Source organism: Amycolatopsis thermoflava N1165 (genome assembly GCF_000473265.1).
Taxonomy (GTDB): domain Bacteria; phylum Actinomycetota; class Actinomycetes; order Mycobacteriales; family Pseudonocardiaceae; genus Amycolatopsis_E; species Amycolatopsis_E thermoflava.
In genome coordinates this window covers 4,506,788-4,564,458 of record NZ_KI421511.1, presented here as the reverse complement: position 1 = coordinate 4,564,458, position 57,671 = coordinate 4,506,788, and the positions used below count along the sequence as shown (strand labels likewise).

The 57,671-nt window shown below is 67.8% G+C and carries 45 protein-coding genes and 2 pseudogenes (1 of these 47 cut by a window edge); 31 read left to right on the top strand and 16 right to left on the bottom strand.

Features of this window, described 5'->3' with window-relative positions:
• Positions 1 to 373 carry the final stretch of a DUF7662 domain-containing protein gene (locus AMYTH_RS47150; protein WP_051362785.1) on the top strand. It extends 410 nt beyond the left edge of the window, so the window shows 373 of its 783 coding nt (coding positions 411–783); its start codon lies off the left edge, out of view; it ends in the stop codon at positions 371 to 373.
• Positions 374 to 1,473: 1,100 nt separating this feature from the next.
• Here AMYTH_RS47150 and AMYTH_RS48045 read toward each other — a convergent pair.
• Positions 1,474 to 2,073: an NUDIX domain-containing protein gene (locus tag AMYTH_RS48045; protein WP_228684910.1), complete on the bottom strand. Its 600-nt coding sequence runs from the start codon at positions 2,071 to 2,073 to the stop codon at positions 1,474 to 1,476.
• A gap of 293 nt (positions 2,074 to 2,366) precedes the next feature.
• On the opposite strand from AMYTH_RS48045, the gene AMYTH_RS0122425 reads away from it, so the two are divergent.
• A complete protein-coding gene (locus AMYTH_RS0122425) occupies positions 2,367 to 2,642 on the top strand; it encodes a hypothetical protein (protein ID WP_027932200.1) in 276 nt (91 codons plus the stop codon).
• A 191-nt stretch (positions 2,643 to 2,833) separates the two neighbouring features.
• Here AMYTH_RS0122425 and AMYTH_RS45505 read toward each other — a convergent pair whose 3' ends face one another.
• The 10 genes from AMYTH_RS45505 to AMYTH_RS0122375 form a co-directional block, all read right to left on the bottom strand.
• The gene (locus tag AMYTH_RS45505) at positions 2,834 to 3,688 is read right to left on the bottom strand and encodes a hypothetical protein (protein ID WP_037322637.1); all 855 of its coding nucleotides are present in this window, start codon (positions 3,686 to 3,688) and stop codon (positions 2,834 to 2,836) included.
• A 171-nt stretch (positions 3,689 to 3,859) separates the two neighbouring features.
• A complete protein-coding gene (locus tag AMYTH_RS51245) occupies positions 3,860 to 4,513 on the bottom strand; it encodes a restriction endonuclease (protein WP_410468337.1) in 654 nt (217 codons plus the stop codon).
• A 348-nt stretch (positions 4,514 to 4,861) separates the two neighbouring features.
• Complete coding sequence (locus tag AMYTH_RS0122410; protein WP_027932198.1) at positions 4,862 to 5,839, bottom strand: C40 family peptidase; 978 nt, start codon at positions 5,837 to 5,839, stop codon at positions 4,862 to 4,864.
• Positions 5,840 to 5,871: 32 nt separating this feature from the next.
• Positions 5,872 to 6,924, bottom strand: coding sequence for a replication-relaxation family protein (locus tag AMYTH_RS0122405; protein WP_027932197.1), 1,053 nt, complete (start codon positions 6,922 to 6,924; stop codon positions 5,872 to 5,874).
• A 14-nt stretch (positions 6,925 to 6,938) separates the two neighbouring features.
• Complete coding sequence (locus tag AMYTH_RS45500; RefSeq protein WP_051362784.1) at positions 6,939 to 9,479, bottom strand: helicase HerA domain-containing protein; 2,541 nt, start codon at positions 9,477 to 9,479, stop codon at positions 6,939 to 6,941.
• Between the two features lie 66 nt (positions 9,480 to 9,545).
• Positions 9,546 to 11,525 carry a VirB4 family type IV secretion system protein gene (locus AMYTH_RS45495; protein WP_037322636.1) on the bottom strand — a complete coding sequence of 660 codons (1,980 nt, stop codon included), beginning with the start codon at positions 11,523 to 11,525 and terminating at the stop codon, positions 9,546 to 9,548.
• Positions 11,526 to 11,531: 6 nt separating this feature from the next.
• Positions 11,532 to 12,851, bottom strand: a complete 1,320-nt coding sequence (locus AMYTH_RS0122390; RefSeq protein WP_027932196.1) for a PrgI family protein — start codon at positions 12,849 to 12,851, stop codon at positions 11,532 to 11,534.
• A gap of 12 nt (positions 12,852 to 12,863) precedes the next feature.
• Entirely contained in the window at positions 12,864 to 14,735 is a 1,872-nt protein-coding gene (locus AMYTH_RS0122385; RefSeq protein WP_228684908.1) for a type IV secretion system protein, read from the bottom strand.
• A gap of 582 nt (positions 14,736 to 15,317) precedes the next feature.
• Positions 15,318 to 15,674 carry a pilin gene (locus AMYTH_RS0122380; RefSeq protein WP_051362783.1) on the bottom strand — a complete coding sequence of 119 codons (357 nt, stop codon included), beginning with the start codon at positions 15,672 to 15,674 and terminating at the stop codon, positions 15,318 to 15,320.
• A 185-nt stretch (positions 15,675 to 15,859) separates the two neighbouring features.
• The gene (locus tag AMYTH_RS0122375; RefSeq protein ID WP_027932193.1) at positions 15,860 to 16,930 is read right to left on the bottom strand and encodes a hypothetical protein; all 1,071 of its coding nucleotides are present in this window, start codon (positions 16,928 to 16,930) and stop codon (positions 15,860 to 15,862) included.
• Positions 16,931 to 17,776: 846 nt separating this feature from the next.
• Here AMYTH_RS0122375 and AMYTH_RS0122370 point away from each other — a divergent pair.
• From AMYTH_RS0122370 to AMYTH_RS50475, 3 genes and pseudogenes are all read left to right on the top strand, one after another.
• The gene (locus AMYTH_RS0122370; RefSeq protein ID WP_027932192.1) at positions 17,777 to 18,580 is read left to right on the top strand and encodes a hypothetical protein; all 804 of its coding nucleotides are present in this window, start codon (positions 17,777 to 17,779) and stop codon (positions 18,578 to 18,580) included.
• A gap of 68 nt (positions 18,581 to 18,648) precedes the next feature.
• A complete protein-coding gene (locus AMYTH_RS45490; RefSeq protein WP_027932191.1) occupies positions 18,649 to 19,776 on the top strand; it encodes a TRM11 family SAM-dependent methyltransferase in 1,128 nt (375 codons plus the stop codon).
• Between the two features lie 99 nt (positions 19,777 to 19,875).
• A pseudogene (locus AMYTH_RS50475) lies at positions 19,876 to 20,394 on the top strand (DNA cytosine methyltransferase); the annotation flags it as partial.
• Between the two features lie 162 nt (positions 20,395 to 20,556).
• Here AMYTH_RS50475 and AMYTH_RS50470 read toward each other — a convergent pair.
• Positions 20,557 to 20,766 carry a hypothetical protein gene (locus tag AMYTH_RS50470; RefSeq protein WP_051362781.1) on the bottom strand — a complete coding sequence of 70 codons (210 nt, stop codon included), beginning with the start codon at positions 20,764 to 20,766 and terminating at the stop codon, positions 20,557 to 20,559.
• A gap of 377 nt (positions 20,767 to 21,143) precedes the next feature.
• Between AMYTH_RS50470 and AMYTH_RS47135 the strand changes: the two genes are divergently transcribed.
• The 16 genes from AMYTH_RS47135 (at position 21,144) to AMYTH_RS0122275 (ending at position 43,873) form a co-directional block, all read left to right on the top strand.
• Positions 21,144 to 21,638, top strand: coding sequence for a hypothetical protein (locus tag AMYTH_RS47135; protein ID WP_051362780.1), 495 nt, complete (start codon positions 21,144 to 21,146; stop codon positions 21,636 to 21,638).
• Positions 21,639 to 21,868: 230 nt separating this feature from the next.
• Entirely contained in the window at positions 21,869 to 22,426 is a 558-nt protein-coding gene (locus AMYTH_RS0122350; protein ID WP_027932190.1) for a recombinase family protein, read from the top strand.
• A 158-nt stretch (positions 22,427 to 22,584) separates the two neighbouring features.
• Positions 22,585 to 23,436, top strand: a complete 852-nt coding sequence (locus AMYTH_RS45475) for an adenine nucleotide alpha hydrolase family protein (protein WP_063630498.1) — start codon at positions 22,585 to 22,587, stop codon at positions 23,434 to 23,436.
• Complete coding sequence (locus AMYTH_RS48030; RefSeq protein ID WP_157360642.1) at positions 23,433 to 23,741, top strand: helix-turn-helix domain-containing protein; 309 nt, start codon at positions 23,433 to 23,435, stop codon at positions 23,739 to 23,741. Before AMYTH_RS45475 ends, AMYTH_RS48030 begins: the two co-directional genes overlap by 4 nt.
• Positions 23,742 to 23,854: 113 nt before the next feature.
• Complete coding sequence (locus AMYTH_RS0122340; RefSeq protein ID WP_027932189.1) at positions 23,855 to 25,051, top strand: tyrosine-type recombinase/integrase; 1,197 nt, start codon at positions 23,855 to 23,857, stop codon at positions 25,049 to 25,051.
• Between the two features lie 645 nt (positions 25,052 to 25,696).
• The gene (locus AMYTH_RS0122335; protein ID WP_209440782.1) at positions 25,697 to 28,129 is read left to right on the top strand and encodes a type I restriction-modification system subunit M; all 2,433 of its coding nucleotides are present in this window, start codon (positions 25,697 to 25,699) and stop codon (positions 28,127 to 28,129) included.
• A 74-nt stretch (positions 28,130 to 28,203) separates the two neighbouring features.
• Positions 28,204 to 29,337: a restriction endonuclease subunit S gene (locus AMYTH_RS48025; protein ID WP_167344604.1), complete on the top strand. Its 1,134-nt coding sequence runs from the start codon at positions 28,204 to 28,206 to the stop codon at positions 29,335 to 29,337.
• Complete coding sequence (locus AMYTH_RS0122325) at positions 29,334 to 30,071, top strand: TIGR02391 family protein (RefSeq protein ID WP_027932187.1); 738 nt, start codon at positions 29,334 to 29,336, stop codon at positions 30,069 to 30,071. Before AMYTH_RS48025 ends, AMYTH_RS0122325 begins: the two co-directional genes overlap by 4 nt.
• A complete protein-coding gene (locus tag AMYTH_RS0122320) occupies positions 30,068 to 33,154 on the top strand; it encodes a type I restriction endonuclease subunit R (RefSeq protein ID WP_027932186.1) in 3,087 nt (1,028 codons plus the stop codon). Before AMYTH_RS0122325 ends, AMYTH_RS0122320 begins: the two co-directional genes overlap by 4 nt.
• On the top strand, positions 33,141 to 33,872 hold the full coding sequence (locus AMYTH_RS0122315) for a M48 family metallopeptidase (RefSeq protein ID WP_027932185.1): 732 nt from the start codon (positions 33,141 to 33,143) through the stop codon (positions 33,870 to 33,872). The genes AMYTH_RS0122320 and AMYTH_RS0122315 overlap by 14 nt, the downstream gene beginning before the upstream one ends.
• 360 nt (positions 33,873 to 34,232) lie before the next feature.
• Entirely contained in the window at positions 34,233 to 35,375 is a 1,143-nt protein-coding gene (locus AMYTH_RS0122310) for a restriction endonuclease-related protein (RefSeq protein ID WP_167344603.1), read from the top strand.
• Complete coding sequence (locus tag AMYTH_RS0122305; protein ID WP_209440876.1) at positions 35,372 to 38,608, top strand: hypothetical protein; 3,237 nt, start codon at positions 35,372 to 35,374, stop codon at positions 38,606 to 38,608. Before AMYTH_RS0122310 ends, AMYTH_RS0122305 begins: the two co-directional genes overlap by 4 nt.
• Positions 38,605 to 41,409, top strand: a complete 2,805-nt coding sequence (locus AMYTH_RS0122300) for an RNaseH domain-containing protein (RefSeq protein ID WP_027932182.1) — start codon at positions 38,605 to 38,607, stop codon at positions 41,407 to 41,409. The genes AMYTH_RS0122305 and AMYTH_RS0122300 overlap by 4 nt, the downstream gene beginning before the upstream one ends.
• 527 nt (positions 41,410 to 41,936) lie before the next feature.
• Positions 41,937 to 42,119 (top strand): Rossmann-fold NAD(P)-binding domain-containing protein, encoded by a 183-nt coding sequence (locus tag AMYTH_RS50465; protein WP_027932181.1) that lies wholly within the window; start codon positions 41,937 to 41,939, stop codon positions 42,117 to 42,119.
• Positions 42,120 to 42,377: 258 nt separating this feature from the next.
• Entirely contained in the window at positions 42,378 to 42,623 is a 246-nt protein-coding gene (locus AMYTH_RS50460) for a hypothetical protein (RefSeq protein WP_027932180.1), read from the top strand.
• A 962-nt stretch (positions 42,624 to 43,585) separates the two neighbouring features.
• Positions 43,586 to 43,873, top strand: coding sequence for a hypothetical protein (locus AMYTH_RS0122275; protein WP_157360641.1), 288 nt, complete (start codon positions 43,586 to 43,588; stop codon positions 43,871 to 43,873).
• Between the two features lie 831 nt (positions 43,874 to 44,704).
• Here the strand turns inward: AMYTH_RS0122275 and AMYTH_RS0122270 are convergent.
• Positions 44,705 to 45,121 carry an NUDIX hydrolase gene (locus AMYTH_RS0122270; RefSeq protein WP_027932178.1) on the bottom strand — a complete coding sequence of 139 codons (417 nt, stop codon included), beginning with the start codon at positions 45,119 to 45,121 and terminating at the stop codon, positions 44,705 to 44,707.
• Positions 45,122 to 45,759: 638 nt separating this feature from the next.
• Here AMYTH_RS0122270 and AMYTH_RS0122265 point away from each other — a divergent pair.
• The 4 genes from AMYTH_RS0122265 to AMYTH_RS0122250 all read left to right on the top strand — a co-directional run bounded on the left by AMYTH_RS0122265 (position 45,760) and on the right by AMYTH_RS0122250 (position 48,833).
• Positions 45,760 to 46,104 (top strand): hypothetical protein, encoded by a 345-nt coding sequence (locus AMYTH_RS0122265; protein ID WP_157360640.1) that lies wholly within the window; start codon positions 45,760 to 45,762, stop codon positions 46,102 to 46,104.
• 180 nt (positions 46,105 to 46,284) lie between these two features.
• Complete coding sequence (locus tag AMYTH_RS0122260; protein ID WP_027932176.1) at positions 46,285 to 47,178, top strand: hypothetical protein; 894 nt, start codon at positions 46,285 to 46,287, stop codon at positions 47,176 to 47,178.
• A gap of 51 nt (positions 47,179 to 47,229) precedes the next feature.
• Entirely contained in the window at positions 47,230 to 48,351 is a 1,122-nt protein-coding gene (locus AMYTH_RS45455) for a NucA/NucB deoxyribonuclease domain-containing protein (protein WP_084022650.1), read from the top strand.
• A gap of 50 nt (positions 48,352 to 48,401) precedes the next feature.
• Positions 48,402 to 48,833, top strand: a complete 432-nt coding sequence (locus tag AMYTH_RS0122250; RefSeq protein WP_157360639.1) for a hypothetical protein — start codon at positions 48,402 to 48,404, stop codon at positions 48,831 to 48,833.
• 257 nt (positions 48,834 to 49,090) lie between these two features.
• Here the strand turns inward: AMYTH_RS0122250 and AMYTH_RS0122245 are convergent, their stop codons facing one another.
• The gene (locus AMYTH_RS0122245) at positions 49,091 to 50,182 is read right to left on the bottom strand and encodes a hypothetical protein (RefSeq protein ID WP_027932174.1); all 1,092 of its coding nucleotides are present in this window, start codon (positions 50,180 to 50,182) and stop codon (positions 49,091 to 49,093) included.
• Positions 50,183 to 50,409: 227 nt separating this feature from the next.
• A protein-coding gene (locus tag AMYTH_RS48020) for an IS5 family transposase (RefSeq protein ID WP_157360499.1) occupies positions 50,410 to 51,218 on the bottom strand; the annotation gives its coding sequence in 2 pieces (ribosomal slippage) (positions 50,410 to 50,867 and positions 50,867 to 51,218; 810 coding nt in all).
• Between the two features lie 106 nt (positions 51,219 to 51,324).
• Between AMYTH_RS48020 and AMYTH_RS0122230 the strand changes: the two genes are divergently transcribed.
• From AMYTH_RS0122230 to AMYTH_RS51235, 6 genes and pseudogenes are all read left to right on the top strand, one after another.
• A complete protein-coding gene (locus tag AMYTH_RS0122230) occupies positions 51,325 to 51,714 on the top strand; it encodes a histone-like nucleoid-structuring protein Lsr2 (protein WP_027932173.1) in 390 nt (129 codons plus the stop codon).
• A 109-nt stretch (positions 51,715 to 51,823) separates the two neighbouring features.
• Positions 51,824 to 52,384: a hypothetical protein gene (locus tag AMYTH_RS45450; protein WP_051362777.1), complete on the top strand. Its 561-nt coding sequence runs from the start codon at positions 51,824 to 51,826 to the stop codon at positions 52,382 to 52,384.
• Between the two features lie 1,585 nt (positions 52,385 to 53,969).
• Positions 53,970 to 54,854: a hypothetical protein gene (locus tag AMYTH_RS0122215; RefSeq protein ID WP_027932172.1), complete on the top strand. Its 885-nt coding sequence runs from the start codon at positions 53,970 to 53,972 to the stop codon at positions 54,852 to 54,854.
• A gap of 48 nt (positions 54,855 to 54,902) precedes the next feature.
• Positions 54,903 to 55,844, top strand: a complete 942-nt coding sequence (locus AMYTH_RS0122210) for a hypothetical protein (RefSeq protein WP_027932171.1) — start codon at positions 54,903 to 54,905, stop codon at positions 55,842 to 55,844.
• 413 nt (positions 55,845 to 56,257) lie between these two features.
• A pseudogene (locus tag AMYTH_RS51240) lies at positions 56,258 to 56,588 on the top strand (fumarylacetoacetate hydrolase family protein); the annotation flags it as partial.
• 16 nt (positions 56,589 to 56,604) lie between these two features.
• The gene (locus AMYTH_RS51235) at positions 56,605 to 56,802 is read left to right on the top strand and encodes a fumarylacetoacetate hydrolase family protein (RefSeq protein WP_410468336.1); all 198 of its coding nucleotides are present in this window, start codon (positions 56,605 to 56,607) and stop codon (positions 56,800 to 56,802) included.
• A gap of 94 nt (positions 56,803 to 56,896) precedes the next feature.
• Here the strand turns inward: AMYTH_RS51235 and AMYTH_RS45435 are convergent, their stop codons facing one another.
• Positions 56,897 to 57,205 carry a superinfection immunity protein gene (locus AMYTH_RS45435; RefSeq protein WP_037322635.1) on the bottom strand — a complete coding sequence of 103 codons (309 nt, stop codon included), beginning with the start codon at positions 57,203 to 57,205 and terminating at the stop codon, positions 56,897 to 56,899.
• Positions 57,206 to 57,671 lie beyond the last annotated feature (466 nt).

Below are 57,671 nucleotides of genomic sequence, written 5' to 3'. Positions count from 1 at the left end.
CGAGCTTCCGCGGTTACCCGGGATCTACCGGCTCACCTTGCGCGGCCCGGCCACTGACGCACGCCCGCAGGTCTACGTCGGCGAGTCGGTCGAGCTGCGCAGACGGGCCGCTCAGTATCGGCGGCCAAGTGCGTCGCAGCAGACGAGCCAGCGGCTCAACCAGGAGCTGAAGGCACACTTCGCGGCAGGCGGGACCGCCACGATGGCGATTGCCACTTCGGCGATCATCGCTGTAGGCGACGAATCAGAGGATTTGCCCCTGGGCCGCAAGACGGCGCGGGTACTCGCGGAGCACGCGGCGCTCGCGCTGACCTACCTGGACGGCGAGGCCGTAGTGATCAACCGGGACAGCGGCCTGGACGCCTCGGAATAAAACACCGACAATCCCGGCACGATCACCCACGACGTGGACACGCGACGAGTAGACCGACCTGGCAGCGGGAACGAAGTCCCGCCAGCGGTCGGGCCGGTAACGTGACTACGGCGTTTCTGTCAGGGGCTCGGCCGCGACCACTCCGAAGTGCGCTGCGAGCCTGGCGAACTCGGGGCCGAGGCGTCGGGGCGCACGCTCCACGAGCCGCGCCATGACGGCCTCGCCGAGCGGCTGCGTCCGTACCCAGTCCGGCGCGAGGTCGCGAGCTTCGGCGAGGTAGCGCAGCGCGTGCCGGTCCTGGCGGAGCTGGAGCGAGGCGGCGGCCAGGCGCAGCCGGTGCCCGGCTTCCCAGAAGGCCGGCACTTCCCCGCGTGCCTCGGGCACCGCCTGTGCGAGCCGGAGTGCCTTCTCCGGGTCCCCGGCGCGTGCGGTGCTGTCGACGAGCTGGAGCGCGGCGACGCGGGGACCGAAGATCGCGGCCTCACTCGCGCTGTCGCTGCGGGCCCGGACTGCGGCCGCTTGCGCTTCGGCCAGCAGGTCGTCCGCGCGCTCTGCTCGTCCGGCGGTGACGGCGGCGGTGGCGGCGTTGAACAACAGGTTGCCGAAGATCCCCGCGCGCGTGACGTCCCGGTCGAGCAGGGTGGGCTGGATCTGTTCCGCGGCCTTCACCGCGACGCGCTCGGCGTCGTCGAGTCGTCCCTGGCGGACCAGGGTCCAGGCGAGGTACCGCATCGAGATCGCCGTCTCCACCTCCGGCGCGTCGGAGTGTCGGGCCGCCTCCAGGGCCCGCTCGGCCGAGGACCAGGCGAGATCGTCGAACCCCATCCGTGCGGCCATGCCGGCGCCGAGCCGGTAGGCGGTGGACAGCACGCGGTGTGCCCCGGCTTTCTCGTCGCCGTGTGCGGCGCGGGCCAGGCGGCGGGCGTCGACCAGCACCGTGGGCAGCGCGTGCAGCAGCTCGGCGTGCCTGCCGTCGACGTAGGCCTGCCAGGTGCCGTGCGCGGTCGCCGCGAGCTGGTCGAGCGGGATCACGTCCTGCGTCTCGGCGAAGTCCAGGCCGGGCAGGTCGTCAATCGCGGTGATCGCGTCCCGTAGCGGGGTCACATCGAGGTCGGCGGCCCGGCGTGCGGGTGTGGTGCCGAGGAGGTCGGCGACGGTGACGCGCAGGGCTTGCGCGAGCTTGCGCAGCGTGCCCGGGCGCGTGGTGGTGCGGGTGCCCTGTTCGATGCGGGCCACGGTGTCGGCGCGAGACCACCCGAATGGACGGCCTCCAGCGCGACGGTCAGCCGGGCCAGCAACGACGGCTTCAACATCACCGTCGCCTCATCCAGCGAGTAGAGCCCGGCGAACAGGATCTCCGGATCGGTCAGGTCGAGGTCGGCCACCTGCGGCTCGCTGATCAGCCCGCCGTCGAAGATGAACGCCAGGCCCTCGGGAAAGCGCCCGTCGTCGCGCAGGTAGTCGATGACGAGTGGTCGGCCAATCGGCCGGGTCAGGCCGATCTCCTCCCGGACCTCGCGGGCGGCCGTGGTCCAGGGAGCCTCGTCGGCGTCGACCGCGCCGCCGGGCACGTCCCAGTGTGGCTTGTACGACGGCTGCACGAGCAACACCCGGTCCTCCCGGTCGTAGAACAGAACGCCCGCCGACATGCGCTTACGGTTCAGGGAGCGTACGTACTCGTCGAAGGGCACCAGGTCCACGCGCCGAGGCTACCGGTGCCCCGTTCCCGGTGCCTGATCTAGGCGTGGGAGGCATAGGTGGGGCTGCTGACCGGCGCGAATACGGGTGTTCGTGCTGTGTTGTGCCCGGCTACGTGCGGTGATCATTCGACGCATGGCACCCGAGGTGGCCGGCCGAAGCCCGAGAACAAGCCCGCCGACGACGAGCGGCCGTTGGGGCCCCGCCGTACACCGCAGTCCAGCACGGCACTGGTGTGCTCGGTCAACGACCACATGACCCACCGCTGCGACTGCTACCGGCCGGAGCCACGCCGATGAGCGTGAACATCTCGGCCACCGGCCGCATCGACCGGCTGGACGATCAGCCGATCCCGAGCTGGATCGTGCGCCCGCCGAGCCGCCGCCGGGAGGAGGACTCGATGACCTTCGCCTACAGGGAGTTCCAGCGGGAGCCGCTGGTGAAGGACGCGAACCGGTCGCGCGAGTCCTACCACGAGGGCCACGACGGCACGATCACGATCCTGGGCAGCGGTGAGACGCTGCCACCGGAACCGGGCGACGACCCGGCCGAAGACGTGCGCCGCCCCTGACCAGGACAGACCAGGCGCACAGAGGAGTCCCGGCCCGGTGCACCTGCAAGTCCCCCGGGCCGGGGCTCTGCTTTGTCACGAAGATGTCGTTCCGGAGCACCCAGGTGTGGGTCACCTGCCCTGTCGGACGCGCGAGTGTGGTCGTCGCCCTGCAGGGGCGACGACCACATGGCGTTCGGATGGGGCTCGGTCTACGCCGTGTCCCGGGCCTCCTGTGGGACGTCGGTCTTCGCCGGATTGATTGCGAACCGCTTGGGCGCTTCGCAGGTCTTGATCGCGTACCCGTCGGCAGCGAGCTTCTCCAAGGCGTTGTTGACCGCACCGCCAGAGCGGCCGAGGTCCTTGCCGATCTTGGCGGGCCCGAAACTCTGGCCCGTGTGCGCGGTCAGGTACTCCTCGACCAGGGCACGCAGCCCGCCCTTGGGCAACCTCGTCCCGGCCGTCGGCGCGGCGGCGGTTTCCGCGTCGGCGGCCGAGACGTCCGCAGACGGCTCGGTCGGGTTCGAACTGTCCGCAGGAGGGGCCGACGGTGGTTCGGGCAACGCGGCGGGAGCACCGTCGCCGGGTGCGTTGTCCTCCGCCGCCGGAGTCGCCGCGTCGTGGGGAGCGTCGGTGGCCGCGGCCTCCGGTGCGGTGTCATGCTCGCTGGCGGCGGGGACACCGGCATCGGTGGTGCTATCGGCTCGCGGGGAGGTGCCGGGCGCCGTCTCCGGGGTGCCGGGTTGCTCGACGTCTGGCGCGACGGTGGTGGCAGACGGTGCGAGGGACCACATGTCCGGGTCGCGCGGACCGGTGCCAGCGGTGCGGATCACGACACCGTCGCGGTCCCAGCGGGCCAAGATCTTACCGGCGGTCGAACGGCCGACCCCGGCCGCGAGCGCCAGCTCGGCCGTGGTGAAACCGGGATTGTCGGCCAACGCTGCGCGAAGCTTGCCCGCTGTGGTCGTCGCGGCGGGCTGCCGCTGATTGGGGCCGTCGGCGACGGCGTGAAGGTGACGTTCCTCGGTAGCGGAGGTAGTCCGGTTCTTGCGGTTCTTACGGGACATGACGAACTCCCGGTGTGCTGGAAGGAATTAAGTGGTCATGCCCCGGCCGGGGCGGTGGCCCGCCGGTGCGCGTCCGGTGGTTCGGGCTACACGACTATGGACGCTTCATCACCGCCCCCATGTCAAGCGATCTGTCGACGTAAATCTGCGAAAGGTGGTTGCTTGCAGGACCTACGGAAACCTGTATAGCGACTCGTCGGTTCGGTATCCGAGGACGTGGTTGAATTCTGCAATCGCCTGTCGGAAGTGGTTCACTAGAGCTGCTAACAGCGGTCGGAGGGCGGGTGCGTCGAGTACGTCGTCTGGCAAGGACGGCCATCGGTGATGGCGTTCTGCCAGCAGACACCTCAATGGCAGCTGGAGCATCCGAGGTTCGTCGTTTGCGATAGCGCCCTTGAACCACAGGAGCGTCCGCGTGAAGTCGGCTAATGAATAATACTTGTCTGACAGCTCTTGTGCTTCCTCGTGCACATCCTGAGAATGCCAGAAGAGTTCCATAAAGAAAGCTCCCTGGTTCACGGTGTAGCCGAATAGGCGAAGTGATTCCCTGCGAATAACATTCAGCATATGGTTCTGATACCAGCGCTCTATAAGTATCGACTGAAACTCTTCCCAGGTGACCAAACGGACATTAGTGTGGGTGGCGGCCCTCCGGGCGCCAGCCTGAAATCCCCTGGAGGACACCACGAAACCAATGCTTGCTCCTACATCGGCCAGGGTGGTGCGGAATATATGAACCTCGCCCTGCGGGACAGCGCGCCTCCACAATTTGCACTCGACCACGATCAGTGTTGAGGGTGCAGCCGAGGCGTCTCGGGCGCACACGTCGAATTCAACCAAGCCGCGCGCAGAGTCCAACGTCGCACCGACTTAGACTTCGAAACCACATTCGCTAAGAATCCGCCCTGCGGATTTTTCCAGATCCCTCCAATGTGTAGGAATGCCGGATTCTATCAACGTTTGACGCACTGGAGCATCCCCTGAGTCACCCATGATGATCCGAAGCTTAGCCTAGCTCTTGACCACACCTTCACGCCTACGCGTGGCGCGCCACGCGCATCGCCTCGACGGTCACTCGCGGCTCGTAACCGGAGGTGCTGGGACGACACAGCTAGCCGCGCCTGCGTATACGCCCTCGAAAATTACCGCTCACAGTGAAAGTCTTAAGTGTGGTCAATCGAAGGGCCGCGTGGCGCCGACGTAGTTGTCGTTCGGGTAGCGGTAGTTGTCGATCTGGACGGGGCTGCCGAAGGTGGGTGCGTTGATCATCTTGCCGTTGCCGATGTAAAGGGCGACGTGGGTGATGCTGGCTGGGGTGCCGTAGAAGACGAGGTCGCCGGGAAGCAGGGGGGATCCTTCTGGGACGCGGGTTCCTGTGTGAAATTGGGCGTGGGCGGTGCGGGGGAGGGTGATTCCGGCGGCGTCGTAGGCGGCTTTGGTCAGCCCAGAGCAGTCGAATCCGCGATCGCCACCGCCGGGGCCGTCGCCGCCCCAGACGTAGGGCAGTCCTCGTTGGCCGCAGGCGTAGTTGATGGCGGTCAGCGCCGCTGACGTGGGTGCTTGGATGTTGTCGCAGTCTCCGGTTCCGGCGAGGGCGGGTGCTGGTTCGCAGCGGATGCCGGCGACGGCGGCGACGATGCGGCGGGCGTCGGTTTCGTGTGGTCCGTAGGCGTGCGGGAAGCCGGAGCGCTGGACGGCTTGGGCGGCGGCGTTGATGCTCATGGCTTGCCAGTTCGGGATGGTGAGCAGGTGTTGGTAGAACTGGGTCGCGGCGTAGGTGGGTGTTGTGATCTGTGCGGGGGTGCCCCAGCCCATCGAGGGGCGTTGCTGGAACAGGCCGAGGCTGTCGCGGTCGCCGTAGTCGAGGTTGCGCAGTCCGGATTCCTGGATGGCGGCGGCGATCGCGACGACCCAGCCCTGTTCGGGCACCCGCATCTGCTTGCCGACGCCCACGATGATGGCCGCGTTGCCCATCTGCTCGGCGGTGAAGCCCGGCACCGTCCCGGTGGGTGTGCCGTCCGGGGTGCAGATCAGCGAGTCCGCGGCGCTGCTGCCGGTGAGGGCGCTGACGACGCCGGCGATCCCGGCGGCGAGGAGCAGCGGGATGGCCAGGATGAGGGCGGCGATGCCGGCCACCAGTTTGCTTCCCATGGTCCGGCTCGGCTCCTTTCCGTGGCGGCCGGTTAGCGGGCGAGCCGGTTGGGCGTCGCGCGTGGCGGGAGCGGGCTGGGCGGTGGTAGCCGGTAGGGCGCGGCGGACGCGGTGTCGGTGTCCTCGTCGCGGGCGGCGGGGTCGGCTGGTGGCGGGAGGCCGGGCCAGGCGTCGGGCAGGTCGGCGAGGGGGTAGCGGGGTCCAGCGCGGTCGGCGCGTGCGGTGGTCAGTGGCAGCCACACGGCCTCGGCGGGGCTCGGGTGCGCCGTGCGCGGGTTGAGCTGGTCGGCCGCGGCGGTGGCGACCGGCACGGCGCGCCAGTTGTCGAGGTCGGCGTGGACGCGGGCCAGCGCGGTGCGGGCGCCGGCTTCGCGGCGGGTGGTGGGCAGCCAGACGAGCACGGGCGTGGCGATGCCGGTGGCCTCGGCCAGCCGGGCGTATCCGATGAGCTTGCGGCCGACCTTGGTGAGGGATTCGGTGCCGGTGTCGAACTCGAGGAACCACTCGATCTCGCGGGCGGTGGTGCGCCAGCGACCGTAGCCGTCGGGGATGACGAGGTCGCCGAAGTGGCGGGCGCAGCGTGCTTCGGACCACCACGCCACCAGCGCCTCGACCCGGGTGGCGCGGGTGTGGGTGATCAGGGCGGTGAAGAAGTCGTTGACGCCGACGGTGTGGGCGAGGCGCTGGTTGTGGGCGATGCTCATCGCGCGGTCGTGGCGGTAGCCGAGTTCCTTGACCTCCAGGCCGTACTCGGCGGCGAGGACCGCGGCGCCGGCGGGCCCGAGGACGTAGTGCATGGGCGCGGAACCGTGTTGCCGGAACGGCTGGAACCGCGACACGGCCCGCCACAGGTAGAGATCGCGCAGCCGTTGCCGGGCCGAGCGGCCGGAGGGGAACGCGGCGTCCTGGATCTGGCTGCTGGTGAGGACCCGGTGTTCGTGCAGCAGGGCCAGGATCCATCGGTCGCGGGCGGTGAGCCGGGCGGCGAGCATGGCCTGGTGCTCGACCGAGCCGGCGGCGCGGGGGCTGCGACGGCCGGGCAGGTGTCCGCGCAGCGTGTGCTGACGCGTGGTCGTCGTGATCACAGGCGGTCCTCAGGTCAGGGGCGGGCGCGGCGTGGGTCCGTCTTGCGCGGCCGGGACTCCGGAACCCGCTGTGTGGCCGGCCGGGCCCGCGTGGTGGTGGGCGTGCTCGCGCCGGTGCTGTGTGCGCGGCGCTGGGCGCGCAGTGCGGCGCGGATTTCCCGTGCCCGTCCGGGGATCGGGTCGGGCAGGGGGGTGGTGGTGAGGGTGAAGGGTTCGGTTTCCTCGCCGTGGACGACCAGGCGGGCGGCTGCGTGGTAGGCGCCGAGGTGGGACAGGTCGTGGTCGGAGAGCCGGGGTGTGGTGTGGCGGGCGAGTTCGCGGGCGTCTTCGGGGCTGGCGGAGAAGAAGATCTTCGAGCGGGCGTTGGTGGAGATGCCTTCCTTCAGCTCGCGGGGCAGCTGGCCGAGGTGCTGATGGGCCAGGGTCATCGCCACCCGGAATCCCCGTGCCTCGGCCAGCATGTCTTCCAGGGGGTAGGGCAGGTTGAGGAAGTTGTGGCATTCGTCGACCACGAGGCTGGCGTCGGGCCGCAGACGCTGCGGGACGCGGGCGCGGGCGGTGGTGGCCTGCCAGGTGCGGGCGACCACCAGTGAGCCGACCAGGCGGGTGGTTTCCTCCCCGAGCGAGCCTTTGGGGATCCGGACGAGGCAGATGCCGCCCTCATCGAGCACTTGGCCCATGTCCACGGTGGAGCGGCCGCCGGCGATGGCTTCTTTGACGAAGGGGCGCAGCAGGAACGCGCGCAGCTTGTTCATCAGCGGCGAGATCACCTGGCTGCGGGAGCTGTCGGTGAGGTCGTCGTACCATTGCCAGAACCCGGTGAGCACCGGGTCGGTCAGGCCGGCGGTGATGCGGGACCGGAACGCCTCGCTGGCCAGTAGCTTGGGCAGGTCGGCCAGGGTGGGCACGCCGTCTCGGGCCCGCAGGGTGAGGCAGGCGGCGCGCATGAGGTCGTCGGTGCGTGGTCCCCAGAACGCCGAGTACACGCGGCGGAAGACAGAGACGAGGTTGTCCACCTCCCGGTCGGTTTCCCCGCCCTCCAAGGGGTTGAGCACGGGTGGGCGGTGGCGGGAGTCGGCGTCGAAGAGCACCACCCGCTCGGCCGCGGCGCGGGGCAAGCGGTTGAGAATGTCGGTGACGAGGTCGCCCTTCGGGTCGATCACCACGACACCGCGGTGGTGGGTGGCGTCGTCGAGGACCAGGGTGCCGAGCAGGGTTGATTTGCCGGAGCCGGTGGCGCCGAGGACGTGCAGGTGATGGCGAGCGTCGGCGACTCGCAGCCCGACCGGGCGGGCGTGGCCGGTGTCGACGCGGCCGAGTGGTTTGACCTGCGGACCGGGGGTGGCGACCCCGGGTGGTGGGGCGACGGCTTTCGCGCCGGCGCGTTCCACACCGGGGATCGCGGCGTCGGTGGGCAGGTGCGCGATCGCGGCCAGCTCGGGCACCGACAGCACGTCACCGCGGTCGAGCCGCCGGGCGGCGAGCGCCTGGGCGGGGTGGCGCAGGCGAGTGCGGGTGTAGTGGTTGTGCTCGGTGTAGGCGGCGAACGCGGCGGCCAGCGCGTGGGCCCGCCCGCGGGCGGTGTCGCGAGCCTGCCGCACCAGCTCGTCAGAGGCGTCGGTGGGGAGGTCGGTGGTCACGGCGTAGCGCACGAGGGTCTCGTACTGGGAGCCGCGCTGCTTGCCCACGATGGCCTTGTTCTGGGCGGAGTACTCCAGCGATAGCTGCGGGTCCTGGCTGATCCGTCGCGCGTCCGCGGTCCGGCCGCGCCGGGTGGCGTTCGCGCCGGGGGTGAGGGCGTCGAGGATGCGGCCGCCGAGGCGGGGGGAGGAGCCGTGGTGGATCCGGCGGGCCGCGCGGCGGGCCTGGGCGGCGCGGCGGCCGGTGACGGGGCGGGCGAGGATCTGGACGCAGGCGTGCTCGTCGCGGCCGAGCCCGACCGGCGCGCCGAGCAGGCCGCGGATGGGGTCGGCGTCGAAGCTGGTGCGGATCGGCAGGGATTCGGGGCGGGCGAGGCGCAGCTGCCCGCCCACCACGATCCGCCGTTGCCCGGTTGCCGGGGTGGGGAAGGGGGAGGTGGCGGGGCTGGTGCGGGTGTGGGAGCCGGGCCAGGCGGCCTCCACCGCCCGCTCGACCAGGTTGGGCGGGATGACGCCGGGGACCCAGAACTGCACGGTGACGCCGTGCTCGCCGAACACGTACTCCAGCGCCAGGTGGGGCTGCCCGGCCCACCACCGCCGCCACGCCGGGCGCAGCAGGCCGACGAGGTTGGACCAGACCGCGGCCCCGCCGGCGGGATCCACGGTGGGCGGGGCGAGCACCGTGATCCGGCGAGCATCGACCAGCAGCGCGGCGTGCCGGCGCCGCAGCCACCACCACCGTGCCGCGACCCCACCCGCCACCGCCAGGAGCAGCGTGGGAACGATGATCGGTCCCCACATCAGCGCCCAGCCCCGAAGGACGGCGAGCAGCTCGGCGGTGGTGCCGCCGGGGTCGCGCAGGTAGTCACCTACCCAGTTCTGCAGCATCGGCGATGCCGCGGCGCGCGGAGCCATAGCGGAACTTCCTTCCGGGGAACGTCGTGCGAGGCGGGGTGGAGTCGAGAGCGACGCAGGGACCGGTCACGCGGGATCGAGGTGGACCTGCCCCGCGTCGTCGAACCCGTCACCGTCTAGGTACGCGTCGGCGTCCAGGGCGACGGCGTGGAAGGAGCCGGTGTCGGCGGGCCCGAGGTCGACGAAGGCGTCGGCGAGACCGCTGTCGGTGGCGTCCGGGTCGTCGTGGGCGAACCGCGCGAGTTCCGCCGGGTCGGTGGTGACCAGGAAGTTCTCCGTGGGCGAGGCCAGCGACTGGAACGCCACCCGCTGCGTGCCCGAGCTGAGAAGACCCTGGCCCCGGTCGGCCGACAGCAGGAACTGCCGCTCCCCGGCGGAGAGACCGAAGGTCTCGGCGATCTCGTCGATTGCCTGGGGAGCCTGACGCAACAAGACCTGCGTGGCCGCGTTGGACACGATCGCTTTGCCGAGGTCGCTGCTGAGCACGTCGGTGGTGTCCTGGGTCGCGACCGTGAGGCCGCACCAGTGTTTGCGGGCGGCTTTGGCCATCCGAAACAAGAATCGGGCGCCCTCGGGCTGGTGCATCAGCAGCCACGCTTCGTCGACCACCACCAGCCGGGGACGGCGGTAGGCGGGGTTGGAGACCCGCCGCCAGACGGCGTCGAGCACGAGCAGAGTGCCGATCGCGCGCAACTCGTCGGGCAGATCCCGCAGGGAGAACACCACGAGGTGCCCATCCGGGGTAGCGGTGGTGGGCCCGTCGAAGAGATCGGCGAACGACCCGTCGACGAACGGGTGCAATCGGGCGGCCAGATCAGCCGCTACCGCGTCACCACAGTCACCGGAAGCAGCGAGGGTGGCCCGCAGATCACGTAGCAGCGGCGCCGGGCGCGTCCAGGTCCGGGTGTCGTCGGTGATCCCGGCACGGTGGTAGGTGGTGGTGATCGCGGTGTCGAGGACAGCTCGTTCGGCGGCGGTGACCTCGGCGCCGAAGAGGACGGCGAGCACGGTGTGCAGAAACAAGCTGCGCCGCTTGAGCGCGTCCTGCGGAGCGGTGCGGCGCCCGCGGGCATCGGTGTGCACGGGCAGGTCGAACGGGTTGAGCCGTACCCCGTTCGCGCCGAGGTGCACGTAGGTGCCGCCGACCTCGGAGGCCAGCCGGGCGTATTCGTCCTCGGGGTCGACGACGAACGCCTGCACCCCGTCGCCGGCCCAGCCGCTCTCCTCGTCACCGAGGGAGCGGTAGAGGCTGCGCAGGGTCTCGAGTTTGACGTGATAGCTCTTGCCCGCTCCGGACCGGCCGAGGACGACGGAGTTGTAGTTGTCGCAGGCGAACCGGTCCCAGTGCACCAGCCCCGAGCTGCCGATGTTGTAGCCGTAGAGGACCCCGGACGGGGCCGAGGTGGTCGGGTCGGTCGGCGGGAGATCCGGCGAGGTGAACGGGTACGCCGCGCTGACCGCGGCGGTGTCGAACGTCCGCTTCAATCCCAGCGGGTCCAGCCCGAGCGGCAGGGTGGCCACCCAGCCCTGCAGGGCCCGGTAGGTCGCTGGTTTGGCATCAAGCAGCAGCGACGCGCACAGTGACCGCAGTGCCGAGACTTCTTCGGCGAGGGACTTCTCGTCCGGGGCGTGCACGGTCAGGTACAGGCCGAATTTGAAGAGTTTCCCGTCGCCGCGGGCGATGCGCCGCGAGAGGTCGGCGGCGTCCTCGGCGGCGGCGTCGAGGTCGGGGTCGTCGAGCCGGTCGTGCCGTGCGTTGTGGCGGCGCGACGATTCGAGTTTGGCGCGTTGCTTGCGCAGGCCGCTGGCGGCCGTGGCCGGGTCGACTGGCTGGACATGGACCGAGACGTCCAAGCGTGCGGGATAGGTCAGCAGAGGCGCGAGCCACCCGGGATAGACCTCCTGCGGATAGCCGGTCACCCCGAAGCTGGCGACGAACTCGTTGCCTACCTCGAGGTGCCGGGCCGACACCGATAACGCGTCCGGGGTGAACGCCCCCGCCGATCCGGACCGGGTCGCCGTGGCGCGGTTCCTGCTGCGTGCCATGGAGGTCTACCTGCTTTCGATCTCGTCGTCGTAGTCCCAGTCCTCGTCCTCGGACAGCCACGGCCCCACGGCCTGCGAGCGGACGGAGTGTGATGGCTCGGAACGTGCGGCCTCGGGTTCAGGAGCTGCCGGGCGGGAGGGGCGCACTGCCGGATTGCGGCGCGCGGATTGCGGCGCGGCGGCGGGTGCGCGCCCCGGGCGGACGGGAAGCGATGCGGTCGCGAAGTCGGGTTCGTCGGTGCCGTAGAGGTCGGTGAAGGTGGTGGTGGCGGTGACGACCTCGTCGGCTCCGGCCAGCGCCGCCGAGGGCGGCAGGAACGTGTCGGGGTTGCACGCCGCCGCCAAAACGCCGGTCGCGGCGGCGGCATCGAGCGGGGTGGCCACGATCCCGGCGGGAGTCAGCAGTTCGATGGCCTCGCCGAGGCGGCGCACCAGTCGTTGTTCGGCCGCCTGCCGCACCCGGTCGTCCACCGAATGCTCGTAGCCGCTGCGGTGGCGTCGCCACGGCATCGTGCTCGACGCGTCGGGGGCTGGGCCTGTGCGCAGGGGTTCGCGTAAGACGAGTAGTACCTGGCGGCGCAGCAGATCCGCGTGCGCGGTGAGGTCGGCGAGATAGTCCGCGTGGTCCCGTGCGGCGGCCTCCAGCGCCGGGTGGGGAAGCCCGCCGGCGCGGGATCGCAGGTCGGCGATCTGTGGTGCGAGGTCGAGTCGTTCGGCGCGCACCAGGATCTGCACTGGTGCGGTCAAGGAGTGCAGGTAGCGGGCGAAGGACGCGATGAGCGCCTCCTGCTCCGCGGGCGTGCGCAGGCTGAAGTTGATCGTCGAGCAGACGGCGATGACCGCGAGCCCGTCGGTGCCGAGGTCGACGATCCCGGCCTGCGCCCCGGAATCGGTCACGCCGCTGGCTGGGAGTTCGAGTGGTGCCGGGGACACCGGTTCGGCCCCAGCGGAGGCCGCCGGGCGCCGCCCCCGGCCTCTGGGGCGGGTTTTTGGTTGCTGGGCGGTCAGCCAGGCCGGGGCCGCGCGCACACCTTCGGGCGCGGCGACCCGGTGCCGCGGCGACAGGTGCTGGCGCACGGCAGCGAGGGCGAGCTTGTCCAAGGGCAGCCCGTCACGCTGCCCGAGGGCCAGCACGGTGACCGTGATCCCGACCGGTAGGGCGACGATGAGGAACACCGGTAGCGGCACCACGGTGCGGGTCACTGAGTAGAGACCGTAGAGCAGGAGGCCGGCGATGCCGAGTATCGCGAGTTGCCGGGCGGTCAGCGGCCCGAGTATTCGGTCCGGGCGGTCGACGTCGGCGGGTACGCGCACGGGAGAAGTCATGGTGAAGCGACCTCACTTCCTTTCCGGGCCCCGGCGACGGGGGAGGTCCAAGGGCAGGGGAAGTTGCGTTCCGGTGCGCCGCTTCGGCGGCGCCGAGGTGCTCGTGTCCTTGGCCGGTGGCGGCGGCTTGGGTTTGGGCTGGCGTCGGACCCCGAGCGGCAGCGGGTACTGGCCCGAGGCCAGCGGCCGGTTGCCGGTGTAGGCGTCCCGCGTCGGGCGCCGCGGGGGGCGGGCGCCGCGGTTGATCTGGCCGGACGGGGTGATCAGGCCAGGGCCGGTCTGCCGCGGTGGGCTGGTCGGTGTGGGGTTGGCGAAGTCGTCGGCCAGCGTCCGCCGGGGCGTGCCTGCTGCCGCGGGAAAAAGGTGAATGGGCAGCATCCCGGCGTTGGGCGCAACCAGCGCGCGGGGCAGGTGCGTCGGCGGACGGGCGTTGCGGTTGATCCGCCCATCGCAGGTGAGCAGACCGGGCTGCGACACCGACGGTGGCGTCCCGGTACGTCGCTCGGCGAGGTCGTCGGCCAGCGACCGGCGCCCGACCCGGTCCGGCTCGCGCCGCGTGGTGATCGGCAACCCGAGTTGGTCGCGAGGAAGCGCGCCGGGCAGGTCGTCCAGTGGCAGCGCTCGCGGGTTCGCCGACACCGTCTGCTCGTCCCCGGAGCCACCGGCGGTGAACAGCGACATTTGCCCGGGACCGGGCCGGCGATCGACGCTCGCTCTGGCACCCGGCAGCTCGCCGAGGCGCGGTGGCCGGCGCGGCCCGGGCCGGGTGCGGCGGAGGCGCATCGGCAGCATGAACTGGCCCGAGCGTGTGGACGGCGGGTCCCCCGGAGTGCTACCGCCACCGCGCACGCGGGGCGCGCCCCCCTTGCCTTTGCCGCTGAATGGGGCGGCGGCGCCGAGCAGGCCCATGGTCTTGTAGGCGATCGCGCCTCGCACCAGCGAGCCGAGCATGGAGCGGCGCCCGCCGCTCATCGGGCGCAGGCACCAGAACGGGATCTTGATCAGCACCCACATCAGCGCCAGGCACAGCAGCAGATTGATCAGCCCGTTGAGGTTCGCGCCGAACACGGTGAAGCCGCCGGGGGCGAAGAAGATCCGCAGTGCCGCGACCATCGCCAGCGACTGGCCGACCTGGATGGCCAGCACGCCGCCGAAGGCTTTCCACCAGGCTTGGGCGACGCCCTCGGTGTGGGGCAGGGCGTGCCACATCAGCGCGATCGGTGCGGCGGCGATCAGCAGGATCGTCACCATCACCCGCACGATGAACGTGATCAGCAGGATGATGATCATCACCGCGAGGGCGAAGCCGATGAAGATCAGCCACAGGCCGCCACCGTTGAGGGCACCCAGGACCATGTCGGTCAGCGCCTTGCCCGCGGCTTCCGGGCTGACCCCGGAGCCCATCACTGCTTGGGCGAGCGCGTTGGCGATCTGGATCGCCTTCGTCGCGAGGAACAGCGACAGCGTTCCGGCGAGAAACCCAATGACGACTCGCGGCCCGATCTCCTTGATGGTGTACCGGGTCTGCAGGGTCTCGTAGCCCATGAGGATCATCCCGGCGACCAGGACGATGGTCACGTAGACCGCGAGCAGGATGTGCCACGACTCGGTCCACAGCTGCCCGACACTCGGCAGCGCGCTTGGCTCCGGCGTGGTGAGCAACGTTTTGCCCAGCAACTCCAGCAGCGGGTTCAGCGCGTCGGTGACCACGCCGCGGAAGAAGCTGTCGATGCCTTCGGTGACGCAGGCGATCGGATCGGTGATGCCGCACTCGTCGGCCTTGTCCTCGTTCCCCGCGCCTGGCGCCGGGGCCAGGCCCGGCTTGTTCGGGTCGATCGGGGTCGGCTGCGGAATGCAGTTCGGCCCTTCACACGACGGGGGCACCAAGGTAGTCGGCGGCGGCGGGGTGCCGCCCAGCCCTCCGCACTCGGGCATCAAGGCCCCCGGAAAGCACGACACCGGCGGCTGCGACGGCGGCGGAACCAGCGGAGCGCTCGGCAGCCCCGAGGGCGTTGGCGCCTGGGTGCCGGTGGGGAACAGGCACGAGGGATCGGACGAGCCCGGACCGCAGCTCGGCTGCGGAACCGGGGGCAGCGGCAGTACCGGCGGTTGCGCGGGCTCCAGCGGTGCCACGGCTGCCACGGGCGCGGGTGCGGATCCGGTGGCAGCCGATGCGGTCATTGTGATTCCGGCGAGGGCCGCCATCAGCGGCACCAGCACCACGAGACCGCGGGCCCACCGGCGCTGGGGCAGCCATCGTGCCCAGCCAACTTGTCGAGGACGACGCTTCGCGGGGCCTGTCGGTGGACCTGTCATGAGCCGCTCGTCGCGGACCGGCCCGACGCTCGCCGCCCTGTCACGGCCCGAATCGGTGGCCCGGCCAGGACGCACGATCGGCGTCGTCGCGTGGCGCCGGGCTGGGTGGCGCGGATGGGCGGAGGGGGTGGCGCGCTGCGCGGTCATGGCTCACACCCCACCCACGATGCCCTTGAGAATTTCGACCACGAGCGGGGCGAGCGCGGCGAGACCGAAGCCGATGCATCCGGCTTTGAAGGCGCCCTTGGCCTTCTCGATTTCCCCGGGGTCACCGGAGGCCAGCAGGTAGCGCAGCCCGGCGATGCTGAACAGCACGATGGCGATCCCGGCGAGGATCCCCATGATCCAGTTGCGGATGTTGTTGAGGACCTGGTCGACGGTCTGGGCGAGCGCGACGACCTGGACGGTTTCCGCCCGCGCGGCCGAGGATGTCAGCAACACCCCGGCAGCGACTAGCCACCCAATCAACAGCACGACCCGACGGTGCGCACTTCGGCGACGCCGCATTGGCGCGTCCGCGGGGGTGGTGTCGGTCGAGCTCGCGCAGCAGCTCACGCCGGGGTGTGCGGCTGCAGTCGCGGACCGGAGACGCGTCGGACGTGGGCTTGGCGCGGGAGCCGGTGAGCCGGGACCGCGTCGTGCCGCACGGCGCTGGGATGTCGGCTGTGGACGACGACCTTGGTGAAGTGGTGTCAGTCGCATGAGCGGGCCTCCTGAGTGAGCGCCGAGCGGCCGGCGGGGCCGGGCGAATGGCGGCGGCGCGGGCGTGCGGGCAGCCGGGTCCCGCGTGCGCTAACTCCGGATTTCGGGCCGTTTGGAGACGCCGGGTGCAGAAGTTTCTTCGCAAGTTCCGGACTGACTCGTGTCACGCTGCGTAGCCGCAGCCGGTGGGTTCGGGAGAGCTGCACGGCTGGGTGTCGCGCCCCGCTGGTGTGGCCGCGACCGCCCGTGCCGGAGGCCGGTGCGGAGGCGTCGGTGGCGGAGTCGTCGACTGGTTCGGTGAGGTAGCGGGCAAGGCGCTGCTCGGCGCGATGGCGGACCTTCTGCGTCGTTTTGTACGGCTCGCCGCGGGCGTGCGCGGCCTCGGTCAGCGACAGTGCCCCGAAGCGGGTGGCCGAGATCAGCGCGGCTTCGTCGGTGGTGATGACGCCCGCTCCTACGGCGGTCACGAGCACGAGGTCGGGGTGCCCGCCAGGGCGGTGTGGTGGCGTGGAGCGGAAGCCGATGTCCTCGATCGGCGGCGCGGCGTCGAGGGCTTCGCGCAGAGCGGTGTAGCCGGCGCGGTAGGCCGCCCAGCGCAGTCGCACGAGGATCGCCGGGCGGTTCAGGTCGACCTCGGCGAGCCCGGCGAGGAACCCGGTCAGCACGGCGGCGTGGATGTCGTGCTTGTCGCCGCGAAAGCGATTGGTCAGCTGTGCGGCGACCGGCAGCAGTACCGGCATCGCCAAGCCAACGCACGCCATCGTCCAGGTGCCGCCCTGAGCGCGCGCCCGGGTGATCAGATACGTCCACGCCGCGTCGCGGGTGGCCTGGGTGCAGTCCTCGGTCAGCAACAGTGCCCCGAGCTCGTCCAACGGCACCGGGCGGGAGGGAAGCCCGAGGATCGAGGCGCCGTCCACACACACGGGATGGGGACCGGTCACCAGCCACCCGAAGGTCGTGATGGCGGCGTCGAACACCCCGTCGTCTCGTGTGTATTCATCGTTGCGACGGAGAGAGAAAACACCCGGCTCGGGATCGGTTTCCGGCAGCGACAGATCCATGGCGATAACTCCTGGCAAGAGGGTAATCAGTGCGGGCCACCAGAGAGCCAGTCGAGGCGTCTCAGAACCGCCTCAAAAGCGCCTCCGAACCGCTTCAGAATCGCCTCGAAAGCGCCTCAAAGGGGCGCCTCCAGCGCAGTGGCAGGCGCGTCGCGCGCGGTGGTCACCATGCCCCCCGTTGGGCGCTCGTAGCGCTTGAGGCGCCCCCGTAGTCCGCTGAGCTGCTATGACACGCCATCAGGCGTCACAGCACCGAAGGTGCGCCTCAAGGCCGTTCCACCGTCGCCGGAGCGCGGGGGCGCGCGCGGCAACTCGTCGCGAGAAATCTCTCGCCATCTCACGTGAAGCCCCGGCCAAAAGTCGAGCGCGGGCATTGCGAAATGGTGGATGGGAGCTTTTCCGCTCTGGTCGGGCTTAGGGGTTCGTCGTCCTGAGTCTCGGAGGGCTTTTCGGACTTTTTCGCGAGCGGGTGTCTCCAAACGGCCTTTTTTCCGGAGTTAGCCGGTGACCGCGTCCACCGCCGGACACGCCCGGCGGCACTCGCTTTCCTGGAGGCTTCTTATGACCCAGCGCGCGCAGTCCCCGGACGGGCGCCCCGGCCGCCGGGCAGACTCGCCCCGCCCGCCGCGCACCCGGCGCGGCGGCGACCGCGCTCCCTACCCTGGAGCCCGCACTCGCACCACCACCGCAGGCGCCCTCGGCGCCCGCGCGACCTCGCGTCCCGAAGGCGCGCCGGCCCCGTCGCGGCGACGGCCGACGCCCTCGTCGACGGCGCCGACTCCGGCGACGGTGTGGACGTGCGGGCCCGAGCCGCTCGACGCGCACGCGGCGTGGCCGGTACCGATCGTGGAGGCCATCACGACGGCGTTCACCGACCCAGGCGCGCACGTCGTTCTGCTCGACCTCCACGTCGCGCCGACTGCGGTCACGACCCCGGGCGTCGAGGGCACCACGGCGGCCGGTGACGCCTCGGTGGTGGCGGCGCGGGAGGCGGTGCGCGCACTCGATCGCACCGTCGACACGCACACCGCCGACACCTGCGCCGACGGCTCAGCCGCGTCGTCGCGCCCCTTCTGGGTCGACCTCGTCACCGACTCAGCCGACCCGTCTGCAGCCCTCGCCGGAAGACCTCCGCTCCCGGCGCGCACCGGTGCCCTCGATAGCGCGGACGCAGCCGAATCGGAGCGCGGCGCGCAGGCGGATCTGGTGCTCGTGTCCCTGCCCGCCCGCGCCGCCGAGACGGTGTCGCTGGACCGGCTCGCGCTGCTCGCGGCGAACCGTCTGCGCCAGGGCGGCACCTTCGCGGTGTACACGCACAGTGACTGGACGCGGGGTTGGCTGATCGATCCGACTGGCGCGATCGTGGCCGCCGCGCAGCACGCCGACCTGCTCTATCTGCAGCACATCGTCACTCTGCACACCCCCGTCGAGGCGGGGCGTCTGCGTGCAGCGCCGAACGCGGCGGTGGCCGCCGAATACGACCGCACGCGGCACCGCGCGACGGTGCGCGGACTGCCTGCCCCGCACCTGCGCGTCCACGGCGATGTCCTCGTGTTCGCGCAACCGGCGGACCCCGGCGCGCCGCCATGCGGGACCGGTCAGGGGACCGGCGCGCACAGCGTCGCGCCGGGGCCTGGAGGTGGCCAGTGACCCCGCCGTCGCCGAGACCGATCGGGCCGTCCCCGGCCACTCCCATACCCGCGAAAGGCAGCAAGCTCATGTCCCACCAGCACCCTGCGCCAGCGACCGCCACCAGTGCGTCCAGGTGGACCGCCCACGGCAGTGACGACCCGACCGTGCCGATCCCGACCGTGCCGATCCCGCGCGCGCTCATCGACGCGCTCGACACCGCCGGCGACACCAGCCCAGCGCAGGCGCGTAGCTCGGCCGGAGACGACCCGGCCGGCCCGGATACCGCGACCGGTGTGACCGACGCCGGCGAGTTGCCGCTGTCGGTGTGGGCGACCGCGCAGTCCTCCCCGGCCGCGCAACGTAAGGGCCGCTACGTGAGCGACTCCACCGCGCACCCGGCGAAGATGCTCCCGGCCGTGGCCGCGCACGCGATCCGCGCCTACACCCGCCCCGGAGACCTTGTCTTCGACCCGATGGCCGGATCCGGGACCACGCTCGTGGAGGCGATCGACGCCGGGCGCCGCGCGGTCGGCGTGGAGTACGAACCGCACTGGGTCACCGTCGCCCGCGCGAACCTCGACCTGGCCCGCGAACGCGGTCACGACCACGACGGCGAGGTCGTGCACGGCGACGCTCGGCAGCTGCCGTTCCTGCTGCCGGACAAATACCGGGGGCAGGTCGCGCTGGTGGTCACCTCACCGCCGTACGGGCCATCCACGCACGGGCAGGTCGCCACCGCTGGCACGGACTCGCCGGACGGGAAGGTACACAAGTACCACCACCGCTACGGCTCCGCGCTGGATCGCGGCAACCTCGCCAACGTCGGCCATCACCGGCTGCTGGCCGGGCTCACCCGCATCCTTACCGGGTGCGCGGCCGTGCTGCGCCCAGGCGGGCACGTCGCGATCACCGTGCGGCCGTGGCGCGAGCACTCGGAACTAATCGACCTGCCCTCGCAGATCATCGCCTGCGGCCAGGCCGCCGGCCTGGTGCCGGTCGAACGCTGCGTCGCGCTGCTGGCCCGCGTCGCCGACCGTGAGCTGATCGCCCGCGGCAGTTTCTTCCAGCGCGACTTCATCCGCAAACAGCGCGAGCAGGGCCTGCCGCTGCATCTGATCGCGCACGAGGACGTCGTCGTCCTGGCCAAGCCCCTCGTGCCCAGCGGCACGTCAGTCACGGGCTCGCTGACCCGTAGTGGGCGGTGGGGGTCGTGAGCACGCGGGTGCACTGCCGGGACTGCGGCTGGAACGCCTGCTACCGGCGTCCCGCCGCCGCCCGGCGCGCCGTCGCGCGGCACCGTTGTCCGCCGCCGAATGTGGCCGCGGATCGGCGGGTTGCGGCCGGGGAGGCAGACCATGTCTGAGCGCCGCACCGGGGGCGGCGATCCGCTGCGGTTCGTGGCGACCGAGGGGCCGGTGATCGGGTCGCTGTGCACCGGCGTGGCCGGTCTCGACCTCGGTGTCGCGGCCGTGCTCGGCGGCCGGATCGCCTGGTACTCCGAGGTCGACCCGCACGCCTGCGCGGTCCTCGCCGCCCGCCTGCCGGGCGTGGTGAACCTCGGCGATCTCCGCGTGGTCGACTTCACCGCCGTCGAGACCGTCGAGGTGCTCACGGTGGGCTTTCCGTGTCAGGACATCTCCGCGGCCGGTCGGCGCGCGGGCATCGAGAAAGGCGCTCGCAGTGGACTGTGGCACAGCATCCTGGACGCCATTCGCGTTCTACGACCGCAGCTCGTCGTCGTGGAAAACGTCGCCGCCCTCCGCTGGCGCAATGGCGGCCTCGACCGAGTACTCGCAGGGCTGGCCGAAGCGGGGTATGACGCGGTCTGGCGTTGCGTACGCGCCGCCGACATTGGCGCCGCCCACCGCCGGGAACGCGTGTTCCTGTGTGCCGTCCCCGGCCCGGGACGGGATGCGGATGATGCCCACCCCGCAAGCACGCGACGGGGAACCGCGCGGCCCGGTCGATCCGGCGCGGCGGCGCGCGGGCGGGCATCAGGTGAACCTCAACGACGCGGTCGACTCGGTGATCCGGCCGGCGCGGTTGCTGCCGACGCCGACGGCGGCGGACTCGCGCTCGGCGGCGATCCAGACAGTGCTCAAGCCGGGCCGTCCGATCCCGGCCGGATGCGTGACGCTGACCGACTCGGTACGGCTGCTGCCGACCCCGACCGCCTCGGACGCGAAGAACTGCACCCACGACACGCACGACGGCGGACCGTCACTTCCCGACCGCGCACGCGCACTCAGCACGCCGACGCCACCGGCGACGGAAACATGTTGCGCGGCAACACAAATTCCGGGGGGGGGGGGGGGGCTCGTAGCTGTCTTTCGCCAGGGGCGTGGGGCCCTGCTGCCGACACCGACCGCGCACGACGGTTCTTCCAACGGAATCTCCGCCGCGTCCCGACAAGGAGGCCCGTCTCTGTTGGACACTCTACGACTCCTGCCGACCCCCCGGGCGACCGACGGCACGAAAGGCTGCCCCGCGCAGCGCGGATCGAAGGGCGACCTGATGCTGCCCTCGGTCGTCATCGCCGCCACCACTCCCAAACCAACCACCCGGCCGCGGAAGGAGGTGAGTGATCGTGGCACCCGCCCGCGCACCGCGCGGCCGCCACGCCGTGCGCGGTGAGCCCAGCCCGGTGGACTGGGGCGAGTACGCCGCCGCCGTGCACCGCTGGGAACTCATCACCGGGCGCCCCGCCCCGTACCCGACCCAGCCCGGCCGCCACGGACGTCCCGTGCTCGCGCCGCGGTTCGTCGAGTGGCTCATGGGCCTTCCCCCGGGGTGGGTCACCGCCGAGCACCTCGAGCTGCCCCGCACCGCGCAACTCCGCGCTCTGGGCAACGGCGTGATGCCCCAGCAAGCCGCGCACGCACTACGCCTGCTGCTCGATGACCTCAGCCACCTGCACCGTTCGCCCTGCCACCCGACGGTCAGCCCGACGCCGGACAGGCACTCCCGCGTGAGCCGGCCGGCCCGAGCGGGCGGTGGCTCGACGCGCCCGCCTGGTACCGCCCGGGCGTCGACCGCCACGCGCGCCCGCTGCGGCGATACCCGCTCGCGTCGCTGAACCTGTCGCGCTCCGGGACGAGGACACCGCCGAGCACGCCCCGCAGCGCCACGCTCCACCCGCTTCCACCACGCGACTTCTTGAAGGGGCTCTTCGTCATGCCCTCACACCGCAGGACACGCAATCCAGCGACCCAACTGCGCCGGTGGGCCCGTACCGCCCGCCACCGCCTCCGGCTCCGATACCGGCGGCCACCGAACCGAGCACTCGCCTGCCACACGCCCTCCGGTGTGCAGCCCGCGCAGCATCCGGTGACGCGACGGTCGGCCGAGGCGATCGCAGTCCTGATCCGCGAGGGCTGGAACGTTCACCCCCCGCCCTACGGCTACACCACGATGACCGTGGCCGGAGCACAGAGCCGGCGCGGCACACCACGCACCCGCCTGACCCCGGATCCGCGCCGCGCCCCGGTGGTGCAAGACGTCTTCTATTGGCGCGCGGTCACCGGCCTGTCCGTCGAGGACATCACCGCACGGCTCGACGCCGACCACGACCGCTACCCACCGCCCGGGACACACCTCTCCTGGCCGCCCTCAGCAGTCGCCTCGATCTTGACCAACATCAAGTACACCGGCTATCAGGCCACCGGCACCCACGACGAGAACGGTGCGTTCCGTCCCGTCGAGCAGTGGGTGCTCTCCGACCAGCCCGCGCATCGCGCCCTGGTCACCCCAGCGCTGTTCTGGGCCGCTCAAGATCCCGCGACCAGCGTACGGCGCATCCCGCACCGACTTCTCGGCCCGATCCCCGGATCCACCGCCAACAGTGACGGAAAGGAGGTGCGGTGATGACGGCATCGCCTCCACCGTCCCCAGCGCAGGCCACCCCGTCGCGCCCGCCGACCCAGTCGTCAGCGCGCCGATCGGACACGCCACGCCGCGAACGCTACCCCGGTCGACCACGCGGCCGGCTCCTGAGCCTCGGCGCTGGAGTGCAGAGCTTGACGGTGTTTCTGCTCGCGTGCGAGGGGCGGATACCGCGTTTCGACGCCGCCTTGTTCGCCGACACCGGCTGGGAACCCAAGCAGGTCTACGCCCAGCTCGACACCGCGCGCAGGATCGGCGCGCAAGCTGGGATACCGGTGCGGACGGTGTCCAACGGCAACATCCGTCACGACACACTCAACCCCAACGCGCGCTTCGTGACCATGCCGCTGTTCGTCAAAAACCCCGACGGTTCAAGAGGAATGGCGCGCCGTCAATGTACCGGCGACTACAAAATTCGGCCCCTGAAGAAAGCGGTCCGCGAGTTCCTCGGCTACCCCCACCCGCGGCGCGTTCCGCGTGGGGTGTTCGTCGACCAGGCCATCGGTATCTCCACCGATGAAGTCCACCGCGCTAAGGACTCCGACGTCAACTACACCCGCAACATCTTCCCGCTGCTGGACCTCGGGATGTCGCGTTCAGACTGCCTGGCCTACCTGCGTGAGCGGGGCCTGGGCGACGTGGTGAAAAGTTCGTGCCTGGGCTGCCCGTACTCGGGCAACTCCCGGCTCAGGTTTATCCGCGACACCGATCCGCAGGCGTGGGAAGACCTCGTCCAGTTCGACAAGGCGATTCGCCACGGAAGCCCGCGCGCCACCGCCCAGGGCACGCCGCTGCGCGGCGAGTTCTTCATTCATCGCTCGCTACTTCCACTCGACCAAGTCGACCTCGACGCCACCCGTGACCGGTCCGGCAGCGCCGAGGACGACGACCCCGACGGCTGCTCGCCGTTCTCCTGCCGCAGCGGCCACCCCAGCACAACCACTGCACACCAGGAACCAGCAGGTACCGACGAGGAGACACCGCAGCGATGACGACCCCAACGCCGAAGCCGACGGTCCCCGTAGGCGAGCGCGCCGACAGGCCAGAGCCCGGGGGACCACGTTCTCCTATCCTGTTCACGCCCGCCCAGGCAGCGGACAGACTCACAGTCCGCGAGTCCTGGTTACGGCGCAAGGCCGGCGAGCGCAAGATCCCCTGCACCTTCCTCGGAAAGCACCTGAGGTTCTCAGAAGCCGACCTCCACGCGATCGTCGCCAACGGACACCGGATCGCCGGCCCGAGCCGCCGGCAAGCACGGCGGCACCGAGGACCACACAGCCGCAGAAACAACCCCTGACAGACGCATTGCAGGTCCAAGGCTCTTTACCCGACGCACTGGCCCTTTGTCCTGACCAGAGCGTTCATGGACGTCCACACCGATCGACCACCGTGACTCGCAAGGAGTTGCCGATGCCATGGGCTGAACCGGTTGCCGACAACAGTTGGCGAGTGCGCTACCGGCGCGACGATGGCAGTAAGGGTGCAGTGACCGGCTTCCCTGACGCCGAGGCAGCCGAGGACTACATCGCCGACATGCAAACCGATCAGCGCCGGGGAACATGGATCGATCCGGCCGCAGGCCGGACTCTCGTCACCGATTGGGCGCCCAACTGGCTCGACTCCCTCGACATCGACCAGCGCACCGAGGACAACTACCGCAGCATCGTCCGCAACCACATCGGCCCGAAATGGGGAGCAACAGCTCTCGCCGACATCACCAACTCCCAAGCCAGAACCTGGGAGAAGCAACTCCGCGCCAGCGGACTCGCCAAGACCACAGTGGACACCATCCTCAAATGCTTCAAGCTGATGCTCAACGACGCCGCCGACGAGCAACTCATCGCGGCCAGCCCCGTCCGCCCCCGCCGACGGGGCCGACGCCGCCGCAGCCAGCGCACGCCACGCCAAATCTGGGCCGAACCCGCCGAAGTGCTCCACATCGCCGACCAGGTCGCGCTGATCTACGGCCCGGGCGGAGCTCTGCTGATTGTCACCGCCGCTTGGACCGGCGCCCGGTGGGGCGAACTCGTCGGCCTGCAACGACAGAACCTGCACCTCTTCGACGACAACACCGGATTCTTCGTCATCGACCCCGACATCGGAGCACTGCACGAGCCGGACAAGGGACCGCTGTTCCTCGGGCCGCCCAAGACCGAGGAATCCGCACGTAGCGTCACACTTCCACCGTTCCTCGTCATCCTGCTCCGAGCCCACCTCACGACCCACACCCACCCCCACGTGTTCGTCACACCCGACACGGAGCTTCACCGCCGCAGCAACTTCGCCCGCCGGGCGCTGCGTCCAGCAGCCGACGGCAACGCTCGCCTCACCAACCCCGCCGTGCGGTTGCGCCCGGTCAAACCCGGACTGAAGTTCCGCGGGCTCCGGCACAGCCACAAGACCTGGATGATCGACGACGCGGTGCCCGAAATCGCACAGGCGATGCGCATGGGCCACGTTCTGCCCGACAAAGTCCGGGAAACGTACTCACACGTCGCCCGAACGGTCGAGCAACGTCTCCTCGACGCCCTCCAAGCACGCTGGGAGAAGGCCGTCGCCGACAGCGTGACGCCACCTAAGCAGGCAGCATGGCGCGAGGCCGGCTGAACCCAAACCACGGTCGGACAGCGGTCGACCAATCGAGGCCAACAGGCGAGTAGACGAGTCGACCTGGCGTCCCGGTCGCGACGGGTCGGCGGCGACTCGGACGGTTTGTCTGCGATGAAGGCGGCGGGGGCGCGATGGGTACCGTGAACCCACATCCGTGACGGAACTCCCACGCCGGTGCCGTAGAGGTGGAGATCCCCCGACTGCCGTAAAGCGGCGGTGTTGACGACCGGGCCTGGCCGCTGAGCGCGTGACCGTCACTCCCCGTGCCCCGCTGCCGCTCGCTCTCCGGCCAGCAGCCTGCTCGTCGGGCCGGCTGGCCAGGCGAGCACGTGTGGCACTGAGCATGCTGCACGTGGCCCAGGGATACGCCATGATGCCTGCCTCGCCCGTCGTCGGCGACCTGTCTGTGACCTACCCGCTGACAGCAGCCGCACCGCTGCGGGGCGCGCGTCGACGGCTAGCTCCGTCGGTGCCCGGCGCTATCGTAGAGGCACTCGGCTTGAGTATCACCGATCGTGACGCTGCTGTCACGTAAGGGCACGCGAAGGATGGATGCCGCAGGATGGACAGGTCACAAGTACGCCTTGCCGTGGGCTCGCAGGCAAGCTCTGCTCTCGAGGTAGGCAAGGGGGTGGCGTGGTAGTGGCCCTCAAGAAGTCGGACCTCTACAGCTCGCTCTGGCGGAGCTGTGACGAGCTGCGCGGCGGCATGGACGCCAGCCAGTACAAGGACTACATCCTGACCCTGCTGTTCGTGAAGTACGTGACGGACAAGGCCAAGGCCGACCGGACCTCCCTGATCGACGTGCCTGCCGGTGGCTCCTTCGACGACATGGTTGCCCTCAAGGGTGACAAGGAGATCGGCGACAAGATCAACAAGATCATCGCCAAGCTCGCCGCGGCCAACGGGCTGGAGAAGGTCATCGACCTGGCCGACTTCAACGACGAGGAGAAGCTCGGCAAGGGCAAGGAGATGCAAGATCGCCTCTCCAAGCTCGTGACGATCTTCGCTGACCTGGACTTTCGCGGCAGCCGGGCCGAGGGCGACGACCTGCTCGGCGACGCCTACGAGTACCTGATGCGGCACTTCGCCACGGAGTCGGGCAAGTCGAAAGGCCAGTTCTACACTCCCGCCGAGGTCTCGCGGGTGCTCGCCAAGGTCGTCGGCATCGGACCGGACACCCGGCAAGACCATACCGTCTACGACCCCACCTGCGGATCCGGCTCCTTGCTGCTCAAGGTGGCCGACGAGGCCCCACGCGGCCTCACCATCTACGGCCAGGAGAAAGACAACGCTACCTGGGCGCTGGCCCAGATGAACATGATCCTGCACGGCTACGAGGACCGCGACATCCGCAAGGGCGACACGATCACCAGCCCGCAGCTGATCACGGGTAGCCAGCTACGGACCTTTGACTTCGCGGTCGCCAATCCACCGTTCTCGGTCAAATCGTGGAGCAACGGCCTGGAGAACGAATACGGCCGATTCGAATTCGGCCGGCCGCCAGCGAAAAACGGCGACTACGCCTTCCTGCTGCACATCCTCAAGTCCCTCAAGAGCAACGGCAAGGCCGCAGTCATTCTGCCGCACGGCGTCCTCTTCCGCGGCAACGCCGAGGCCAACATCCGTCGGGAGCTGCTGCGCCGTGGCTACATCAAGGGCATCATCGGCCTGCCCGACAACCTCTTCTACGGCACCGGCATCCCGGCTTGCATCGTCGTCCTCGACAAAGAGAACGCCCAGGCCCGCACCGGCGTATTCATGATCGACGCCTCCAAGGGCTTCATCAAGGACGGCGCCAAGAACCGCCTCCGGGCTCGGGACATCCACAAGATTGTCGACGTCTTCAACAAGCAGACCGAGATCGAGCGCTACTCGCGCATGGTCCCCCTCCACGAGATCGCCGATCCGAAGAACGACTACAACCTCAATATCCCCCGCTATATCGATTCTTCCGAGCCGGAGGATATCCAGGACCTGCACGCCCACCTGCACGGCGGGATCCCGGAGCGTGATCTGGACGCACTCAGCCAGTACTGGGAGGCGTTCCCGAGCCTTCGTGCCGTGCTCTTCAAGCCTAATCGCCCCGGCTATAGCGACCTGGCGATTGGCGTGACCGAGGTGCAGCAGACTATCCTGGACTCCGACGAGTTCCAGAAGTTCGCGATCGATGTGCGCGGCCAGGTGGACGACTGGTTCTCTGCACATCGGCCCATCCTGCAGGCGATCGATGCCAACACCGTCCCGAAGGACCTGATCGCCCGCATCAGCGACGATCTATTGGCCCGCTTCAAGGACACACCGCTGCTCGACGAGTACGACGTCTACCAGCAGCTCATGACGTACTGGCACGACGTCATGCATGACGATGTCTTCCTGATCATGAACGAGGGGTGGCTGGATGCGGCGAAGCCGCGCAAGACCATCGAGGACAAGGAGCGCAAGCTCTCCGAGGCCCCGGACCTTGTGATCGGCTCCGGACGCAGCGCCACCAAGTACAAGATGGACCTCATTCCACCGGCGCTCGTCGTCGCCTGCTACTTCGCGGAGGAGCAGGCCGAGGTCGACACGCTCAACGCGGCGGCCGAGGAAGCCAGCCGCGCCGTCGAGGAGTACATCGAAGAGCATGCCGTTGAAGATGGCTTGCTCGCCGAGGTGATGGACGACGGCAAGATCACCAAGGCTCTCGCTTCCACCCGGCTCAAGGTGGCTCAGCACGAGGGAACCGACCCAGAAGAGATCGAGGCGCTGAAGCATCTGATCAAGCTGTACAACGACGAGGCCATCGCCAAGAAGGCCGCCAAGGAAGCGCAAGCCAAACTCGACCTGGCGACCCTGAAGAAGTACGGTGACCTCACCCTGCCCGAGATCAAGCAACTGGTACTCGACGACAAGTGGGCCGCAACCATCGGCAACCGTGTGACCAGCGAGGTCCATGCCCTCACGCTCGCTCTCGTTGCGCGGACCAAACTGCTGGGCGAGCGCTACGCCGAGACGGTCGGCGACCTCCGCTCACGGCTGGGGAAGCTCGAAGTCACGGTGGAGAACTACTTGGCAGAGATGGGGGTGCGGTAATGACCGCCCGTGCCTCCATCTACGAGCACAGTGCTCTACCAAGTGGCTGGGAGTGTCGCCCACTTCGAAGTGACGTGACACTCATTTCCGGTCAGCACGTGATGGCGCGGTACGTCAACACCTGTGGGACCGGCACGCCGTATCTCACGGGCCCGGCCGATTTCCCAGATGGCGAGATCCTACAGACCAAGTTCACCACCCGTCCTGGCTCATTGTGCAGGGCTGGCGACATTCTCGTGACGGTCAAGGGATCAGGGTCCGGGTCGTTGGTCCGTGCAGACGCAACGTATTGCATTAGCAGACAGCTAATGGCAATACGGCCTGCCAATTGGTCCGGTCAATTCCTCTACTATTCCCTACAGCAGAATGCAGCGCGAATCAGGGAGGCGTCTACCGGACTCATTCCCGGGCTTTCCCGCGCCGACATCCTTGATCAGCGCCTCCCGGTGCCCACTGCTCGTGCCGAGCAAGAGCATATCGCCGCCACGCTCTGCGGCGTCGACGATCTCATAGCCATGCTGGAGCGGTTGATCGTCAAGAAGCAGGCGATCAAGCAGGGCATGCTACAGCAGCTCGTCACCGGCAAGACCCGCCTCCCCGGCTTTGACGAGCCGTGGTCCGACGTACGGCTTGGTGACATCGGGCAGAGCTTGATCGGGCTCACGTACAGCCCGAGCTCTGTGAAGCGATCGGGCACCCTCGTACTGCGCTCATCGAACATCCAGGACGGTCGCCTGACCTTCGATGACAACGTGTACGTCGACTGCCCCATACCCGACAAGATCCGGGTCCGCGAGAACGACATCCTAATTTGCGTTCGAAACGGCAGCCGGCGGCTGATTGGCAAGAGTGTCCGGCTTGATAGCCGCGTTGTCGGCCAAACGTTCGGCGCGTTCATGTCTGTCTACCGATCCGACTCGAACCAGTTCCTCCAGTACTTCTTTCAATCTGACGACTTCAAGCGTCAGGTTGATGAACACCTCGGAGCGACGATCAACCAGATCACCAACGGGAGCCTCAACAGCTTCGTCGTTTCACTGCCATGCCCTAGGGAACAGCACGAGGTCGCCTCTCGGTTGACTGACGTCGATAACGAGATCGACGCACTTGAACGTCGCCTCGCCAAAGCAAAGTCTGTCAAGCAGGGCATGATGCAGCAGCTCCTGACCGGCCGTACTCGCCTACCTGTCAAGGAGAGCGCGGGATGAATACCGAGTGGGCGCTGAAAGAGCTGGACAAGTTCATTGACCAGACCGCTTTGCGCTACCCCGACCCGGTTCCTGGTGTTGTCGACATGACTGCCCGCAAGATCACATCAGCCCCGGACGAAGACATCACCAAGCAGGCGCATGTGGTCGAACAGATTCTTGACCATGTTCTTTCGGGCTGGCGTGATCTCGAGGCCGATGTCAGGGTCAATAGGTGGATGCGACATCGCACCGCAGCGCTGCGGGCCAAGGAGGCGTTGATTCGGGAGGCGGAAGTTAAGGCGAATCTCGGTGAAAACGCACCCCAGCTGTCGGCCGCCGAGCTGCATCCATGGGTCTGGAGCGGGGCGAAATCGCTCTGGCAGTCCGGGCACTTTCGAGAAGCTGTCGGAGGTGCTATTAAGAAACTAAACGCCGAGACCCAAAACAATGTCGGCCGTCGTGATGTGAGCGAGACGGACCTGTTCAAGCAGGCGTTCTCGCTCGATGACCCGAAGGCTGGAAAGGCGCGCCTGCGCCGCATGGAGGACGACGGCAGCGACACTTACAGGTCGGTGCAGCGTGGTGCGATGAACTTTGCCGAGGGTGTGTTCGCTGGTATCCGGAACCCGCTCAGCCACGAAGCCGATCAAGAGCTCAGCGAGCAAGAGGCTCTTGAATACCTCGCCGCGTTGAGCGTCCTTGCTCGTTGGGTTGATGCTGCGACCGTAGAGCGTGTGGAGGGTGCTTCGTGAGCAACGTCGGCCAACCCGAGCGCAAGGCGCAGGATCGTGTGGTTGCTCTATTCCGAGAGTCGCTGGGCTACGACTACCTCGGTAATTGGGAGCATCGCGAGGGGAACTCCAACGTCGAGGTCGAGCTGCTCACGCAGAACCTCCGTGCCCGCGGCTACAGCGACAACCTCATCAACAAGGCGGTCGACAAGCTGAAGAGCGACGCTTCGCTCGGCGGTGGTCGTGACCTGCACGAGGCGAACCGCGACGTCTACGGCCTGCTGCGGTATGGGGTGAAGGTCCGGCCCGGTGTAGGTGAGCAGACGGAGACGGTGTGGCTCATCGACTGGGCACACCCAGAAGCCAACCACTTCGCCCTGGCCGAGGAAGTGACGGTACTCGGCCAGCACACCAAGCGCCCGGACATCGTCCTGTATGTCAACGGAATCGCCCTCGGAACGATCGAGCTCAAGCGCTCGAAGGTCGCCGTCTCGGAAGGCATCCGACAAAGCTACGGGAACCAGCGGCCGGAGTTCATTCGGTCGTTCTTCACAACGGTGCAACTCGTGATGGCGGGCAACGACGTAGAAGGACTGCGCTACAGCGTTATCGACACGCAGGAGAAGTACTGGCTGGCGTGGCGCGAGCCGTCTGATATCGCCGATCCGCTCGATCGATCCTTGACCCAGCTCTGCTCGAAGGAGCGGCTGCTGGAGATTGTCCATGACTTCATGGTCTTCGACGCCGGCCAGAAGAAGACGTGTCGTCACAACCAGTACTTTGGGGTGAAGGCTGCTCAAGAACGGATCGCCAAGCGCGAGGGTGGCATCATCTGGCACACCCAGGGTTCCGGCAAGTCGCTCACCATGGTCTGGCTGGCCAAGTGGATCCGCGAGCACCAGCCGGATGGCCGTGTACTGCTCATCACCGACCGCACCGAGCTGGACGACCAGATCGAGAAGGTCTTCCTCGGCGTCAACGAGTCGATCTATCGCACCAAGAGCGGCGCCGACATGCTGACCACCCTCAACACGAGCGAGGAGTGGCTGATCTGCTCGCTCGTCCACAAGTTCCGGGGTTCGGAGGACGCGACTGCGCAGGATCGGGCCGAGAGCGACTTCGTTTCTGAGCTGAACGCCACTGTGCCCAAGGACTTCCGCGCCAAGGGCAACCTCTTCGTTTTCGTCGATGAGGCTCACCGCACCCAGTCAGGCAAGATGCACGAGGCCATGAAGGCGCTCATGCCAGGCGCGATGTTCATCGGCTTCACCGGTACGCCACTCCTCAAGGCGGACAAGGCCACCACGATCGAGAAGTTCGGCAGCTTCATCCACACCTACAAGTTCGACGAGGGCGTGGCCGACGGCGTCGTCCTGGACCTGCGCTACGAGGCGCGCAATATCGACCAGGAGCTGACCTCGCCGGAGAAGGTCGACAAGTGGTTCGAAGCCAAGACCCGTGGCATGACAGACCTGTCCCGCGCCGAGCTCAAGAAGCGCTGGGGCACCATGCAGAAGGTCGTCAGCTCGGAGCCGCGCGCCCGGCAGATCGTCAACGACATCCTGCTCGACATGGAAACCAAGCCGCGCCTCTCAGATGGCCGCGGCAACGCGATCCTCGTCAGTTCGAGCATCTACCAGGCGTGCAAGTTCTACGAGCTGTTCACCCAGGCCGGGTTCAAGGGCAAATGCGCCATCGTCACGTCATACGCACCGCAGGCGGGCGACATCGCCAAGGAGGACTCCGGCCACGGCGCCACCGAGCGGCTGCGCCAGTACGAGATCTACCGGCAGATGCTGGCTGATCATTTCAACGAGCCTGCCGACAAGGCGATGGCCAAGGTCGAGCAGTTCGAGAAGGACGTCAAGAAGCGTTTCGTCAACGATCCGGGCCAGATGCGGCTGCTCATCGTGGTCGACAAGCTCCTGACCGGCTTCGACGCGCCGAGTGCGACGTACCTGTACATCGACAAGAAGATGCAGGACCACGGCCTCTTTCAGGCGATCTGCCGAGTCAACCGGCTCGACGGTGACGACAAGGACTACGGCTACATCGTCGATTACCGGGACTTGTTCAACTCCCTTGAATCCGCGATCACCGACTACACCGGCGGCGCACTGGAGGGCTACGAGAAGAAGGACATTGAGGGGCTGCTGTCCGACCGGATCGAGAAGGCTCGCGAAGACCTCGACGAGGCGCTGGAGAAGATTCGGGCGCTGTGTGAGCCGGTTGAGCCGCCGAAGAACACCTTGCAGTACCAGCAGTACTTCTGTGCCCGCGAGCAGGGCAACGCCGAGCAGATCAAGGCCAATGAGCCTAAGCGGGTGGCGCTGTACAAGGCTGTGGCGGCCGTGACCCGCGCGTACGCCAACCTTGCCAACGAGATGAACGACGCTGGCTACAGCGACGCGGAAGCCGCAGCCATCAAGGACGAGATCGCCCACTATGCCAACGTGCGCGAAGAGGTCAAGCTCGGCGCGGGCGAAAACGTCGACTTCAAGCAGTACGAGGCCGGCATGCGCCACCTGCTCGACACGTACATCAGCGCCAAGCCGTCCGAGGTCGTGTCCGACTTCGAGGAGGCCGGACTGATCCAGCTGATCGTCGAGATGGGAGCCGTTGCGCTCGACAAGCTTCCAGCGGGTATCAAGAAGGACCCGGAAGCGGTGGCGGAGACGATCACCAACAACATGCGCAAGGTGATCATCGACGAGCGGGCGATGAACCCGAAGTACTACGACAAGATGTCCCAGCTGCTCGACGCCATCCTTGAAGAGCGCCGCCAGGGGGCTCTGGAGTACCAGCAGTACCTTGCAAAGCTGTTGGAGCACGCGACCAAGCTCGGCAAGGGTGAGTCCGATACGGCGTACCCAGAGTGGGCCAACAACGGTGCCCGCCGTGCCCTGATCGACTTCTTCGATCAGTCTCCAGAGCTGGCCGCCGTGGTAGACACCACCATCCTTCACACCAAGCCCGACTCCTGGGTGGGCAATCCCATCAAGGAGAAGAAGGTCAGGCGCGCTCTTGCGCGGGCGCTGCCTGACAACTTCGACCGGCTCGATGAACTGTTTGAACTCGTAAAGGCACGCCATGAGTACCGCTAGTGCCTACCTGACCATCCGCGGCATCGACATTGATGTCATCTACAAGGACATCAAGAACCTGCACATCGGCGTCTACCCACCCGCGGGCCGTGTCCGTGTGGCTGCTCCGCACCGGCTGGACGATGAGCAAGTCCGGTTGGCTGTGATCCAGCGGCTGCCCTGGATCAAGCAACGGCGCGAGCAACTGCGCTCGGCTGCCCGCCAGTCCGAGCGCGAGATGATCACCGGCGAGTCCCACTACGTGTGGGGCGTCCGCCGGCGCATGAAGGTTATTGAACGGCCAGGACGGCCTCACTTCGAGGTAGACGGCGAGCGGCTGCTTCTGTACGTGCCGGCCGGTACCACAACCGAACGGCGACGCGAGCTGCTCGATCGATGGTATCGAGAGCAGTTGCGACAAGCGATCCCTGGCCTTATTGCTAGGTGGGAGCCGAAACTGGAAGTGTCGGTGCCGCGATGGACAATCAGGCGGATGAAGACCAAGTGGGGATCATGCAACCGCGAGACCGGGCACATCTGGTTCAACGTCGAACTAGCCAAAAAACACCCGGACTGCCTGGAGTACATCGTCGTCCACGAGATGACGCACCACCTCGAACGTAACCATGGCCCGCGCTTCACCAAGCTCATGGATAAGTTCCTGCCGAACTGGCGGAGTCTCCGTGACCAGCTGAATGACGCACCACTTAGTCACGAGGAGTGGCCGGATCGGGGCTGATCACCGCTCTCACCCGTGTGTATGTCGCATCCGTATGCCACGTCCCGCGCAAGCGGTTGAGCACGGGTAGTGGGCCGGCGCTCATCCGCTCACCGATCCGGCCAGTGACCAGCCAATCTCGTACAGCCGCACTGCCTCTCTCGATCAACTTCTGCACCTGCTCGTCGTCCAGCTGCGTGCCCGGCGGGCAACGTTGCTCGATACAGCATTAGTCCATGCTCACCCGTCCGGCGATCAGGAGCCCCGGCCGCCGGACGAACCAATTCAAGGTCAGATCAGCAGGCCGACAGTCAGTGGGAGAGCCACAGCGGCCGAGGCATTCCCATGATCCTGTCGGTGGTCGGTCCTATTGTGCCTAGCATGTCTTCGACCGTGACCGAAGTTGAGCGCCGCCGCCGCGATCAGGCGATCACCGCCTGTAGCCTGGCTGCCGCTGCTCTCGGGGATCCGGATCTGGCGCGCAGCAGGCAGGGGCGTGCGTTGATGAGTTGTCTGGGGGTGCTGGCCTCGACGTACCCGGTCGGGCAGGCCCCGACGATGGCGCAGTTCCGCAGCGGCTTGTCTCGCCCGCTGCGGGAGTTGCTACCCGACGGTGTCGACCTTGCCGAAATTGGTGACCTGGTACTGCTCGACGAGACGGGGCAGTTCAGCGACGAGGCCCGCGACCTGTGTGTGGAGCACCTGGTTCCGTCGGTGGCGTTGGACGAGCACTGGCCATGGGCCAAGGTCGCCACGGAGCAGGAGGAACGCCGCATCTACGAGGTGCTGCGGCGCCTGCCCGCGAAGGACTACACCCGAGCACGCGAACTGCTCGTGGACGAGCCTTCCGGGGACCTGCGCGAGTTGCGCCGTACCTGGGACGCACTGTGGGGACGGTTCGACCACTACGAGCCGATCGTGGAGTGGACGTGGTGCCAGATCCGCGGATGGTGGTTCGCCTGCCCGACTTGCCGCTGGCCCATGCGTGTGGTCGGCACGGACACGGTGGTCGAGGTGCGCTGCGAGGCGCATGCGCGCAACGGGATCACCTACGCTTGCCACACCGGCGGATCCGCCGATCGCGCTCCTGTTCTCCAGCCCGCCGGTCCGCAGGCCAGCGAAGTCAAGGGCCAGCCGGCTACCCCCGAGTCGCGCGCGGTGTCGCGGGTGATCTGGCGGTACGTGACCCTGCCGGGGATCTTGGAATGCAACCTGCGCGACCACGCCCGGACGGCTGGCGCGCGGGTGGACATGTGGCCTCATAAGGACCGCTACGACCTGCGGATCACGCTGAAGCGGAAGGTGTGGCGGGTGGACGCCAAGGCGTGGGCGTCTCCTGTCGCACTCGGCGAGGCGCTACGCGAGACGGAACCGGCCGAGCCCGGATTGATCATCGTGATTCCCGACCATCAGCGCACCAGCCGTGGGCTTCTGGCCGACATGCTGCGCGGCGCCGGCTACCGAGTCATGACAGCGACCGATCTCAAGAACGACATCGACAAGGCGGCGGGGGTACGGCGGTGACCAGTCTGCGCCAGTTGGCCACGCAGATCGCGTGTGCGTTCTCCGAGGAGTTCTTCGGGTTCCCCGGTGCCGACGGCCGCACCGTCGTGCCGTTGGACCAAGCGGGCCTGATCGCCTCGGGCAGGCTGGATCTGTGGTCGGACTGGCCCGACCAGCCCGAGGACACCCAGCGGCTGGTGGGGCAGTTCCTGCGGCTGCGCCACAACGAGCTCGGCTCGCCCAGGCGGTTCCTCGAAGCCGCCCGCAAGCTGCGCCACGACCAGAACAGCCCTTACGAGGTACCCGACGAGGTGCCCGACAACGCGGTCACCTATGTCATCGCCCGGCACGGGCAGCGCCCGCTCGATCTCGCTGAGCGTCTGCTCGAGGACGCCGAGTCCAAGTACCTCCAGAGCCGGCGTCCACTGCCGGTGGCCGGTCCCGGCCGGTGGAGCTTCGGCTGGCGGGGCGAGTCCACGGTCGAGCTGCCGATCAGCGTAAGCGGCGCCACCGTCGCCCCCGTCGTGTTGGACACGGCCGGGAAGGTGGACGCCGTCAAGGTCAGCTCTGCCGACCTCAGGGCACTGGCACACCATCTGGCGAAGGTGTCGGGAACCCCGCCGTGGCAGAGCGGCATCATCGAGGAACTGTTCGAGAAGCTGCGCGACGTCGAGGACCTGCCGGTGACCGAGTTGTTGCTGCGGGCGGGCGGCATGCGGGTACTCAACGCTCCCACCGGGGTCGGCAAGAGCGTGCTGACCCGATTGCTGGCGGTCCACCTGGCCCGGCAGGGCATCCCCGTGGCCATCGTGGTCGGAACCATCCACGAGGCGCTCACCACCGCGGAGAAGATCGCCCGCGAGGAGGACAACGCAGGGCGCTTGGCGGCGGACATCGAGGACGACCTCGCCGCTCTGGGCACACCCGCCCGGTGTGTCGCCCTGGTGTCACCGCGACGGCTGGACGAGAAGGCCGCCCAGGCGGCCGAACGGGGCGAGTGGGACCGCTTCGACACGCTCGGCTACGGTTGCGTTCTGCCCGCGCTCATGGTCGACGGCCCGCCGCCCACCGCGCCGGACGAACCCTGCACCTCCCTGCGTGTCCGGCCCGCGTCCAGCGAGGAGGAGACCCGGCCGACCTCGAAGGGAAAGAGGGGCAAGTCCGAGGCCGATCAGCGGCACGCCTGCCCCATCCTGAGTGCCTGTGGGCGGCACCGGGGGTTCCACGATGCCGCCGCAGCCGACATCATCGTCACCAACCACCACAACCTGATCCACGGCACAGTGCCGGTTCCCGTGCGGATCGACGGCATCGACCACAGCCGCATTTCGCTGCTGGAATTCCTCATGCGCCACTGCCCGGCGCTGATCATCGACGAGATCGACCTGTTGCAAAGCAACATGTTCGACGCCGGGGCCAGACAACTGGTACTGGCGGCCAGCGGCGGACAGCACGAGCTCCCCCTGACGCAGCTCGACACCCAACGCACGATGCTGCTGCCCGCCGAGGACCGCGAAGTCGTCCCCGCCCTGTCGCGCACCCGCTTCCTGGCCGACCAGTTCCTCAACTACGTGCTGGAACAAGACATGTGGCTGGAGACAGATCCCGACCGCCCCGGCTCCGGCTGGCACTTACCCGGCTCCAACGACCGAATGCTGCTGCAGGCCCTATTCGGCGTTGACGACGTTACCGACGGGGTCGCACCGGAGATCTACGAGCAGTTCAACGCCCTGTTCCCGGACACCCGCGAGGTCAACGGCGGCACACCACCACGCAAGATGCGCAAGGTCGCCAATCTACTGCGCTCGGTCGTCAGCAACGACACCGGCCAGGACCGGATCCGGGAGGTCAAACACAGCCTGCACCGCACGCTGACCCGACGAATCCGGGAAAAGAACCTGCGCCGCGACGTGATCAACGCCCTGCTCGTTCGGACCTGGCTCGGCGCGCTACACCAGTCGCTGACCCGACTGACCTTCGCTGTCAGCTCACCGGGCACCGAGCTTCCCGCCGCCCGCGTGCTCGCCGAGAAGCTCGGTACCTTCGTCCAGCACGCCACCATTCCATATGGCCCGCTCGGTTATCTGCTGTTCGGGTTCCGTGTGGACAAGGTGACCGACCCCTACCCGCAGGGCAAGCTGTCCGTGCAGGCCATCGCCGGCGACCCGCACACCACCGTGGCGCAGCTGGGCGGTACGGTTGCCCTGGCGACCGCCGGAGTGCCACGGATCGTCCTGGGCCTGTCGGCCACGGCGTTCTTCCCCGGTGCCGCACGCGAGCACATCAAGGCCGAGATCACCTACGCGATGACCGACGCCGCGCCGGGAGCGTTCACCACCCGGGCGGGTAAGGCGCTCGACGAGGAGTTCCAGGCCATTCACATCGGTGGCCGGTCCGAATCCCAGAAGCCCGACGCGATCCGCGAACTCGGCAAGAGCCTGTGGGATCAGCACCTGGACCGGCACCTGCGCAAGCTCGCCGAGAACGTGCCCGACCGGGAACTGTGCATGCTGGTCGGCAACTCCTACAAACATGCCGCGCTGCTCGGCGCCGGGATCGCCTCGCACGTCGGCGACCCGAGCTGGGTCGCCGTCGTCGTGCCGAAAGACCAGCGGCCTTCCTCGGTGGCGTTGCCCTCCGGTGTGGTGCGGGTGACAGTGGATGACCTGGAGGCGTTGCCGCGGGAGTACCCGAACGTCAAGGTGTGCATCGCGCCGCTGGGGCTGGTGGCGCGCGGTCTCAACATCCTGGTGCCCGGTGACCAGCGCTCCGCCCTGGCGTCGGTTTGGGTGTGTGTGCGCCCGCCAACCCAGCTCACCGACTCGGCGGAGATGTTCGCCAGCGTCAACTCCCACGCTCTCGACATCGGCACGCCCGGCCCTGATCCCGCCGCCGTGCTGGATGAGCAGCGCCAAGCCGCATTCTCTCGGCTACACCACATCCTGACCAGCGATCCCCGATTCAGCCGGCTCAGCCGCGTGCTCAAGGCCGAAGCCGTCGCCGGGATGCTCGTCGACCTGATCCAGCTCGCCGGACGTGCCCGCCGCGGCGGCACCCCGGTCGAGCTGTACCTGGTCGACGGTGCTTTCCACGACGCGAAGTTCGGCAGCGACCTGCCGGGGCTGCTGCGCTTCTACTACGGCAACCTCACCCCGGCCCGCCAGCGTGCACTGAGCCGCATCTACGGCTCCACGCTGGTGTCCTGGCTCGACTTCGCCGGGATCGACCACACCTCGGAGGACGACAACCGATGACCACGGGCGACGACAAGCTGCACCTGCTGGCCTACCCGCTGACCAAGGAACTGCACGGCGTGGTGCACGTCCACCGCTTCCCCGAACGTGCCCGTGACGTGTGGGGGGACCTGCTCGACCGCTACCGCGACATCACCGGCTCCCGCGGCAACCTGCCCTACGCCGGTCTCGCCACCGCCCTGCGCGCCATCGGCCGCACCAGCGTCAACCTGTTCCCAACCAGCCGCAACGACCCACCCCGGCAGATGATCAGCCGCCACAGCCTGGACAGCCGCGACATCCACGACGCCGTGGTCCTGTGGGAACAGGCCCTGCTCAGGGTGCCCGAGGATGAGATCGGCTTCTCCTACCCCAGTGAACTGGCCGAACTCCTCGCGGGCATCACCCCGGACGAGATCGTGCTGGCCAACGAGGTCAAGCGCGTGGGCGACCAGCCCGACGCGGCCCACTGGGTGTACGACGCGGCCACCTGGGAAGTGGCCCAAAAACTGACCTCCAGCGTCTGGAAGGTCGACGGCCGCGAAGTCGCCCTCCGGGCCGACACCGAGGGAAACCTGCTGGTCTGGGACACCGACCTACTGTGGACAGGCCACTGGAACAACGACGAGGACAACCCGTCCTACGCCGCGCTGCGCGTACAACTGATGATGAAAACGCTGCCCTGGATGCGCGACCCGGTCGTGGTGGTCGACCCCTCGGTGTCCAGGCTGAGCCGCTGGCTCAACTCCTCACGCACCGCGTGGCTGGCCCAACGCTCGACACAGGATCCGCTGCTCGCGCTGACCGTCGAAGGCCGCGGCCGACTGACGCGGATCGAGCGCACCAGCGACATCGCCCTCACCGTGTGGGCCCGACTCGGCGGCGAGACCCTGATCCGACCGGAAGATCGCGACCTGACCGGCGAACCCGGCAGGCTGCGTGCACTGGTCCCGAAGTCCGTGCGCTTCCCGATCGGCCGCGGCGTCGGCATGTACACCATCCGTGAGCTCAGCGGCCACCTGTCCACGGTCCTGGGCCCCCCCAACATCATCGCCCGCAACGTCGCCGGTCACCAGTTCCCCAAGGGCGCGCGTCGGCAGGTGACGGCGGGCCGGGACACCGACCTGCTCGACGAAGCCGCCCTGCCCACCATCATCGAGGCATCGGGCTGTCGACGCCTGCGGATCCTCGTCCTCTACCGCCACCAGCACACCCGTGCCCGGCTACAGCGCCTGCTGGCCTACCACTTCAACCGTCCCGACCTCGCCGACACCGGCATGCCGGAGGACGAACCGGCGCCGATCGGCGACCACGTCGAGATCATCTTCCACCACGCCGCCGCGCTACTGGCCCACGGCGACCACTCCGGCCGAGCCGCGCTCCTGGCCGCGGTTCCCCACCTCGACGTGCCCCACGACACCAGAATCGTGGCGCTGTGCGAGACCGAGTACGACGCGCGCGCGTGGGCCGCGCAACGCAAGCAGTCCCGCCGACCCGACAGCACGGTGGACGACCCCGATCTGACCGACGCCAAGCACCCTCTCAACCGCCTGCTTGCCCAGCACCACGTGCTCGCACAGTTCGTCACCACCAAGCCCGCGCCCCAACCGGACGCCGGACCCGCGACGAAGCCGACCAACGACACGACGAACGGCACCGACACCGCCGAGACCGCTCCCACCGAGGAGGACGCCGAGGAGACCGACCCGCTGACCAAGCTGGGGCTCAGTCTGAAGAAGGACCATCCAGGCCACAACGCAGTCGCCGACATGCTGCGAGTCGCCGGTCTGATCCACCCACGGCTCAGCCGAGCGCTCGCCTACGGCCGCTACGGTCTGAAGGAACCCGTCGCGTTCGTCGGCCTGCACATCCGCGAACAGCGCGGCGCGCGGTGGACCTCAGCGGGACCGCGCCTGAGCTGGTCGCTGGTGGCGCTCATCCCGGACGGAAACCACTGGCACACCAAGGCATACCAGCCCAAACGACACCCGCGCGGCGGAACGACCGGCTGGCAGGACTACTTCACCGCCAACACCGCCTTCCGCTCGCACCCACTGCCCGAAGGCAAACGCCAGGACCTCTCGCTGGTTGACAGCATCGACACCGCGCTCGGACAACTCCAAGACCACCTCGACACGGCCAACGGCTACGTCCTGCTGGTCTCCGGCGACAGCTCCCGCGCCCTGTGGCCGCTGCTCGCCAACAAGAACCTCGACCTACGTCCGGACTCGGCAGGACGGATCAACGACCGGCCCGCCCTACCAGGCTGTAGCCCCTCCAGCGGCCACCGACCGCGCGCCATCGTTCGCGTGACCTCCGGCTCCCGTGACCTGCCTCGACCGGTCGAGTTGCACGTTCTCAAGAACGAAAAGCAGGTGGACGGGACCGTCGAGAAGAAACCTCACGTCAAGAAAACCACCGAGGGTCTCTACCAGCTCGACGGAGCCCGGAACACGTGGATCCTGTCCAACGTCCCACGCCAGTTCACCGGCGGACGAAAGTACAGCCGCGCGGGAGAGGCCAGCACCCGCTGGACCGCCGACAACGAAGCCGGCCACCACACCTGGTATGCCCATACGAACACGGAGATCGTCGTCGTCGGCGCAGACAGCGACCCGATCCGCTACGCCATCGCCGCCGCACGGCTTTGTGACCACGCCGTCTCCTGGGACGGCCGCACCAGCTACCCGGCGCCCATCCATCTCGCTGCCAAGATGGACAAGGACCACCCCGACTATCGCCGCACCGTCGACCCCGACGAAGAAGTCGAACTCGACGAACTCAAAGACGACGACGCAACCGCGGCCCTGGAGGGCGAATAACGGCGCTGAACCGGTCGCGGCAAGTTGCGATCAAGGGGGCATAGCGGGACCGGTGTGGCTCGGGCTTCGGCGGAACTCGTCCGAGCGCGGCGCGGAGCGTCCGACGCCGAAGCGGCCGGTGGCTGATCGGTGGGCGGTGGGGGACCGAGGGTGATCAGCTACCGGCCGTACTCAGCGTCGTAGCTACGCTTCAGCTCGGCGGCACGCTGCTCATCCCAGGTACGACCCGGCAGTTCGGGATCACACCGCAACCGCAGCAGACGCGACCGGATCCCTCCGGGAGTACGCCCGTAGCGAGTGGCGATCTCCTTGCGCCGCGTCTCGGCTGCGCGCCCCGAACCTTACTGGCCAGGAAGGCCGCTGGTCAGCAGGGCGGTTGCGCAGTCCTCCGTTGTGGCGCGCTGTGGCATGGCCCGGATCCTGATCACCGGTTCCGCCGACGGCCTCGGCCGCGCGGCGGCGCAGACCCTCCTGGACGAGCGCACGACGTCGTCCTGCACGCGCGCGGCAGGCAACGCCTCACGGCGGTGCGGGCGCTGCTCGACCGGGGTGCCGCGGGGGTGGTGGGGGATCTGGCCGACGTATCGCAGACCCGCGGTGTCGCCGAGCAGGTGAACGTGCTCGGCACCATGGACGTGGTGATCCACAACGCCGGCGTGTACACCGGCGCGCGGATCCTGCCGGTCAACGTGGTCGCGCCTACCTGCTGACCGCGCCATCCGGCGTCCGGCGCGCTGATCTACCTCAGCAGCGGCATGCACCACGGCGGCCGGCCCTCGTTGCGGGGCCTGGACTGGGCCGGCCGCCGGGTGACCGCGTCCTATCCGGACAGCAAGCTCTTCCTGACCGCCTTCGCGCCGTCCTGCGTGACTTCCATCGCGCGATAGGGAAGGCCGTCGACCCGGCGGCCCAGCTTTACGAGGCGACTAGGGTCTACGCCTACCGTCACGCGACGCCGTCAAGCCGTCGTGGTCAACCGCAACACCGACTGTCTCGACGAGCCGCACCGGAGCCAGTTCCAAGGCCGCCGCCGGGAACACGAGCACGCCTTCTTCGCGATCATCGCCCGAGATGTCATCGTCGGGGTGTTCAGCACGGAGAGCCCTGCCCTGGCGTCCTTCGCGATCCGTGAAATGTGCGTGAGCATCGCCCGCTGGTTCCGGGACGACGGACGACTCACGAGGTCGCCGAGGAGTACAGCCGTTACGCGTTGAACATCGCCGGCGCGAGCCAGATGGAGGAGATGACATGAAGGACCGCGATGTCGCGGCTCCGGTTGGTCTGGTGTGGTCCTCACTGTTCACCCGGCGGCAAGGGTGGTTGTCCGAGGCGCCGAGGCTCGACCTCAGTGTGGGTGGTGACCTCGCGGCGCTTGCGCGACCGCGCGGAGTGATCCGGCTCGGCGGGACGGACTCGTGCCCTCGATGACAGTTCCCCAGGAGGGTTCGTTCTTCGGCGGGCCGACCGTCGCGGCGCGGCTCGGGGCGGGCGGGATCGCGGGACCGACGATCAGCCAGCCCGCGCGACCGCCGCGCTGCGTGCATACCGCCGCCGCGATGGTCTCGGGATGCGGCGGGACTCAGCTGGTTCTCACGACAGACGGCACCAGCAACGGCTTGTCGCGGGAGAGACGACAGCAGGCGGGATAAGTGCGGTCCGCGAGAACCTCGGCGATCTGGTGGCGCTGCGGTCCGAGCAGTACAGCCGGTCGCTAGGTGATGAGCGGGCGTTCGGCGTGGCAGCGCTCGTCGTCGAGGAGGACGAAGGGATCCGTCCGGTGGTGCGGGAGGCGATGAGAAGCTCGCGTCGTCGAATCGGACGGTTTGCACACGGGCGCGACGCAGACACATCCGGCCGAGGGTGGGGCCGGGGCGGTGTCGACCACGGTCGACCAGGCGCGGGCTGTCTGGCAGCGACGGAAACGTCGAGGTCCCGTCGTCCGGGTTCGCCATGGACGTGCCCGATGCGCTGGCGACTCGACCACGCCGACCCCCTCTCGTCACTACCCCGCTGACCGATCGAGATCCGAAGTCGATTGTCAGCTGTCTACGGTGCAGGCATTGAAGGACCCTGCACGGAGAAATTCGCGCGGTACGACGACCCGATCGCGTATGAGCAGGCGCCGGGTTCCGTGTCCAGGCGATCGCTGATCATGGCGGCTGGCCCTCGTCGCCCCATGGCGACGCGTGCCGGGCGATGTTCCGTGTGCCGGAACGTCACGGTCAGGCGGACCCGATTTTCTGGCAGCGTCGGCGCTCGGCGTCCAGACCCGCTCCGACGTTGCGCTGGCTCAGAAACTCTCGCTCGCGCTAACCCGGCCGGTCCCGAGATCTTCGGCACGAACAAGATCTACGAGTTCGGTTACCAGTTCGACCTCGCCGATGGCTACGACCACGGCTGGCTCACCCTCAACAACAACGGCGGCCCGGCCGTCGGCGTGGACACCGAGTACGACCTGCGGTAGCCGTGCCCGGCACCGATGACAATTCGGTCGCGACCACGCCACTGGCATCACACCTGCCACGCGAGCTTGCTGCCATCGCGGCATGGTCGCCATGGTTGGTCTTCGAACAGGGCGTCACCCGAGCTCCCCCCGGGGAACCGGGCGTGTATGTGGCGCGCTCCCACGCGGCCGGCTCGTGGTCTACGCGCTCGGGCAAGGGTGCCGTAAGAGGGCTCGGGGAGGCCGCGTTTAACCGCGCCCTGGCCGACCCCGTGTGGGTCCGCCCCCGACTCGCCGCGGTGGAGGCTGGACAGGTTCAGACCGGCAAACACAGGTCCGCGCCGCGATCGCGCACGCTGCCACCGAACTGGCCTGGGCCGTGACAGCGGATCAGCCGACGGCGGTGCAACCCGTGGCTCGGGCGATCGCGGCGCTACGGGAATGCTGCACCCACGTCCGGCGGTGAGCCGGACCGCAACGGCGTGTCGATGGTCAAGGCCGGCGCTGGTGGGGGCTTTGGTGGCTGCCCTGTCAGTCGGTCCGCCGGTGCGGGAGGCAGGGCTGCTTGCTGGGGAAGCGAAGCGCGCCCGCGACCGCGATAAGACGGATTACCGCGGAACCGTCGCCGTTCAGAGGCCGACCTGGGTAGGCGCGCAGGAGTGTGGCAAGGTCGCGGGAGCGCAGCGCCGCGGTGGCGGATGGGTCAGACCACATCCACACCGCCGGCGCCAACCGGGCCGGGGAGGCAGGCAATGCGGCGGTGCTGGCCTGGCAGGTCGGGCAAACAGTGGTCGGAGCGAAGCGGCCCAGCGCCGTTCCGCAGCGTGCGCATTGGGCGGCCAACGCTGGGGCCTATCCGATGGGCCGGCCGACGCGGAGTCGGTCGAACCAGGTGGCGATGGAGCGCTTGTAGCCCTCGGGCATTCGCAGAGCAGGCACCTCGTGCTCGCTGAACTCGCCGATGCGGTTGTGCTCCGCTGACAGCACTGGAGCCGAGCCCGAGCTGGTGGTGCAGCCGTAGGTCACGATGAACACGTCTTTGCTGGCCACAGCGATGTGGTAGACCCAGGCGTCGAGAATCTCGGCCACCGTCACGGACAGGCCGGTCTCTTCGGCGATTTCACGGGCAACGCACTGCTCTGGCGTCTCGCCGGGTTCGATCCGGCCGCCGGGCAACTCCCACTCGGCGCGTTCGTTGCGTACCAGCAGCACCCTGCCGTCCCGGACCAGGACGCCCTTGATCGACACCGGATACCCGGGCTTGGTCATGGTCGAACCCTCCGCCGAGGCTGTGGACGCTGTAGTAGCCGCACCGTAGCAATGCAGGCCCACTCTGGCCGCTCGGCCGGTTTGACAATCTGTCAGTGGACAGCCGCCGAGTGTAACGGTGTGATCGGAGCAATCGGAGAAGCCGTTGATGAGCAGGAGGGCAGTGCGATGCTCGACACCGCCAGCAGCACCGACAGACTGAGCGCGTGCCGGGTTGACGGCGCCGGCGCCGGTCACGTCAGCTCCCGGGGCGAGCCCGGCCTCGCCGAGTCTGAATGTCCTGCCTGGGGCCGATCCGCGGTACTGCGCGGGCGGAAACGCCACGGCTTGTAGCAACGTTCTGACCTTGTTCTACGGGCAGATGGCTGGCTAAGTCCAGGAGGTCAATACGCACTGCCGGGGCATCCTGGCGCAGGGGACGGATGCCGACTTGGTGGCCAAGTGCCAGCAGTACCAGCGCGGTGCCGGAACCCCGCCAAGAACCCCAGAGCAGCAGCTGGCGGACGCGCGGCAGAGCCTGCAGGAGCTCGCCCAAGTGGTCGGACTGCCACCGCTCTCCCTCGGCCGAGGCAGTGTCAGTCGGTGGTCGTTCTCTCGGCGCTGGGCACCCTGACGTGGCGATGGATACGGTAGCTCCCGTGTGGTCACGGCTGATGGGTGTGATGGCGGCGGTCTGTGCCGCGGGTGCGGTGTGGGCGGCCGTGACCACGTTGGAGGTCACGGTCGAAGGCCAGGCGCAGGCGCTGATCTGCGGCTCTGCCTTCGCGCGGTCACCTGAGGTGGACCGGCTGGTGAACGGACGCCCGGCCGCCGGGGTCGGTGTGCAGGTCTTGCCAGCGCCGGTCTACCAGGCCATTGATCAGTGCGAGGGTTCCCGGCAACGCAACGGGGTCGTCACCGTGGTCGCCGGGGTCGGAGCGGTACTTCTGGCTGGGGGCGCCGTGGTAGGGCACACGAGGATGAGCCGGCCCGCAGCTTCGTAGGTCCGCCAATCGGCGCAACCCACAACCACTGTCCGTGGTGCTAGCTACCAACGGCGGCGGCTGATCGTGGGACTTTCCGGCGTTTCCCCCTCTCTGCCCCGGTAACTCGTTAGCGTGCGCAAGTGCCTCACAGGCGTTTTCTGCGAGGCGGCGTATCACGATGATGGGGGATTTACGGGAATGCGAAGAACGTCCCTTTTTGCTGCGCTGTTCACGCTTGTCATGGCCCTTGTGGCCGCGCCGGGGACGGCCAGCGCGGCCGGCGACAGTGTGTGTCAGCGGGAACCGCGCGACGCGGTGGCGCAGATGTGCGCGGACCAGAACGAGCGTATGTACGGCATGTTCGTGACGTTTGTCTATCCGGACGTGACGTATGGCGGCCTGGCGCCGACGGCCGGCACGGTCGACTTCTACAACGAGACGCAGTTTTTCACTGACGACTTGATGACCAAGTCGTTCGCCTTCGGGCTGAACATGCGCTACATCGGCACCGAGACGGACTACCAGCCCTACTGGCTGGACTACACCAACGGCTACAATTTCCAGAAGATCGGCGGCTACACGACAGCTTCCGACAAGCTCAACCACACCTTCATGGCGATTCCCAGTTGCGGCAACTGCACGACCTGGGACATCTACTACGACTTCGTCAAGGTTGGCGTCACCGGCAACCAGCCCAACCCGATGTCGTTCCACCTCATGACGGGCTGGGACCTGACGGACATCCCTGGCGAAGTCGGGTTGTCGGCCACGAGTAACCGGGTGCGCTTCCTCGACGGCAACAACCAGTTCCGCCAGTTCAACACGGTCGATACGTCCGTCCGGGCACCGGATGGCTACTGCGAGCCGGGCGCTGATCCCATGTACTGCTGGCGTTGGGATACCAACGTTACGTCGACCGCTGACGGCCGGGCGGTGTCGTGGGATACCAGCAAGCCCATCGTGCGGCCGGCGGTCGCGTCACCACGTACGGCGATCGCCGCTCCGCCGGTGCAGCCTGAGGACGACGCCGAGATTGAGGCCCTGGTCGCCCGGGCGCAGCGCCTGGTCGACGAGCAGTACGCGCACCGCTGAGCCGCGAGTCTGTCCGACACGTTCACCGACTTCACGAAGGACCTTGTCACGATGTCTACTGCCTTGAGACGGGTTGTGTTGAGCGGCTTGATGGCCCTAGCCCTCGCCATACCCCTGGCCGCGCCACCCACCGCGGCGGCGAGTGACGCCACCGCGAGTGTGGTCGCCACCCTTGATGACCAGCAGGACCTCCGGCAGGAATGCCAGCAGCACGCGGAGGCGGACAGCGCCCAAGGCTGGATCAAGAGCCGCTTCGAGAGCTGCCACCGCCACCACTACGACCTCGTCCTCGCCCGCCGGGGAACCAACGAGCGCATCGGCACCCTCGCGTTCGACCTGTGGGTGCTCGGCTTCGCCTACGACGGCACCCGCCGCGTGGACTATGTCGCCAGCGCCGAGAACATCATCGTCAGCCGGGAAGCTGCCGACGCCGATCCCACCCGGTGGGGTATCGACATGCGGTTCTCCGCGGCCGTTGTGAACAGCGCTGGTTCGATCGCCAACCCCAACCAGGCGCGCACGGCACTGCTTGGCAGCTGGGACACCACGCCGCAATGGACGATTACCTACACCTCGCCGTCCGACACCGCCACCGATCCGTACGGCATCGTGAACGGTAACGTGCAGCTGACGTTGGGGGTGTACGGCGAGGGGGGAGATATTACGCCCTGGAGCGACGACACCCTGCGCTACTCGAACATCCGCTTCGACAGCGCGGGCCGGGTGGCCGGCAAGAACGAGGGCGCCGTCTTCACCAACGCGCGCGTGGTCATCCCGTTCAGCCTGAGCTCGCCGACGTTCCCGCAGAGCGCGCGCCACTACAACGACGCCATCAACAACCCGGTCCTCACCTTTCCCAGCGGGCCGAAGAACGTCCCCGGGGTCAATGCGCCGCTGCATCGCACGCTCAACGCCACGATCCAGGACGCCAACAACCGGGCAGCACGGAAGACGTGCGATGAGGTCTGGGGACCCTACGACGGCACCCTCTTGAACTGTGACGAGTACCCGTTCGCCACCACCCAGGAAGGCGCCGCCAAGGGCGACGGCAACTACTCGGCCCGGCTGATCGACGCGCGAGACAACCAGGCGGCCGGCAGCTGGCTCGTTAGCAACTACACGCTCAACCGTCTCCTCGACGGCGACGCGTTCTACATCGCCATCACTCCCTGACAGCGGTGGCGTGGGTGCGACCTCGTCGTGCCCACGCCACAATGGTCATCATGGTGGCACTGCCGGAGACGCTCAGCGTCCGCCCTGATCGTGGCCTCATCGGGCTGTATGGCGAGCAGGTCGACGTCTTCGACTACGAGTTGGTGGGCACCCGAACCTCCGAGGTCCTAGTCAGCAACGACTACGAGGCCTATATCCGCATTCCAGACACGCTCGACCCGGTCAGGCTCCACTTCGGGGCGGGCGACACGAACGAGACGGCTCTCCTCGGACGCGCGGAGATCGAGGTCCCGACAGGCCAACTCGTGGTCAGTGAGATCACGCGCGGGGTGCATGGGCCGTTCGAGCTGCCGGATGGGCCGGGGATCTATGCCTTGACGGTGGAGGCTCTAGCTGATCGCGCAACCGGCGCTGCGCCCGATGACCTCTGGCTTCGTTTGGAGAGAACCGGCGATCCGACGCCGGAAGAGGACGAGGATTGACGATGTCGGGCGCTCCCGCTGCGTGACGTCCTGATCGAGTCAGCACGGCCTGCGCTGTCAATAGGCCCCGATTCAGCATCTCCTGGTGTACTGCCGCGTCGTTCGGTTCTGCACCGTTGCGGCCCGGTCGTACCTTCTCGAACACATGGCACCACTTGGTTCAGCCGCGGCCCGTAGCCGCAGCAGAAAGGCGCCTTGATCGTTCGGCAGCCGTCGATTGGTCCAGGCGATCAGCCTTGACACTTCTTTCGACGCTGCTACAACTCGTCTTCGAGAACCCAGACGAACGCTACGCCGGCTCTGGGAAAGACTTGCCCGTCGATGCTGACGTTGACGGTCTTGGTAGGAACGTCGGCGGGTGACTGCTCCAGTCGGGCGACATCAGGGCTGGCGAAGTAGTCCACGACGTTGACGCGGCGGATGCCCGCCTGGGCGTAGTCAAGCTGGAAGTGGACACCTTTCGCTGGCCGTGGCAGGTCGAGGTAGAGCAGATGGCCGTGACGCTGCACAAGCACACGGTAGGTGTAGGAGATCGTGACATCGCGCTCGACGGCGTCCTGCCCCAGTGTCACGCTGGCAAGCTGCGCGCCCTGGCGGACGGTGCGACGGATCTTTCGCGCTTTGCCGTCTATGGCCAACTGCAACAGTGTGAAGATCTCGGGATCAGCAGGATCGAGGCCGCCGGAGGGATCGAAGTGCCAGGCCGAGGCGATCGTTGGATCGCGGAGGAGTTCCCGGTACTCGGACTCGTCGGAGAGGCAGGCGAAGCGCATGGTGGCCAGAGTTGGTCGGAGGCGGTATTGCCAGCGGACGGTGGCGACGAACATGGAGCCCCTCCCGGTCGCCGGACCGGCTGGCCGCGGACTCAGGGACACCGAGACATCGACGTCCTGCCAGTGTTCAGGAGCGGCGATGACCTGGTCGCGCAGGTCGGTATAGGCATCCTGGGCCAGTGCCTGGTCACCGAGCCGCAGCGCGAGCGCATTGGTGGCGATGCGGTCAAGCGTGGTGTCAGAGGCGATGCCCCGGAGCGCCTCCGGGGCGAAGGCGAAGCTGTCGAGGACGGCGTCGCGGATGGCCGGCGCTTCCTGACGGATCGCGATGCGAAAGTGAGCCGCGGCGCGCTCCTCAGCTTCCTTGCGGGCGTAGTACTCGAAGATGACGGCGATGACGCCTGCACTGAGAAGCGTGGTGCCGAGCTCGTTCGTCGGCCAGGCGATGAGCCACGCAAGCTCGGGCGCGGTTTCTGCAGTGTGGGAGACGAGGAGAAACCCGACGCCGATCACAGCTGTTACCAGACCGACGAGCCGGAGCTTGGTCTTATAGAGCTGGTCAAGGGGGTAAGACATCTGCCTTGATTGTACCAAGGTTTGATCATGGGTTGAATAGCGAACGAGGCCCCTGGGTGCTGTCTCCATCCGGGGGCCTCGCTGGGAGGTATGGCGCGGCGCGGTCGGTTAGGTACCACCGCCGCCACCGCTCGTCAGGATGCGCATTCAATCACATCCTTGGTGGACGGGGATCGAGAATACCCAGGTGGGAGCCGGGCGCGTGTCGATGCTACTTACAACTCGTTTCATAATGAAGTCGGCAGCTTGCGGTAGCAGATGAGGACGCAGGCCAGGTGCATGAGGCCAAGGTGGATGTCGGCTCGGCGTTCCCAGCGGATCCGTAAACGCTTGAACTGGTGCAGCCAGGCGAACATCCGCTCAACTACCCATCTGATCTTGCCGAGACCGGAGCCGTGAGCGGTGTTCTTGCGAGCGATTCGCGGGACGATGCCCTTGTCTCGCAGGGTCTTGCGGTGATGGTCGTAGTCATAGCCGCGGTCGCCGTAGAGCCAGCGCGGGCGCTGACGAGGCCGGCCGCGTTTCCCGCGGATCACTGGAAGCGCCTCGACCAGCGGTATGAGCTGCGTGCTGTCGTGCCGGTTGCCACCAGTAACAGACACCACGAGCGGAATACCGTTGCCGTCGGTGATCACATGGTGCTTGGAACCGAGCCGAGCCCGATCGACGGGCGAGGGGCCCGTCGCTTCCCCCCTTTCAACGCCCGTACATGCGACCCATCCACCACCGCCACATCCAGATCGAGCCGATCCAGCGCTCGCAGCTGGTCAAGCAAGAGCTTGTGCACCGCGTCGAACACCCCGGCCTCGGTCCAGGCCCGCAACCGACGCCAACAGGTCACCCCGGAGCAGCCGAACACCTCACGCGGCAGCTCCCGCCACGAGATCCCGGTCTTGAGCACGAACACGATCCCCGCCAACGCCGCCCGGTCATCCACCGGCAACCGACCCGGATACCGACTCCGCCGCACAGGCCTCGGCGGCAGCAACGGCTCCACCCGCTGCCACAGACTGTCGGGAACCAACTTCTCAATCACCACATCAGCATGCCCACACTTGATCAACTACGGCCAGCAGACGCGCCGATCATTTTGAAACGAGTTGTTAATCGATCGATGACAACCGCGATGACGGGGGAGAAGCATGGCTCAGAAGGTGACCGTTGAACTGATCGACGACCTCGACGGTTCGGTGACCGAGGACATCAGCACGGTGTTCTTCGCCCTCGACGGTGTGGATTACGAGATCGACCTGACTGCTGACAACGCTGGTCGGTTGCGGGACGAGCTGGCCAACTTCGTCGCCAACGCGCGCAAGACTGGCGGCCGTAGCAAGCGCGGAGTGCGGCCGAGCACGAACGGCCACGCAGCGTCCCCGGGTGATCGGGAGAGGACGCGCGCCATTCGCGAGTGGGCCAAGGAGCAGGGGTACGAGCTGGCTGATCGCGGTCGGATCCGTGCTGACGTGGTCGAGGCCTATGAAGAAGCTCAGGCAACGCCCGCTAAGCCGAAGGGGCGGAAGAAGGCCAAGTAGGACTCCCGGGGCAGTTTGTCAGCACGCGTGCGTCAGACGGTCGTTCTGATGCATGATCGAAGCGTCAGCGTGAAGGGCAGTGGGATACCGACGGTCTCTGGGGGCAGACATGACGGTCTTGTTCGACGGCGAGCTCGACGTTCTTGAGAGCTACTTCAGTATCGAGGCGGCCCAGGCGCGGTTCGGCGACCTGGCAGACGCGTTCGCCGGGCAGGAGAACGGTCTCTGTGGAGCCGCTTTGAGTGGCCGCTTGGCGTTCATCACCGGCCTGCCGATCGGGCGCGTTCCGTTGCAGGTTGAGGCCTTGAGCGGCCCGTCCGACCTTGATCCTGAGTGGGAGGACGTGGTTGAGGCCTCTTTCCAGTCTGCTGGCGAGGTTCGTCTGCGGGACTGGTCAGGGCAGCAGTCCTGGAGGCTCGCCCTGTCCGAAGGTCCGCTCCGGGTCCGCTACTGCCTCCGTGGCATGGACCTGGTGCGCGATCGGCGTGCGCGCCGAGGTGGCCGGCCGACGGTTACCCCTCAACTCATCCAGTTCTGGCCGGCGCCGCTGACTCGAGATGCGGTTCTCAAGCAGGGGAGCATGGCGGCCGCGTCTTGGCATCAGGCTTGGGCTCCCGGGAAGAAATGGCGGGATGTCCGGCGCCAGGGCCTCGGTGCTGCTACAGCTTGAGTTGTGGCGGGACCTGTCGCGTCTTGATCGGCGAGAACTCCGCGCACAATGTCAGGCACTCGAGTTTCAGACGCGGTGCACTGGCTACGCGTGCCCCCGTCCGTTAGCTGCCGTCCGGCCCGTCGTCCCGTGGTCGCTGCTGCTGAGGTGAGCTGTTCAGCTCGCGAAGGATACCGAGCAGGGTCGAGGCGGCCCGAGGATTAAGTTCCGGAAGCGTCTTGGGTACGCGAACGGTCAGAGGGTCATGTCGGCTGTTGTTGGGCCGGTGCGGTGGCCGCGGTGTGGGTTCGTACTCGCCGAGTGGTCGAAGTTCCATGACCTTCAGCTTGGCTGCCGCGAGCGCCATCGGTGGGAGAACCGGTGCACTTCATCCAGACGGGGCGCGTCGATTGCCCGCCAGGACGCCCTCGGTCGCCCGCGCACCTCGCGTCTTGAGCTACCCAGAGATTCTTGATCTTCACCCGGGGGACGCTGGTATGGCGCAACGGAGGGTGAAGGCCTTGACAGTAGAACAGCCGCGTGCATGTGGGAGTCCCTGAGGAGACCTGGCCCTGCTGTGCGTGAATCTCGAGATAGCACTGCGCAGTCGAACGGCTGCGACCTGCGACGAAGCGTGTTCAACTGCGCGCTCTGGGGGTGCGGTCGGATACGACGACCGGTCGCGGGGGAGATAAGTGCGGCTGAAGTGATCGGCCGGACTAGTTACCCTCGGTCAATTTTGCGGTTCACCCGACCGCTGGGCGCTTCGGCTGAACCGCTCGGCGCGACGCACCTGAAGTTACGCGAGGGTAGCTGTCCGGAACCGTCAGAATGGCTCCAATCGCACCAGCGCCTGCGTGCTGGTGGGGGAAAGGACGTGGCCCCCTGCGCCAACAGGGGGCCACGTGAGTGTCCATGAATGTCCGGCTAGACAATCGTGAGGACCTGATGACTGTACCGCCCGCTGCTGGCAACCCGCCAGAGAAGGCCCCGCCCAAACGGGTCCGGGTGATCCTGGATCACCCGGACGAGAAGCCGCGGCGCCGCCGTCCGGCGCCCGCTCCGTCAGGTGGTGCCGCCAAGCGGCCACGCGCGGGCCGTCACCGCAAGGCTCCCGCTCGTGACGGTTGGTTGTGTCTGGCTGCCCAGGTTCTGAGCGGCTGGTCGACGACCCTTCGCGCGTGCGTGCTGCTGGTCGTCTTCGGCGCGTTGATCGTCGCGATCGCGTTGACGACCGCTCCGGCTCTCGGTGCGTCCCTTGGGACCGTCGTGGCGGGTCTGGGCGCGCTGACCTTCTGGACCGCTCAGGCCCGTCGGGCGCCGCGCCCGCGATTGTAGGGTGCCCCGGCGCGCGGTCCGGCCTCTCGTCTTCGGGTTGGGTTCGGACCGCGTCTCGGCCACGACGCGTCCGGTTACTTTGTCCACCTAACGCCGGTATTCGGAATGGTGGCAACGCATTCCGGTTTGGTTTTTCCCTGTCTGTCGCTGGGGTGGACGCACTTTCGTAATGATCGAGTAACGCTTGCCTTTTGGGTAGTCGGCCGCGCGCTACAGAGAGAGGTAGCTGCTGCGCGACGCTCAATCATGGTCTAAAGGAGACCTGCGGGTGGATGTCAACGAACGGGATGATGCCGCGCCGGTGCCCTGGCACATCCTCAAGCCGTACTTGTCAGTGATCGTCCTCGAGTGCACGGACGACGACCCTGCCGTCAGCTTTGGTGTCCTGCGGCGGCAATTGGAGCGGCCCGGACGACGGGTAGCCGGAAAACGGAGTGAGGTGGTCGCGCGGAGCGAGCTGACGCGGGAGGCCGGCGACATAGTTGACGGCGCTGGCAGTTTGGAGCTGCTGGAGATCGATCAGGTGTTCGCGTTCATTCGCCGCAACAGCAACCCTCCGGCTTGGGCAACCGAGAGCACTGAGTTCCTCGAGACCGTGTACGACCTGGTCCTCGCGGTCCGGCGTGGACGGCTGGTGGCGGTGCGGGCCGACGGCAATACGGCGGACCGGTTGCAGAAATGGCTCGACCAGCCTGGGCAGAAGCAGTTGCACCGCATCGACAGCAAGGTGCTGGAGGCGACCTTCCTGGTTGGCGCAGCCAAAGGGTTGTGGCTGCGGCAGGTGCAGCGACCGAGCCGCCTGCGGCCTACGAGTAAGGCGACGACTGGTATCGACCTGGGCGAGGGGTTGGATCCTCTTGAGGACAGCAACTTTGCCATGGGCTCGGCGCGGTGCGAGATGCCTGAGGACCCTGAGATCGTGTTCCTCAAGGGAGCGGTCGGGGTGACCGTGCGCAATTCTCAGGTCTGGTTCAAGGATTCGCCGGATCCGCGCACCTACTTCATGACGGTCAGCGAGGTTCTGCAGCTCGTCGACGCGGTGCTCGAGGGTGATGCGACCGGAACTGACCAGTTCCGGTACCTGGCGCAGGAGGTGAAGGACCTGAGCCAGGTCTCCGGAGCCTTCGAGGTCAGCCCGATCGACCCGGACTAGCTGCCCACCACCGCGGCAGGTGGGGATGAGCGTCAGGCCGCCGCCGCGTTGCTCCAAGAGGCGGTCCTGAAGGTCAAGGAGGGATCACAGAAGGACCGGTTCCTCCTCGACGTCGGGCTCGATGGCACGATCGGTGGCACGCTGGCGGTGAAACTGCGGCCGGTCAGTGGCGGGTTCGCTCTGGATGTTGGCTTCGACCCACGCGCCGGCGAACCGTTGCCGTCTGCTCGCCGGGTCCGCGAGGCCCTCGAACAGGGCAACCTCATCGAGATCTACTACGAGTCCGGCCACAAGTACTCCGGCGGCAAACTGTGGCAGCAGAACTTCACCCCGGCGCCGTTTCCGGACTGGGACTGGGCGGACTTCTCCAACATCGCCATCGAGCGGGAGAAGCCCGCGGGCAAGAAGGCGTCGCAGGACATCCATGACGCCATCGCGCGCAACGGGGACAACTCGCTCTTCGCCTGGGTGGCGCAGACGTACACGAACGGCTGGCTGATCTGCGATGACGGCTCGGGCGAAGCCGCCGACTTCTTCCACCTCAGCGACGACGACGTGCTCTCGATCATCCACGTAAAGGCCTCGAGCTCGGCTGCGCCCGGGCGCCGGGTGTCAGTAGGTGACTACGAGGTGGTGGTCAGCCAGGCAGAGAAGAACCTGGTCTACACGGACCGCGAGCAACTGGCGAAGCGACTGGCAAAGACCACGTTGCAGCGGCCGGCCTGCTGGGCGCAGGGTGAGCGCGTCGACACGCGGGACGAGTTCCTGGACATGCTGGCCGCGAGCAGGGCGACCGGCAGGACGGAGATCGTGATCGTGCAACCGCACCTCACCGAGCCCACCTACCGGCGCCTGGCCCGCGAGGAGAACGGGCCCTCGGAGAAGCTGGACCAACTGCGGTTACGGCTCCTCGAGATGCTGCTCCACGTGACGCGAGCGTCCTGTATCCGGTACGGGCTCGAACTGAAGGTCATCGGCAGCAGTCACTGAACGTGTCACGGCTAAGGTCGGAGGTCGTGGGAAGGGCGTGCGCCGCAGCACCGAGCTGCGGCAGGTGGCTCAGGCAATCCTGACCACTCACCAGCCGGCCGTGGCTCCCGGCCCGCCTTCGACGCCATCCACGAGGTGCGCCGCCAGTACTTCACCGGCACCGCGCCCGCGTCCACCATGGTCGAGGTCTCCAAGTTTGTGAACAAGGACTACCTCATCGAGATCAACGCGATCGGGGTGCTGCCGTGAGACTGGCTTCGGTGGCGTGCGACGGCGGGTGGCGGCTCGGCGCGGTGACCGGAGACGCGGTCGCGCTGCTGCCGCCATCGCTGGGCACACTGGACGACGTGCTACGCGCCGGCACGGTGCATGCGGTGCACGCGGTGCGCAAGACGCTGACCGGGGCGCCGCGCATGCCGTTGTCCGAGGCGCGGCTCGGGCCGCCGCTGCGCCGGTTCAACCGGGACATCCTGTGCACCGGCTGGAACTACTGGGATCATTTCGAGGAGTCGCGCGGCAAACGCGAGGGCCAGGACCCGGCGGAGGCACCGAAACACCCGACGTTCTTCACCAAGGGGCCGGACACGGTCATCGGGCCGGCCGACGACATCGCCTTTCGACGCGGCGATCTCCACGAAATGGGACTACGAGGCCGAGGTCGCGCTCGTCATCGGCCAGGACGTGCGGGACATCCCCGAGGAGCGGGCGTGGGAGCACGTGTACGGGTTCTGCGTGGCCAACGACGTCTGCGCAGTGGAACCTGCAACGTGCGCACGGCGGGCAATGGCTTACGGGCAAGAGCATCGACCGCACTATGCCGCTCGGACCGTGGATCACCACGGTCGACGAGGTGCCCGACCCGTACGATCTGCGCATCCAGTGCGAGGTGAACGGCCTAGTGCTGCAGGCCGGGCGATGGTCTCGCCGTGGCACGGAGCCGCCGGTGTCGCTGACCTGAGCGAACCCCGTGCAGCTGGCTTCTTGGGCGCTAACGATGAAGTCATGACGTTGCCCGCTTCGGTCGCGCCCATGCTCGCGAGGCTGGGTTGCGACTATCGCAGGACTCGGTGTTCGGGTGCTGTTGGCGCTCTGGAGGCCCAGATCAGGGCGGCGAGCCAGCCGATGAGCGTCCAGCCAGCGAGAAGTGTGAATACGAAGATGGGCTTGAGGTCTTGGGCGCCGCGTCGGTGGGCGAGGTGTATCGGGGCGAACCACACGGCGAGGGTGGTGGCCAGGCCGACGATGATGAGCAGTGCTAGGAGGGCGGCTCCGATCCCGCTGGCGAGCGCGAGCAGCACTACGGTCGCGATCACGACGGCGCACAGCCCGGCGAGAAGGTGGTACAGCTGTCGCCTGGTCACGTTGCTCCCTTGAGGATTGTGGGTGTTGGGCGTAGATCGAGATCGTGCCCTGGGTCGTTACATCCGCACGCCGCACTGGTGGGCAAGTAACCACCTTCTGCATCGCGGGCGGCAAGCCGAATGGACTAAAGCGATTGTCGCAGACCGTTGCGTTCGGCGGTCAATGTGCTGCGGGTCTCACTCATTGCGACGCAGGATCGCTGCCTCTCACAGGTGTCGCAGTGGTTTGAGCGGTTCCGTTACGTCTTCCTAATGTTATGTCAGTCACGGTGTTGAAACACGGGTTTCGTCACGGTTGTGTAACCGCTGAAACGATCGTGGGCTTGGCGCGTATAAGGTTCCGGGGCGCGGTTGAACGCGGGTCAGGCTCGGGGGCCTTGGCGTGAGTTCAGCCGTGTTCTTTGAATTATTTCCTTTGTTTTGGGCCGCCTATTGTGCGGTTTCTTTGTGCTGCCTTTTGAGGGGT

Bases quoted from the DNA above. Each gene is read 5' to 3' on its own strand.
- AMYTH_RS0122260 (WP_027932176.1), top strand. From the start codon at position 46,285: ATGCGAAGAACGTCCCTTTTTGCTGCGCTGTTCACGCTTGTCATGGCC.
- AMYTH_RS0122245 (WP_027932174.1), bottom strand. From the start codon at position 50,182: ATGTCTTACCCCCTTGACCAGCTCTATAAGACCAAGCTCCGGCTCGTC.
- AMYTH_RS45450 (WP_051362777.1), top strand. From the start codon at position 51,824: ATGACGGTCTTGTTCGACGGCGAGCTCGACGTTCTTGAGAGCTACTTC.
- AMYTH_RS0122250 (WP_157360639.1), top strand. From the start codon at position 48,402: ATGGTGGCACTGCCGGAGACGCTCAGCGTCCGCCCTGATCGTGGCCTC.
- AMYTH_RS0122315 (WP_027932185.1), top strand. From the start codon at position 33,141: ATGAGTACCGCTAGTGCCTACCTGACCATCCGCGGCATCGACATTGAT.
- AMYTH_RS48030 (WP_157360642.1), top strand. From the start codon at position 23,433: ATGACGACCCCAACGCCGAAGCCGACGGTCCCCGTAGGCGAGCGCGCC.
- AMYTH_RS45490 (WP_027932191.1), top strand. From the start codon at position 18,649: ATGTCCCACCAGCACCCTGCGCCAGCGACCGCCACCAGTGCGTCCAGG.
- AMYTH_RS0122325 (WP_027932187.1), top strand. From the start codon at position 29,334: ATGAATACCGAGTGGGCGCTGAAAGAGCTGGACAAGTTCATTGACCAG.
- AMYTH_RS0122270 (WP_027932178.1), bottom strand. From the start codon at position 45,121: ATGACCAAGCCCGGGTATCCGGTGTCGATCAAGGGCGTCCTGGTCCGG.
- AMYTH_RS45455 (WP_084022650.1), top strand. From the start codon at position 47,230: ATGTCTACTGCCTTGAGACGGGTTGTGTTGAGCGGCTTGATGGCCCTA.
- AMYTH_RS45500 (WP_051362784.1), bottom strand. From the start codon at position 9,479: ATGGCTCCGCGCGCCGCGGCATCGCCGATGCTGCAGAACTGGGTAGGT.
- AMYTH_RS0122375 (WP_027932193.1), bottom strand. From the start codon at position 16,930: ATGGATCTGTCGCTGCCGGAAACCGATCCCGAGCCGGGTGTTTTCTCT.
- AMYTH_RS0122310 (WP_167344603.1), top strand. From the start codon at position 34,233: ATGTCTTCGACCGTGACCGAAGTTGAGCGCCGCCGCCGCGATCAGGCG.
- AMYTH_RS0122230 (WP_027932173.1), top strand. From the start codon at position 51,325: ATGGCTCAGAAGGTGACCGTTGAACTGATCGACGACCTCGACGGTTCG.
- AMYTH_RS45495 (WP_037322636.1), bottom strand. From the start codon at position 11,525: ATGGCACGCAGCAGGAACCGCGCCACGGCGACCCGGTCCGGATCGGCG.
- AMYTH_RS45505 (WP_037322637.1), bottom strand. From the start codon at position 3,688: ATGTCCCGTAAGAACCGCAAGAACCGGACTACCTCCGCTACCGAGGAA.
- AMYTH_RS0122275 (WP_157360641.1), top strand. From the start codon at position 43,586: ATGGCGACGCGTGCCGGGCGATGTTCCGTGTGCCGGAACGTCACGGTC.
- AMYTH_RS0122380 (WP_051362783.1), bottom strand. From the start codon at position 15,674: ATGCGGCGTCGCCGAAGTGCGCACCGTCGGGTCGTGCTGTTGATTGGG.
- AMYTH_RS0122300 (WP_027932182.1), top strand. From the start codon at position 38,605: ATGACCACGGGCGACGACAAGCTGCACCTGCTGGCCTACCCGCTGACC.
- AMYTH_RS0122425 (WP_027932200.1), top strand. From the start codon at position 2,367: ATGAGCGTGAACATCTCGGCCACCGGCCGCATCGACCGGCTGGACGAT.
- AMYTH_RS0122410 (WP_027932198.1), bottom strand. From the start codon at position 5,839: ATGGGAAGCAAACTGGTGGCCGGCATCGCCGCCCTCATCCTGGCCATC.
- AMYTH_RS0122390 (WP_027932196.1), bottom strand. From the start codon at position 12,851: ATGACTTCTCCCGTGCGCGTACCCGCCGACGTCGACCGCCCGGACCGA.
- AMYTH_RS0122340 (WP_027932189.1), top strand. From the start codon at position 23,855: ATGCCATGGGCTGAACCGGTTGCCGACAACAGTTGGCGAGTGCGCTAC.